The organism is Nocardia sp. NPDC058640 (genome assembly GCF_042716995.1).
Lineage (GTDB): Bacteria > Actinomycetota > Actinomycetes > Mycobacteriales > Mycobacteriaceae > Nocardia.
The window spans coordinates 1-57,079 of the sequence record NZ_JBHXRG010000025.1 but is presented as its reverse complement, the minus strand read 5'-3'; the positions used below and the strand labels follow the sequence as shown (position 1 = coordinate 57,079).

General features: G+C 67.2%; 54 protein-coding genes, 1 pseudogene and 1 riboswitch (1 of these 56 cut by a window edge). Of the genes and pseudogenes, 29 read left to right on the top strand and 26 right to left on the bottom strand.

Features of this window, described 5'->3' with window-relative positions; genetic code table 11:
* A protein-coding gene (locus ACFWU5_RS22645) for an adenylate/guanylate cyclase domain-containing protein (protein WP_379243957.1) crosses the window boundary here: on the top strand, positions 1–363 show its end. Its footprint begins 483 nt before the window's first position; the window shows 363 of its 846 coding nt (coding positions 484–846); its start codon lies off the left edge, out of view; its stop codon occupies positions 361–363.
* A 51-nt stretch (positions 364–414) separates the two neighbouring features.
* On the opposite strand, the gene ACFWU5_RS22640 is transcribed toward ACFWU5_RS22645, so the two are convergent.
* Positions 415–558, bottom strand: a complete 144-nt coding sequence (locus ACFWU5_RS22640; RefSeq protein WP_379243770.1) for a hypothetical protein — start codon at positions 556–558, stop codon at positions 415–417.
* An 85-nt stretch (positions 559–643) separates the two neighbouring features.
* Here ACFWU5_RS22640 and ACFWU5_RS22635 point away from each other — a divergent pair, with 85 nt between their 5' ends.
* The 10 genes from ACFWU5_RS22635 (at position 644) to ACFWU5_RS22590 (ending at position 11,277) form a co-directional block, all read left to right on the top strand.
* Positions 644–2,359, top strand: a complete 1,716-nt coding sequence (locus ACFWU5_RS22635) for an acyclic terpene utilization AtuA family protein (protein WP_379268678.1) — start codon at positions 644–646, stop codon at positions 2,357–2,359.
* Positions 2,356–3,507 (top strand): acyl-CoA dehydrogenase family protein, encoded by a 1,152-nt coding sequence (locus tag ACFWU5_RS22630; RefSeq protein WP_379268677.1) that lies wholly within the window; start codon positions 2,356–2,358, stop codon positions 3,505–3,507. Before ACFWU5_RS22635 ends, ACFWU5_RS22630 begins: the two co-directional genes overlap by 4 nt.
* Positions 3,504–5,102, top strand: coding sequence for an acyl-CoA carboxylase subunit beta (locus tag ACFWU5_RS22625; RefSeq protein WP_379268675.1), 1,599 nt, complete (start codon positions 3,504–3,506; stop codon positions 5,100–5,102). Before ACFWU5_RS22630 ends, ACFWU5_RS22625 begins: the two co-directional genes overlap by 4 nt.
* Before the next feature lie 8 nt (positions 5,103–5,110).
* Entirely contained in the window at positions 5,111–7,108 is a 1,998-nt protein-coding gene (locus tag ACFWU5_RS22620) for an acetyl/propionyl/methylcrotonyl-CoA carboxylase subunit alpha (protein ID WP_379268674.1), read from the top strand.
* Positions 7,105–8,265 (top strand): acyl-CoA dehydrogenase family protein, encoded by a 1,161-nt coding sequence (locus ACFWU5_RS22615; RefSeq protein ID WP_379243762.1) that lies wholly within the window; start codon positions 7,105–7,107, stop codon positions 8,263–8,265. The genes ACFWU5_RS22620 and ACFWU5_RS22615 overlap by 4 nt, the downstream gene beginning before the upstream one ends.
* A 57-nt stretch (positions 8,266–8,322) precedes the next feature.
* On the top strand, positions 8,323–9,105 hold the full coding sequence (locus ACFWU5_RS22610; RefSeq protein ID WP_379268672.1) for an enoyl-CoA hydratase family protein: 783 nt from the start codon (positions 8,323–8,325) through the stop codon (positions 9,103–9,105).
* Positions 9,106–9,109: 4 nt separating this feature from the next.
* On the top strand, positions 9,110–9,724 hold the full coding sequence (locus tag ACFWU5_RS22605; protein ID WP_379268670.1) for a TetR/AcrR family transcriptional regulator: 615 nt from the start codon (positions 9,110–9,112) through the stop codon (positions 9,722–9,724).
* A gap of 70 nt (positions 9,725–9,794) precedes the next feature.
* Positions 9,795–10,001: a hypothetical protein gene (locus ACFWU5_RS22600; RefSeq protein ID WP_056814932.1), complete on the top strand. Its 207-nt coding sequence runs from the start codon at positions 9,795–9,797 to the stop codon at positions 9,999–10,001.
* On the top strand, positions 9,992–10,423 hold the full coding sequence (locus tag ACFWU5_RS22595) for a PIN domain-containing protein (protein ID WP_379268668.1): 432 nt from the start codon (positions 9,992–9,994) through the stop codon (positions 10,421–10,423). Before ACFWU5_RS22600 ends, ACFWU5_RS22595 begins: the two co-directional genes overlap by 10 nt.
* A gap of 74 nt (positions 10,424–10,497) precedes the next feature.
* Entirely contained in the window at positions 10,498–11,277 is a 780-nt protein-coding gene (locus tag ACFWU5_RS22590) for an SDR family oxidoreductase (protein WP_379268666.1), read from the top strand.
* A 120-nt stretch (positions 11,278–11,397) separates the two neighbouring features.
* On the opposite strand, the gene ACFWU5_RS22585 is transcribed toward ACFWU5_RS22590, so the two are convergent.
* The 3 genes and pseudogenes from ACFWU5_RS22585 to ACFWU5_RS22575 all read right to left on the bottom strand — a co-directional run bounded on the left by ACFWU5_RS22585 (position 11,398) and on the right by ACFWU5_RS22575 (position 15,573).
* Positions 11,398–13,479 carry a glycosyltransferase family 39 protein gene (locus ACFWU5_RS22585; RefSeq protein WP_379268665.1) on the bottom strand — a complete coding sequence of 694 codons (2,082 nt, stop codon included), beginning with the start codon at positions 13,477–13,479 and terminating at the stop codon, positions 11,398–11,400.
* Between the two features lie 197 nt (positions 13,480–13,676).
* A pseudogene (locus ACFWU5_RS22580) lies at positions 13,677–14,888 on the bottom strand (glycosyltransferase); the annotation flags it as partial.
* 64 nt (positions 14,889–14,952) lie between these two features.
* The gene (locus ACFWU5_RS22575) at positions 14,953–15,573 is read right to left on the bottom strand and encodes a class I SAM-dependent methyltransferase (protein WP_379268663.1); all 621 of its coding nucleotides are present in this window, start codon (positions 15,571–15,573) and stop codon (positions 14,953–14,955) included.
* 149 nt (positions 15,574–15,722) lie between these two features.
* On the opposite strand from ACFWU5_RS22575, the gene ACFWU5_RS22570 reads away from it, so the two are divergent.
* Positions 15,723–16,445 (top strand): TetR/AcrR family transcriptional regulator, encoded by a 723-nt coding sequence (locus ACFWU5_RS22570; protein WP_379243746.1) that lies wholly within the window; start codon positions 15,723–15,725, stop codon positions 16,443–16,445.
* Here ACFWU5_RS22570 and thiD read toward each other — a convergent pair.
* Positions 16,435–17,292 (bottom strand): bifunctional hydroxymethylpyrimidine kinase/phosphomethylpyrimidine kinase, encoded by an 858-nt coding sequence (thiD, locus tag ACFWU5_RS22565; protein WP_379268661.1) that lies wholly within the window; start codon positions 17,290–17,292, stop codon positions 16,435–16,437. The genes ACFWU5_RS22570 and thiD overlap by 11 nt on opposite strands.
* Positions 17,293–17,370: 78 nt before the next feature.
* Here thiD and ACFWU5_RS22560 point away from each other — a divergent pair, with 78 nt between their 5' ends.
* Complete coding sequence (locus tag ACFWU5_RS22560; RefSeq protein ID WP_379268659.1) at positions 17,371–18,513, top strand: GTP-binding protein; 1,143 nt, start codon at positions 17,371–17,373, stop codon at positions 18,511–18,513.
* 134 nt (positions 18,514–18,647) lie between these two features.
* Here the strand turns inward: ACFWU5_RS22560 and ACFWU5_RS22555 are convergent, their stop codons facing one another.
* A complete protein-coding gene (locus ACFWU5_RS22555) occupies positions 18,648–19,784 on the bottom strand; it encodes an epoxide hydrolase family protein (protein WP_379268658.1) in 1,137 nt (378 codons plus the stop codon).
* A gap of 89 nt (positions 19,785–19,873) precedes the next feature.
* On the opposite strand from ACFWU5_RS22555, the gene ACFWU5_RS22550 reads away from it, so the two are divergent.
* From ACFWU5_RS22550 to ACFWU5_RS22505, 10 genes are all read left to right on the top strand, one after another.
* Positions 19,874–20,521, top strand: a complete 648-nt coding sequence (locus tag ACFWU5_RS22550) for a TetR/AcrR family transcriptional regulator (RefSeq protein WP_379268656.1) — start codon at positions 19,874–19,876, stop codon at positions 20,519–20,521.
* 373 nt (positions 20,522–20,894) lie between these two features.
* Positions 20,895–21,308 (top strand): VOC family protein, encoded by a 414-nt coding sequence (locus tag ACFWU5_RS22545; protein WP_379268654.1) that lies wholly within the window; start codon positions 20,895–20,897, stop codon positions 21,306–21,308.
* 56 nt (positions 21,309–21,364) lie between these two features.
* A complete protein-coding gene (locus tag ACFWU5_RS22540) occupies positions 21,365–22,171 on the top strand; it encodes an ABC transporter permease (RefSeq protein WP_379268652.1) in 807 nt (268 codons plus the stop codon).
* Between the two features lie 91 nt (positions 22,172–22,262).
* Complete coding sequence (locus ACFWU5_RS22535) at positions 22,263–23,018, top strand: ABC transporter ATP-binding protein (RefSeq protein WP_379268650.1); 756 nt, start codon at positions 22,263–22,265, stop codon at positions 23,016–23,018.
* A gap of 42 nt (positions 23,019–23,060) precedes the next feature.
* Positions 23,061–24,071 carry an ABC transporter substrate-binding protein gene (locus tag ACFWU5_RS22530; RefSeq protein WP_379268649.1) on the top strand — a complete coding sequence of 337 codons (1,011 nt, stop codon included), beginning with the start codon at positions 23,061–23,063 and terminating at the stop codon, positions 24,069–24,071.
* A 224-nt stretch (positions 24,072–24,295) separates the two neighbouring features.
* Positions 24,296–25,816, top strand: coding sequence for an MFS transporter (locus tag ACFWU5_RS22525; RefSeq protein WP_379268647.1), 1,521 nt, complete (start codon positions 24,296–24,298; stop codon positions 25,814–25,816).
* Between the two features lie 93 nt (positions 25,817–25,909).
* On the top strand, positions 25,910–26,920 hold the full coding sequence (locus tag ACFWU5_RS22520; RefSeq protein ID WP_379268645.1) for a DUF559 domain-containing protein: 1,011 nt from the start codon (positions 25,910–25,912) through the stop codon (positions 26,918–26,920).
* A 145-nt stretch (positions 26,921–27,065) separates the two neighbouring features.
* Positions 27,066–27,497 carry an SRPBCC domain-containing protein gene (locus ACFWU5_RS22515; protein WP_379268643.1) on the top strand — a complete coding sequence of 144 codons (432 nt, stop codon included), beginning with the start codon at positions 27,066–27,068 and terminating at the stop codon, positions 27,495–27,497.
* Complete coding sequence (locus tag ACFWU5_RS22510) at positions 27,487–27,816, top strand: ArsR/SmtB family transcription factor (protein ID WP_379268642.1); 330 nt, start codon at positions 27,487–27,489, stop codon at positions 27,814–27,816. The genes ACFWU5_RS22515 and ACFWU5_RS22510 overlap by 11 nt, the downstream gene beginning before the upstream one ends.
* A gap of 15 nt (positions 27,817–27,831) precedes the next feature.
* Complete coding sequence (locus ACFWU5_RS22505; protein WP_379268640.1) at positions 27,832–28,338, top strand: SRPBCC domain-containing protein; 507 nt, start codon at positions 27,832–27,834, stop codon at positions 28,336–28,338.
* Between the two features lie 85 nt (positions 28,339–28,423).
* On the opposite strand, the gene ACFWU5_RS22500 is transcribed toward ACFWU5_RS22505, so the two are convergent.
* The 9 genes from ACFWU5_RS22500 to ACFWU5_RS22460 all read right to left on the bottom strand — a co-directional run bounded on the left by ACFWU5_RS22500 (position 28,424) and on the right by ACFWU5_RS22460 (position 39,470).
* Positions 28,424–29,215 (bottom strand): thioesterase family protein, encoded by a 792-nt coding sequence (locus tag ACFWU5_RS22500; RefSeq protein ID WP_379268638.1) that lies wholly within the window; start codon positions 29,213–29,215, stop codon positions 28,424–28,426.
* 551 nt (positions 29,216–29,766) lie between these two features.
* Entirely contained in the window at positions 29,767–29,961 is a 195-nt protein-coding gene (locus tag ACFWU5_RS22495) for a hypothetical protein (RefSeq protein ID WP_379268636.1), read from the bottom strand.
* Between the two features lie 210 nt (positions 29,962–30,171).
* Positions 30,172–31,803 (bottom strand): phosphomethylpyrimidine synthase ThiC, encoded by a 1,632-nt coding sequence (thiC, locus tag ACFWU5_RS22490; protein ID WP_379268635.1) that lies wholly within the window; start codon positions 31,801–31,803, stop codon positions 30,172–30,174.
* Positions 31,795–31,919: riboswitch (TPP riboswitch) on the bottom strand. Its footprint overlaps the gene before it by 9 nt.
* Positions 31,920–31,993: 74 nt before the next feature.
* On the bottom strand, positions 31,994–34,249 hold the full coding sequence (locus tag ACFWU5_RS22485; protein ID WP_379268633.1) for an MMPL family transporter: 2,256 nt from the start codon (positions 34,247–34,249) through the stop codon (positions 31,994–31,996).
* A gap of 284 nt (positions 34,250–34,533) precedes the next feature.
* On the bottom strand, positions 34,534–35,730 hold the full coding sequence (gene fahA / locus ACFWU5_RS22480) for a fumarylacetoacetase (RefSeq protein ID WP_379268631.1): 1,197 nt from the start codon (positions 35,728–35,730) through the stop codon (positions 34,534–34,536).
* A 19-nt stretch (positions 35,731–35,749) separates the two neighbouring features.
* Positions 35,750–36,949 (bottom strand): homogentisate 1,2-dioxygenase, encoded by a 1,200-nt coding sequence (locus ACFWU5_RS22475; RefSeq protein ID WP_379268629.1) that lies wholly within the window; start codon positions 36,947–36,949, stop codon positions 35,750–35,752.
* Positions 36,950–37,069: 120 nt separating this feature from the next.
* Complete coding sequence (locus ACFWU5_RS22470) at positions 37,070–37,906, bottom strand: exodeoxyribonuclease III (RefSeq protein WP_379268627.1); 837 nt, start codon at positions 37,904–37,906, stop codon at positions 37,070–37,072.
* A 24-nt stretch (positions 37,907–37,930) separates the two neighbouring features.
* Positions 37,931–38,890, bottom strand: a complete 960-nt coding sequence (locus tag ACFWU5_RS22465; RefSeq protein WP_379243705.1) for a GNAT family N-acetyltransferase — start codon at positions 38,888–38,890, stop codon at positions 37,931–37,933.
* Positions 38,880–39,470 carry a peptide deformylase gene (locus ACFWU5_RS22460; RefSeq protein ID WP_379243703.1) on the bottom strand — a complete coding sequence of 197 codons (591 nt, stop codon included), beginning with the start codon at positions 39,468–39,470 and terminating at the stop codon, positions 38,880–38,882. The genes ACFWU5_RS22465 and ACFWU5_RS22460 overlap by 11 nt, the downstream gene beginning before the upstream one ends.
* A 171-nt stretch (positions 39,471–39,641) precedes the next feature.
* On the opposite strand from ACFWU5_RS22460, the gene ACFWU5_RS22455 reads away from it, so the two are divergent.
* The 5 genes from ACFWU5_RS22455 (at position 39,642) to ACFWU5_RS22435 (ending at position 43,903) form a co-directional block, all read left to right on the top strand.
* Positions 39,642–39,977 carry a DUF3263 domain-containing protein gene (locus ACFWU5_RS22455; protein WP_379243701.1) on the top strand — a complete coding sequence of 112 codons (336 nt, stop codon included), beginning with the start codon at positions 39,642–39,644 and terminating at the stop codon, positions 39,975–39,977.
* Between the two features lie 42 nt (positions 39,978–40,019).
* A complete protein-coding gene (locus tag ACFWU5_RS22450; RefSeq protein WP_379268625.1) occupies positions 40,020–40,565 on the top strand; it encodes a LytR C-terminal domain-containing protein in 546 nt (181 codons plus the stop codon).
* Positions 40,566–40,651: 86 nt separating this feature from the next.
* Positions 40,652–41,350: a superoxide dismutase family protein gene (locus ACFWU5_RS22445; protein WP_379243697.1), complete on the top strand. Its 699-nt coding sequence runs from the start codon at positions 40,652–40,654 to the stop codon at positions 41,348–41,350.
* Between the two features lie 10 nt (positions 41,351–41,360).
* Positions 41,361–42,503, top strand: coding sequence for a glutamate--cysteine ligase (locus ACFWU5_RS22440; protein ID WP_379243695.1), 1,143 nt, complete (start codon positions 41,361–41,363; stop codon positions 42,501–42,503).
* A gap of 50 nt (positions 42,504–42,553) precedes the next feature.
* Positions 42,554–43,903: a DUF5933 domain-containing protein gene (locus ACFWU5_RS22435; protein ID WP_379268623.1), complete on the top strand. Its 1,350-nt coding sequence runs from the start codon at positions 42,554–42,556 to the stop codon at positions 43,901–43,903.
* Between the two features lie 24 nt (positions 43,904–43,927).
* Here the strand turns inward: ACFWU5_RS22435 and mnhG are convergent, their stop codons facing one another.
* The 8 genes from mnhG to ACFWU5_RS22395 all read right to left on the bottom strand — a co-directional run bounded on the left by mnhG (position 43,928) and on the right by ACFWU5_RS22395 (position 53,570).
* Entirely contained in the window at positions 43,928–44,230 is a 303-nt protein-coding gene (mnhG, locus tag ACFWU5_RS22430; protein ID WP_379243691.1) for a monovalent cation/H(+) antiporter subunit G, read from the bottom strand.
* Positions 44,227–44,487, bottom strand: coding sequence for a monovalent cation/H+ antiporter complex subunit F (locus tag ACFWU5_RS22425; RefSeq protein WP_379268621.1), 261 nt, complete (start codon positions 44,485–44,487; stop codon positions 44,227–44,229). Before ACFWU5_RS22425 ends, mnhG begins: the two co-directional genes overlap by 4 nt.
* Positions 44,484–45,029 carry a Na+/H+ antiporter subunit E gene (locus ACFWU5_RS22420; RefSeq protein ID WP_379268619.1) on the bottom strand — a complete coding sequence of 182 codons (546 nt, stop codon included), beginning with the start codon at positions 45,027–45,029 and terminating at the stop codon, positions 44,484–44,486. Before ACFWU5_RS22420 ends, ACFWU5_RS22425 begins: the two co-directional genes overlap by 4 nt.
* Positions 45,026–46,621, bottom strand: coding sequence for a Na+/H+ antiporter subunit D (locus tag ACFWU5_RS22415; RefSeq protein ID WP_379268617.1), 1,596 nt, complete (start codon positions 46,619–46,621; stop codon positions 45,026–45,028). The genes ACFWU5_RS22420 and ACFWU5_RS22415 overlap by 4 nt, the downstream gene beginning before the upstream one ends.
* On the bottom strand, positions 46,618–47,001 hold the full coding sequence (locus tag ACFWU5_RS22410; protein ID WP_379268615.1) for a Na(+)/H(+) antiporter subunit C: 384 nt from the start codon (positions 46,999–47,001) through the stop codon (positions 46,618–46,620). The genes ACFWU5_RS22415 and ACFWU5_RS22410 overlap by 4 nt, the downstream gene beginning before the upstream one ends.
* Entirely contained in the window at positions 46,998–49,784 is a 2,787-nt protein-coding gene (locus ACFWU5_RS22405; protein ID WP_379268613.1) for a Na+/H+ antiporter subunit A, read from the bottom strand. Before ACFWU5_RS22405 ends, ACFWU5_RS22410 begins: the two co-directional genes overlap by 4 nt.
* A gap of 124 nt (positions 49,785–49,908) precedes the next feature.
* Positions 49,909–51,213, bottom strand: coding sequence for a hypothetical protein (locus tag ACFWU5_RS22400; RefSeq protein ID WP_379268611.1), 1,305 nt, complete (start codon positions 51,211–51,213; stop codon positions 49,909–49,911).
* Between the two features lie 107 nt (positions 51,214–51,320).
* Complete coding sequence (locus tag ACFWU5_RS22395; protein WP_379268609.1) at positions 51,321–53,570, bottom strand: AAA family ATPase; 2,250 nt, start codon at positions 53,568–53,570, stop codon at positions 51,321–51,323.
* 29 nt (positions 53,571–53,599) lie between these two features.
* Here ACFWU5_RS22395 and ACFWU5_RS22390 point away from each other — a divergent pair, with 29 nt between their 5' ends.
* Complete coding sequence (locus ACFWU5_RS22390) at positions 53,600–54,052, top strand: hypothetical protein (RefSeq protein WP_379268607.1); 453 nt, start codon at positions 53,600–53,602, stop codon at positions 54,050–54,052.
* On the opposite strand, the gene ACFWU5_RS22385 is transcribed toward ACFWU5_RS22390, so the two are convergent.
* The 3 genes from ACFWU5_RS22385 to ACFWU5_RS22375 form a co-directional block, all read right to left on the bottom strand.
* Positions 54,053–54,400, bottom strand: coding sequence for a UBP-type zinc finger domain-containing protein (locus ACFWU5_RS22385; protein WP_379243674.1), 348 nt, complete (start codon positions 54,398–54,400; stop codon positions 54,053–54,055).
* Entirely contained in the window at positions 54,393–55,850 is a 1,458-nt protein-coding gene (locus ACFWU5_RS22380) for an ATP-binding protein (protein ID WP_379268606.1), read from the bottom strand. The genes ACFWU5_RS22385 and ACFWU5_RS22380 overlap by 8 nt, the downstream gene beginning before the upstream one ends.
* Positions 55,847–57,079 (bottom strand): NAD(P)/FAD-dependent oxidoreductase (locus ACFWU5_RS22375; RefSeq protein WP_379268604.1); only part of this gene is annotated, 1,233 nt, incomplete at its 5' end. The genes ACFWU5_RS22375 and ACFWU5_RS22380, both read right to left, overlap by 4 nt.

The window sequence follows — 57,079 nt, the reverse complement described above, 5'->3', positions numbered from 1 at the left end:
CTGATGGCGGTGTTCTCCTCACCCGACCGCGCCGTCCGCGCCGCCTTGGCCGCGCGCCGCAACCTCGCCGACGTCGAGGTGGACGGCTACACCCCCCGCATGCGCATCGGCCTGCACACCGGTTCCCCTCGCGAAATCGGCGGCGACTGGCTGGGCGTGGACGTCAATATCGCCGCCCGCATGATGGAGGCGGGCGGCAACGGCAACACCATGCTGTCCAGCACCACCCTGGCTGCCCTGCGCCCGGAAACCCTCGATGAGCTGGGCGCCACCGTCAAACCGTACAAGCGAAACTTCTGGGCCGCACCCCTCAACGGCGTCCCCGAAGACGTGCGAATCTTCAAACTGAACACCGCGAGCTGACCGCTTCGCCAGCCGATCCTGTTCAAGTGAACAGCTTCGCCTTGCCCCGGCCTACTCGAGCCAGAGCCAGGCGCCCAGGCCCGCGAGCACGGCGGCCACGATCAGGCCGACCGACATCGCGCGATTGTTCTTCCAGGTCGTGTACGCGCCGCCGAGCATGAATCCGGCGAGGGCGAAGAGCAGCACTGACAGCATGGGTTCCATCTTGCCTGGTCGATTGCCCGCAATTAACAAGCACTCATGCTTGCTTTTTTTCTGAAGCGCTGCGATCCTGGGTGCCATGAGTGCTCTCTCCGCAGACCCGGACCTGATCCGGATCGGGAATTGTTCGGGGTTCTACGGTGACCGGCTCAGCGCGATGCGCGAGATGCTGGAAGGCGGCGAGCTCGACGTGCTGACCGGCGATTACCTCGCCGAACTCACCATGCTGATCCTGGGCCGCGACCGGATGAAGGACCCCAGCCTGGGCTACGCGAAGACGTTCGTGAAGCAGATCAAGGACTGTCTCGGGCTGGCCCTCGAGAAGAACGTCCAGATCGTCACCAATGCCGGCGGGCTGAATCCGGCCGGGCTGGCCGAGCAGTTGCGTAAGGTCGCCGCCGAACTCGGACTCGACGTCAAGATCGCGCATGTCGAAGGCGATGATCTGGTCGCGCGGGCCGCGGAGCTCGATCTCGGGCAGCCGCTCACCGCGAACGCCTATCTGGGCGCGTGGGGGATCGTCGAGTGCCTGAATTCCGGCGCCGACATCGTCGTCACCGGCAGGGTCACCGACGCCTCCGTGATCGTCGGCCCCGCAGCTGCCCACTTCGGTTGGGCGCGAACCGATTACGACGCACTGGCGGGCGCGGTCGTCGCGGGTCACGTGATCGAGTGCAGCACCCAGGCCACCGGCGGCAACTTCGCCTTCTTCACCGAACTCGGTGACATCGGCCGCCCAGGCTTCCCGATCGCGGAGATCCGCCGCGACGGCTCCTGCGTCATCACCAAGCACGACGGCACCGGCGGCGCGGTCACCGTCGACACCGTCGAAGCCCAGCTCATGTATGAAATCCAGGGCGCGCGCTACGCCGGACCCGACGTCACCACCCGCCTGGACACCATCACGGTGACCCAGGAGGGCAAAGACCGCGTCCTGATCAGCGGCGTCACCGGTGAGGCGCCCCCGCCGCAGCTCAAGGTCTCGCTGAACACCCTCGGTGGTTTCCGCAACGAGATGGCGTTCATCCTCACCGGACTGGACGTCGAGGCGAAAGCCGCACTGGCGCAACGACAGCTGGAAGCCTGGCTGCCCGAGAAGCCCGCCGAGATGACCTGGACGCTGGCCCGTCTGGATCGCCCCGACGCGGACACCGAGGAGCAGGCCAGCGCCATCCTGCGCTGCGTGGTGCGCGATGCCGATCCGAACAAGGTCGGTCGCGGATTCTCCAGTGTGGCTGTGGAATTGGCGCTGGCCAGCTACCCCGGAGCCAGCTTCACCGCGATGCCAGGAAACGGTTCGCCCTACGGTGTCTTCACGCCCGGCTTCGTCGACATCCACGAGGTTCCGCACGTCGCCGTCCTGGCCGACGGCACCCGTGTCGATATCGCACCCGCCACGGAAACCGCTGTGCTCGAACCGGTTTCCGAGCCTGAGCTGCCTGACGACCTACCTCCCTCCGAGACCCGCCGAGTCCCGCTCGGCACGATCGCCCTCGCGCGCAGCGGAGACAAGGGCGGGGACGCCAATATCGGCGTCTGGGTGCGCACCGACCAGCAATGGCGGTGGCTGGTGCACACCCTCACGGTCGAAAAGCTGAAGGAACTCCTCCCCGAGACGGCCGAACTGACCGTCACCCGCCACGTGCTGCCCAACCTGCGCGCGGTCAACTTCATCATCACCGGCCTGCTCGGCAAGGGCGTCGCCTACCAGGCACGTTTCGACCCGCAGGCCAAGGGGCTCGGCGAATGGCTGCGCTCCCGCCACATCGATATGCCGACGGAGCTGCTCGCATGACGTCTGTTTGGGAAACGCCGGAACGAAAAGAACTGCGCGCCACCGTGCGTGGGTTCGTCGAGCGGGAGATCCTGCCCGATCTCGACGCCTGGGAGCGCGCCGGCGAGCTGCCGCGCGAGCTGCACAAGAAGGCAGGCAAGATCGGCCTGCTCGGTCTCGAGTACCCGGAGTCGGCCGGTGGCGAGGGCGGCAATGCGATCGATTCGGTGATCGCGGGCGAGGAGATCCACGTCGCCGGTGGTTCCGGTGGTCTGTGGGCTTCGCTGCTCACCTGTGGAATCGCCCTGCCGCACATGATCGCCTCGGGCAACCAGGCCCAGATCGACCAGTGGGCCAAGCCCACGCTGGCCGGTGACCTGATCGGCTCGCTGGCCATCACCGAGCCCGGCGGCGGTTCCGATGTCGGCCACCTCACCACCACCGCCGTGCGCGACGGTGAGGACTTCATCATCAACGGCGCCAAGACCTTCATCACCTCGGGTTGCCGCGCCGACTTCGTGGTCACCGCGGTGCGCACGGGAGGCCCTGGCGCAGCGGGTGTTTCGCTGATCCTGGTGCCGAAGGACACTCCTGGCTTCACCGTCAGCCGCAAGCTGGAGAAGATGGGCTGGCTGTGCTCGGACACCGCCGAGCTGTCGTACGTGGACGTGCGAGTGCCCGCGTCGAACCTGGTCGGCGCCGAGAACAGCGGCTTCGCGCAGATCGCCGCCGCGTTCGTCAGCGAGCGCGTAGGCCTTGCGGTGCAGGCGTATTCGCTCGCCCAGCGCGCCCTGGATCTCACCGTGCAGTGGTGCCGCGATCGCGAGACCTTCGGTCGCCCGCTGATCAGCCGCCAGAAGGTGCAGATGACGCTGACGGATATGGCTCAGCGCGTTGATATTTCGCGCACCTACACCCGCGCGCTGGTCGAACGCTACGTGGCGGGCGACGAGAACCTCATCGCCCAGGTCTGCTTCGCCAAGAACAACGCCGTAGAGACCGCCGAATGGGTGGCCAACCAGGCCGTGCAGCTGCACGGCGGGATGGGCTACATGCGCGAGGCCGAGGTCGAGCGCATCTACCGTGACGTGCGCATCATCGGCATCGGCGGCGGCACCAACGAGATCCTGACCATGCTGGCGTCGAAAGTATTGGGGTATCAGGCATGACCACCTTCCGTTCCGTTCTCGACCCGGCCTCGCCGGAGTACACCGCGGCCGCCGAGGCGATGTCGACCAAGCTCGCCGAGGTCGAAACCGAGTTCGCCAAGGCCATCGGCGGCGGTGGCCCCGACAAGGTGACGCGTCACCACAAGCGCGGCAAGCTGACCGCGCGTGAGCGCATCGAACTGCTGCTCGACGAGGACTCGCCGTTCCTCGAACTGTGCCCACTTGCCGCGTGGGGCAGTGACTTCCAGGTCGGCGCGTCGACAATCGCGGGCATCGGCCTCGTCGAGGGTGTCGAGTGCATGATCGTCGCGCCCGACCCGACGGTGCGCGGTGGCGCCTCGAACCCGTGGACGCTGCGCAAGCAGTTCCGGATCAACGAGATCATCAGGGAGAACCGGCTTCCGGTGATCTCGCTGGTCGAGTCCGCCGGTGCGGATCTGCCGACGCAGAAGGAAGTCTTCATCCCGGGTGGCGCGATGTTCCGCGACCTCACCCAGGCCTCCGCCGCCGGAATCCCCACCATCTCTTTGGTTTTCGGCAATTCGACCGCCGGTGGCGCCTACATCCCCGGCATGTCCGACTACGTCGTGATGGTCAACGGTGGCGCGAAGGTGTTCCTCGCCGGCCCGCCGCTGGTGAAGATGGCCACCGGTGAGGACTCCGACGACGAGACCCTCGGCGGCGCCGAAATGCACGCCCGCACTTCGGGTCTGGCCGACTACCTCGCCGCCGACGAGCAGGACGCGATCCGCCTGGGCCGCAACATCGTTCGCCGCCTGAACTGGAAGAAGCAGGGCCCCGAGCCGCGCGCCGAGGTCATCTCGCCGCTCTACGATCCCGAGGAACTGCTCGGCATCGTCCCCTCGGACCTCAAGATCCCGTTCGACCCGCGCGAGGTCATCGCCCGTGTCGTCGACGGCTCCGACTTCGACGAGTTCAAGCCCCTCTACGGCTCGAGCCTGGTCACCGGCTGGGCCGAGATCAACGGCTACCCGATCGGCATCCTCGCCAACGCGCGCGGCGTGCTGTTCTCCGAGGAATCGCAGAAGGCCACCCAGTTCATCCAGCTGGCCAACAAGAAGAACACCCCACTGTTGTTCCTGCACAACACCACTGGCTACATGGTCGGCAAGGAATACGAACACGGCGGCATCATCAAGCACGGCGCGATGATGATCAACGCCGTCGCCAACTCGAAGGTGCCGCACATCTCGCTGCTGGTCGGCGCCTCCTACGGCGCCGGGCACTACGGCATGTGCGGGCGCGCGTTCAACCCACGCTTCCTGTTCGCCTGGCCCAGTGCCAAGTCCGCCGTCATGGGTGGCGCGCAGCTGGCCGGTGTCATCACCATCGTGCAGCGTGGCGCCGCCGAGTCCAAGGGCCTGCCCTTCGACGAGGAAGGCGCCGCCGGTCTCGCCGCGATGGTCGAGGCGCAGATCGAAGCCGAGGCCATGCCGATGTTCCTGTCGGGCAGGCTTTTCGACGACGGCATCATCGACCCCCGCGACACCCGCACCGTGCTGGGAATGGCTCTTTCCGCCATTCACACAGCCCCGATCAAGGGCGCCGAGGGCTTCGGCGTCTTCCGAATGTGAGTCGCGACATGACGATTACGAATGTTCTTGTTGCCAACCGCGGTGAGATCGCGCGCCGCGTGTTCGCCACTTGCCGTCGGATGGGCATCGGTACCACCGCAGTCTACTCCGACGCGGATGCCGCCTCGCCGCACGTGTCCGAGGCCGACGCTGCCATCCGGCTGCCCGGCAACACGCCCGCCGAGACCTACCTGCGCGGCGAGCTGATCATCGAAGCCGCACTGTCGGCCGGTGCTGATGCGATCCACCCCGGCTACGGATTCCTCTCCGAGAATGCCGAATTCGCGCGCGCAGTGCTCGACTCCGGACTGGTGTGGATCGGTCCGCCGGTCGCAGCCATCGAGCAGATGGGCTCCAAGGTCGAGTCCAAGAAGATGATGGACGCCGCCGGTGTGCCCGTCCTCGCTGAGCTCGACCCGGCCGAGGTCACCGACGCGCACCTGCCCGTGCTGATCAAGGCCTCCGCCGGTGGCGGCGGTCGCGGTATGCGCGTCGTGCGCGATCTGGCCGACTTGCAGGACCAGATCGCCGGTGCCCAGCGCGAGGCCGAGTCGGCCTTCGGTGATCCGACGGTGTTCTGCGAGCGCTACCTCGAGACCGGCCGCCACATCGAAGTTCAGGTCATGTCGGACACTTTCGGCAAGACCTGGGCCGTCGGCGAGCGTGAGTGCTCGATCCAGCGTCGCCATCAGAAGGTCGTCGAGGAAGCTCCGTCGCCGCTGGTCGAGAAGATCGACGGCATGCGCGACCGGCTGTTCGAGGCGGCGCGTCTGGCTGCCGAGGCGATCGGTTACGAGGGTGCGGGCACCGTCGAGTTCCTGGCCGACGAGAAGGGCGACTTCTTCTTCCTGGAGATGAATACCCGGCTGCAGGTGGAACATCCGGTCACCGAGCAGACCACCGGCCTCGACCTGGTCCGCCTGCAGTTGCAGGTGGCCTCGGGTCTGCCGCTGCCCGCGACCCAGCCCGCGCAGCGCGGTCATTCGATCGAGGTCCGCCTCTATGCCGAGGACCCCTCGCACGATTGGCAGCCGCAGAGCGGTCCGGTGCACAAGATCGAGATCCCCTTCACCGCAGGTGAATTCACGGTCCTGGAACAGCCGGGCGTCCGTCTGGACACCGGCGTTGTCGACGGCTCGCTGGTCGGCGTGCACTACGACCCGATGCTGGCCAAGGTGATCTCCTACGCCGAAACCCGCGCGGAGGCAGCGCATCTGCTCGCCACCGCGTTGCAGCGCGCCAAGATCCACGGCCTGGTCACCAACCGCGACCTGCTCGTGCGGGTGCTGCGCCACCCGGCGTTCCTGGCCGGTGACACCGACACGGCCTTTTTCGCCACGCACGATCTGGCTGTGCTGAGCGCGCCGCTGGTCTCGGAAGCCGACGAGGCGCTGTCGATTATCGCTGCGGCACTGGCGGATTCGGCAGCCAACCGCACCACCTCGCGACTGGCAGGTCTGACCCCCAGCGGTTGGCGCAACCTACCCTCACAGCCGCAGACCAAGTCCTACGACAGCCGCACCACCGGCACCCACGAGGTGCGGTACCGCTTCACCCGCACCGGAATCGCGGTCGAAGGCCACGACGGCCTCGAGCTGATCTCGGTCACGCCCGATCGCGTCGTGCTCGGCGTGCCCGGCGAACGTGGCACTGTCCGTAGGCAATTCGAGATCGCCCGCTACGGCGACCTCGTCGCGATCGACTCCCCGCTCGGCCCGGTATCCGTACGCCGCCTGCCGCGCTTCACCGACCCGTCCGAGCAGATCGCGGCCGGTTCGCTGCTCGCGCCGATGCCCGGCAGCGTGATCCGCCTCGGTGCCGCCGAAGGCGATCACGTGAAGCAGGGCCAGCCCATCCTGTGGCTCGAGGCGATGAAGATGGAACACACCATCGCCGCCCCCGCCACCGGCATTCTCAGTGCGTTGAACGTGACAGTCGGCCAGCAGGTCGAGGTCGGAGCCATCCTCGCCGTGGTCGAGGACGAAGAGCAGGAGCAGACATCGTGAGCTTCATCGAAACCGAAGAGCAGAAGGCGCTGCGCGCGGCGGTCTCGTCGCTGGCGGCCAAGTACAACTACCGCGACTACGTGCGGCCCAAGGCCAAGGCGAACGAGCCGCTCAGCGAGCTGTGGGCCGAGGCGGGCAAGCTCGGCTTCATCGGCGTGAACCTGCCCGAGGAATACGGCGGCGGCGGTGCGGGCATCTACGAGCTCTCGCTGGTGCTCGAGGAGCTCGCCACCCAGGGCGCGGGCCTGCTGCTGATGGTCGTGTCCCCGGCCATCTGCGGCACCATCATCGCCAAGTACGGCACCGATGAGCAGAAGCAGCAGTGGCTGCCGGGCATCGCCGACGGCACCAAGATCATGGCGTTCGGCATCACCGAACCCGACGCGGGCTCCAACTCGCACAAGATCACCACCACCGCCCGCCGCGACGGCAGCGACTGGATCCTCAACGGCCGCAAGATCTTCATCTCCGGCGTGGACCAGGCCGACGCGGTGCTGATCGTGTCGCGCACCGAGGACCACAAGACCGGCAAGCTCAAGCCCGCGCTGTTCATCGTCCCCACCGACGCCCCCGGTTTCAACAAGACGGTCCAGGACATGGACTTCATCGAGCCGGACCACCAGTTCACGCTGTTCCTCGACGATGTCCGACTGCCCGCCGACGCGCTGGTCGGCGCCGAGGACGCGGCGATCGCGCAGCTGTTCGCGGGCCTGAACCCCGAGCGCATCATGGGCTCGGCGATGGGCATCGGGATCGGCCGCTACGCACTGGACCGCGCGGTCGAATACGCCAAGGAACGCGAGGTGTGGAAGACGCCGATCGGTGCGCACCAGGGCATTTCGCATCCCCTTGCCCAGGTGAAGATCGAACTGGAACTGGCTCGGTTGATGATGCAGAAGGCCGCGGTGCTCTACGACGCGGGCGACGAATTCGGTGCCGCCGAGGCCGCGAACATGGCCAAGTACGCGGGTGCCGAGGCATCGATCAAGGCGTTGGACCAGGCGATTCAGACGCACGGTGGTTCAGGTCTGACCGCCGAGGTCGGGCTCGCGGGGATGCTGGGCGCCGCGCGCATCATGCGCGTCGCTCCGGTCAGCCGGGAAATGATCCTCAACTTCGTCGCCCAGCACTCGCTGGGTCTGCCGAAGTCATACTGAGACAAGGTGTTTGCGGCCCGTCTGATCGGGCGGGCCGCACCGAGACTAGGAGCTTCGATGACCGAGCCGACCGAGGCGCCGTTCGTGCGCTATGAGGTTGTCGACGGGTTCGCCACGCTGACCTTCGATTCCCCGCACAACCGGAACGCGCTGTCGTCCAAGCTCGTTCGCGAACTCGTCGCAGGTCTGACCGCAGCCAACGATGATCCGGCCGTGCGCGGCATCGTGCTCGCCCATACCGGCGACACCTTCTGTGCCGGTGCGGATCTCAAAGAGGCGACCACGGCCGATCCGGCCACCGCCGCCGACGAGCGCACCCGCGTCATGATCGACGTCCTGCGCGGCATCGTCGGCTCGCCCAAGCCGGTACTCGCCCGGATCGACGGCAACGTGCGCGCCGGCGGCATGGGCATCATCGCGGCCTGCGACCTGGTCGTCGCCGGACCGAGCAGCAGTTTCGCGCTCACCGAGGTCCGCATCGGCATGGCGCCGTTCATGATCTCGCTCACCCTGCTGCCGCGGCTGTCCCCGCGCGCGGCGAGCCGCTACTACCTCACCGGCGAGAAGTTCGACGCGACGATCGCGCAGGAGATCGGGCTGATCACCGTCGCCGCCGCCGATGCCGCCGCAGAGGTGAAACGCCTGTGTGGAGAGCTGCGCAAGGGTTCGCCGCAGGGTCTGGCGGAGTCGAAGAAGTTGGTCAACGCGGCCCTGCTCGCGGAGTTCGACGCCGAGGCCGAGACGCTGGCGAAGCGGTCGGCCGGGTTCTTCGGCACCCCCGAAGTGATCGAGGGCATGACCGCCTTCTTCCAGAAGCGCCCGCCCAGCTGGGCACAATAGTCCGATGGCCACACCCCACGAACCCAAGCAGGACCGCAGCCGGGCCACCCGGCAGCGGCTGCTGGAGGCGACCATCGACTGCCTGGCCGAAACGGGCTGGGCAGCGGCCACCGTGTCTGTGGTCGCCGAACGGGCCGGGGTGTCGCGCGGCGCGGCCCAACACCATTTCCCCACCCGCGAAGAGCTGATCACCGCCGCACTCGAGTACATGTTCGAGTTCCGGATGGACCAGGCCAAAGCCGAAGCCGAATCCGTGAACGCGGTAGCCCAAGGCGAAGGCCGAACGCGCGCAGTAGTTTCCGCCCTGGTCGAGTCTTACACCACCCCCTTCTTCAAAGCGGCCCTACAGGTCTGGACCCACGCCGCCGCCGACCCGGCCCTTCGCGAACGCATCCTCCCCCTGGAAGCCCGCTTCGGCCGCACCTCCCACCGCCGCGCCGTAGAAGCCCTCGGCGTGGACGACTCCGACCCCGTGACCCACCACCTTGTCCAAGCCACCCTCGACCTGGCCCGCGGCCTAGGCCTCGCCGACGTCCTCACCGACGACTCCGCCCGCCGCAAACTCATCGTCGACCAGTGGGCCGCCACCCTCCACGCCGCCCTGAATCTGTCCCACTGAACCCTTGTGACCTGCCCTTTCCGGGGTATATAGTTCGGTCATGGGGGAATATATATCGAGGGATTGTGCGATGACCAAGCGACTGATCGAGATCGACGACGAGCTACTCGAGTCCGCGCAGGACGCGCTCGGGACTGCGGGCGTCTCCGATACCGTTCGAGCCGCGTTGAACTCGGCCGTGGTAGCGCATGCGCGCGCCAGTGAGGTCGAATGGTTGGTCAACGGCGGCATGGCCGAAATGGCCGACAAGGATCGGCGCGACGACGTATGGCGATAACGGCGCGCTATCTCATCGACACCAGCGCGGCGGCTCGAATGCGCCATCCGGACGTGGCGGCCACGCTCGGACCGCTGATCGAGGCCGGATTGATCGCCACCTGCGCACCGCTCGATTCCGAGGCGCTCTACAGCGCCCGTAGTCCTGCCGAATACGAGCAGATCCGCTTCCGTCGCCGGGCGGCCTACGAACATTTGCCCACGAATGACGAGCACTGGGCCAGTGCTTTCACTATTCAGCGCGAACTCGCACGGTCGGGGCGCCACCGAGCGGTCGGCATCCACGACCTGCTCGCGTCGGTTCTCGCGGTAGAACACCGTCTTGTCCTGTTCCACTACGACGCCGATTTCGAAACGGTCGCATCGGTGGTTGACCTCAACCATCGTTGGGTCGCGCCGCGGGGAACTCTCGAAACCTCCTGACCAGGGGATGTCACACTTCGGTTGGCTGCTTCGTCATCTCTTTGAACGCCAAAGAAGCGATGAAGGAGTGGATCATGTTGGAGCAGAAGAAGATTGCGGTGGCTGGGGCGACCGGGCGGTTGGGGCGGCATGTGGTGGATGTGCTGGTTGAGCGTGGGCACGAGGTCGTCGCGTTCTCCCGGGCGAACGGTGTCGACATCGAGAGCGGTGCGGGGCTGGATGAGGCGCTGACCGGCGTCGACATTGTTATCGACGCGTCGAGTACCCCTTCGGCCGATCAGCAGGTTGCGACCGAGTTCTTCACCGCTTCCGCGCGGAATCTGCATGCGGCGGGGGAGCGGGCCGGGGTCGAGCGGCTGGTGGTGGTGTCGATTATCGGGATCGACGGTTCGCTCGCCGGGTACAACGCGGCCAAGCTCGCGCATGAGCAGGAATTGCTCAAAGGTGTGCTGCCGGTACAGATTCTGCGGGCGGCGCAGTTCCATGAGCTTGTCGAGGTGATGGTCGGGTGGGGTACCCAGGGCGATGTTGCTTACGTCCAGGGGATGCGCACCCAGTTGGTCGCGGCTCGGACGGTTGCCGAGGCGCTGGTCGATCTGGCCACGAATCCGATTGCCGGAGAGGATATTCCGTTCCCTGAGGTCGCGGGGCCGCAGCCGGAGACGATGGCATCCGCGGCTGCCACCCTGGTCGCGGCTCGCGGCGATGCCCTGCAGATCATCGAAACCTCCGACGACGCCAACCCCGACCGCGAGCAATTCGAAAACGGAACCCTGCTGCCGTCCCCGCACGCCACCCTGGCCGGTCCGTCCTTCGCCGAGTGGATCGCCGCGACGGTCCCCGCCGCACGCTGACGCTGGGCATGAAGCGGCTCCGAGTCGGCCGACCTCAGAGGGAAAGCGCAGACTGAGCCCGGCTGATCGGAATGATCGGCCGGGCCCGGCCTGTGCGTACGTCCGGGATTTCCTGATGGCCTACGGCTTCGGTTGGGTGAGGTCGTAGAGGGTTACCCCGTCGACGACCGTCTCGGTGTAGTTCGCCGTCACCCAGGCGGTGATCGCCGAGCTGGTCGACTCGCTGTTTCCACCGGGTCCGCCTCGCCCACCTGCGATGAAGTAGTGGACCTTGCCGTCGGCGACGTATTGCTGGAACTGTTCGAGGGTGGGGGACGGGTCGCTGCCGTTGAAACCGCCGATCGGCATGACCGGGAGTTCGGTGGCGAGTTGGTAGCCGGCGGCGCTGTTGGAACCGACTGTCGCCGCGACCCAGGTGTAGGCGTCGCCGTTCGCCTCGAGCAGGGTGACGATCTGCTCGCTCGGCTTCGACCCGCCGAGTAGGCCACCGGCACCACCCATCCGCTGGTCACCACCGATCGCGATCCCACCCTGCGCAGTGCCGTCTGTCGCGCCACCGGTTGATGCGCCGTTCCGCGCGGCGCGGACGTCGTCCGCAGTGCCGGGGTTTCCATTCGGAGGAGTGCCGCCGGGTACAGCTCCACCGGGGCTGTTGCCGTCAGGACGAGTGCCATCGCCGGGCATCATCCCCATCGGTCCATCGTCTCCGCCAGGTCGCATCCCGTGCATCCCACCAACATTCGGCCCCGCGATCGGAATCGCCCCGGAGTGCGCGGACGCGAGAGTGTCGACGGAGTAGGCGATCGGCCCGGCGAGTCCGATGAACGCCGCCGCCAGCGCGACGATCACCGACTGCTTACGCGCCAGCGGGAACAGGAAGGCAACGGCGGCGATGACACCGACCACCAGGATGCTCCAGCGCAACCACGGCTGGAAGGAAGCACTGCGCGACAACAACATCCACGCGGTCGCCGTGGTGAGCCCGATGGTCACAGCGCCCGCGCCGCGCACCCACAACCGAGCACGAGCACCCCAGGCCTGCACGGCCCCGATCCCGACCAGCGCCGCAACCGCAGGCGCCAGCGCCACCGTGTAGTACTGATGAAAAATCCCCGCCATGAAGCTGAACACCAGCCCGGTGACGAAAAGCCAACCGCCCCACAGGATCAGCGCAGCTCGTCGACGATCGGTGCGGCGGGCCCGCCCGCACAACACGAGCCCGACCACGGGCGCGACCAATGCCGCCGGAATCAACCACGCGATCTGACCGCCCTGCGCGGCATCGAACATCCGGGTGATGCCGGTGCTGCCCCACATCCCGTTCCCGCCAGCAGGCAGTTCACCGCCGGGCCCGACGCTGCCGGTCTCGTTGCCGTTCAACCGCCCGAGCCCGTTGTATCCGAGGGTGAGCTCGATGATCGAATTGTGTTGCGACCCACCGATCCACGGCCGCGACCCCGCAGGCCACAGCTCCACCGCCAGCAACCACCAGCCGGCCGCGACCACCATCGCCGCACCGGCCGCGAACAACTGCGCGACCCGCTTACCCAGCTTCGGCGGCCCGGCGATCAGATACGTCAACGCCAATGGCGGCACCACCAACAGCACCTGCAACTGCTTGGCGAGGAACCCGAAGCCGATCAGCGCACCGGTCAGCAGCAGCCACCGCCACCGCCCATCCGCGACAGCGCGCGTCATCGCCCACGCGGCCGCTGTCATCAGAAATACCAGCAGCGCTTCGGGGTTGTTGAACCGAAACATCAGCACCGCAACAGGAGTCACCGCGAGCACGGTCCCGGCGTTCAACGCCGCGGCAGGTCCGAACGACCTACGCACCGTCGCCCACAGCACCGCGACACTGCCCACGCCGAGCAGCACCTGCGGCACCAACATGCTCCAACTGCTGAGTCCGAACAACCGCACCGAAAGTTCCATCACCCACAGCGAAGCGGGCGGTTTGTCCACGGTGATCGAGTTCGCGGCATCGGACGAGCCGAAGAAGAACGCGGTCCACGATTGCGAACCTGCCTGCACCGCAGCGGCATAGAAGTCATTGGCCCAGCCATTCGCGCTCAGGTTGATGAGGTAGGCGACCAATGTGCCCAGGAGCAGAACAGCCAATGCGGGCCGCTCCCAACGCTTCCGGGACGGTGCTGTGGGCTCGAGCTCGATCGGTGAAGATGGGGCGATGGTGGTGGTCATCGGCGCACCTCCTGAACGGTCGAACGCGCTGCCAGATCCGAGCGGCGCGTGTGAGGTCGGTGCGACTGACCTGCGGAAGTGCTGTCGCAGTCAACAGTGGTGCGGCCAGATGCCTCGAAAACCGTTGTGGTGCTGCCGGAGTCACCCTCGGCCAACGTGCTGCGAACGGCCTGCCGCCCCGGCTCGTTGTGCCCGACTCGCCGTCCCGCGTGCCGAAACACCCAGCGCAAGCCGACGAACCGAGCCAGTGTGGCGACGAGGTTCGCGGCGATCAGCACGGTCAGCTCCACCGCGACAGGCGCGTCAGGAGCCCAGCGGTGCAGCGCGAACAGCGAGCCGCTGGTGACCGCCAGTCCGAACCCGAAGATCAGCAACCCCTGGAACTGATGCGAGATCGCGTCCCCGCGTCCTCGCACCCCGAAAGTGAAGGCCCGGTTGGCGGCGGTATTGCCCACCGCCGTCACCAGCAGCGCCACCAGATTGGCGCCCTGACCGCCGAACATCGGTTGCAGCACCAGATACAGCACGATGTAGGCCAGCGTCGACAGCACGCCGACGATCGCGAACCGCACCAGCTGCCCCACCATCCCCAGCGGCACCCCGGCGACCAACGGTTCCCGCCCGACAGCGGCCCGCAACTCCTCCAGCGGGAGGGCTCCGGTGGTCAATGCCCCGGTCAACCGCCAGATCCCGCGCAGATCCTTGCGCGCGGTATCGACGATGTCCACCCGGCTGTCGGGATCGTCGATCCAGTCGACGGGCACCTCGTGAATCCGCAGACCAGCCCGCTCGGCCAGCACCAGCAGCTCGGTATCGAAGAACCACTCACCGTCACGCACCAGCGGGAGCAGCTCGCGCGCGACTTCGGTTCGCACGGCTTTGAACCCGCACTGCGCGTCCGAAAAGCCCGTGTGCAGTGTGGTTTTCAGCAGCAGGTTGTAGCAGCGGGAGATGAACTCGCGCTTGGGTCCGCGCACCACACGCGCCGACGCGTCGAGCCGGGTGCCGATCGCGAGATCGGAATGCCCCGACACCAGCGGCGCGATCAGCGGCAGCAACGCGTCCAGATCGGTCGACAAATCGACATCCATGTACGCGACCACCGCCGCATCCGAGCTTTCCCATGCGGTGCGCAGTGCCCGCCCGCGCCCCTTGGCGTCCAGGTGCAGCACCTCGACACCATCGAGTTCGGCGGCCAGCGCCTCGGCGACCGCGAGGGTGGCGTCGGTGCTGGCATTGTCGGCAATGGTGATGCGGGCGGTGAACGGAAATCCGGCGCGCAGGTAGGCGTGCAACCTGCGCACGCACAGGCCCAGATCGACCTCTTCGTTGTACACGGGTATCACCACGTCGAGCACCGGCGCGCGGCTGCTCTGTCCGGCCGGTGGCTCGGCCTCGGTCTGAGTCATGCGATCCACACTCGACGGCGGCGCTGCCACCGAGCTGGGACCGACCTGGGAGGTTGCTGGGGATCTAGCCCCGACGCAACCGCAGCACGCTGTCCGCGCGCTCGCCGACCACCCCGTCCGGGCTGGTCGAGGGCGTGTGCACGAGCTCGGCGGTCTCGACCCGCCACTCGGGGCCGAGCTCTAGCTGCTCGAGCACCTGCTCGATGGTCGGGAACACGTGCGCGTGCATCTGACTGGAAGCCCAGCTCGGCGCGGCCGCGTGCGCGCCGATCACCAGCACCCCACCCGGCGCGACGGCCGCGGCCGCACTGCGCAGAATGCCCGCCCGCTCGTCGGGGCGTTCCACCGGCGAGTGCAGGAACTGCGCGGACACCAGGTCGAACGTGCCGTCGGGGAAGCTGACCTGCAGGTCATGGCGTTCCCAGGTGATCGTCACGTCGGTCGCCCGCTGTGCACCGCGCCGCATCGCGGTCTCGGAGATGTCGACCGCGGTGACCTGCCACCCGCGCTTCGCCAACCAGATCGCGTCGGCACCCTCGCCGCAGCCCAGGTCCAAGGCCGTGCCCGGCTCGAGCTCGGAGACCTCGCGCACCAGCAGCGGGTTCGGGTTACCGGTCCAGATCTGCTCGCGCTCGCGGTAGAAGTCTTCCCAGAACTCTTCGGCGTTTGCCACGGTCTCAGTCATCGATACTCCTGATCGGTCAAGGTGAACGGCCTGATCGATAGTGCATCCCGACCCCGGATCACCGCCAGAAAGCTTGCTGTTTCAGCAAATGTGTTCCCGGTCTCGACGGGATGCGTAACCAGCAGTGCGGTCCGCCTACTATTACTTGCGTGACGCGCGGTTACCCCAAGACGGACGAGGCGCCGCGTCGTCGCGTCGACGCAAGGACCGAGCGGTGGCGCGAACATCGCGTGCAGGTGCGCATCGAATTCGTCGACGCCGCGTTCCGGGCACTGGACCTGGTCGGCCCCGACGTGAGCATGGGCGATATCGCCAAGGAAGCCGGCGCGGCCAAGCCGAAGCTGTACCGCCATTTCGAGGACAAGACCGACCTCTACAACGCGATCGTGGACCGGGTGCGCGACATGCTCTGGGAGCGCGTGCTCACCAGCGTGAACCTCACCGACGATTCGATCGCCGAACTCGTGCACACCGCCGCCGTGGAATACGTGGCGGTGGTGTCGGAACACCCCAATGTCTTCCGGTTCATGCTGCACAGCCATTTCAGTCAGCAGGCCAAGGAAACCGAACGCGCGTTGGAAGCAGCACGCCAATCCGCAAGGCGCGCAGCGGAATTCTTCGCGGGACTGGTGCCGACGGAGTCCATCGATGTGACCGGAATCGAATTGGTGAACTATTCGATTTTCGGTGCGGTGGCCTCGGCGACGGACTGGTGGTTGGGCGCGAATCAGCGCGAGGTGTCGGTGATGCCGGTCGAGCGGTTCATTGACTATCTGGCGGAAAGTATCTTGGCGTTGGCGCAGGCGCACGCCCGGTTCAACGGAGTCGCGATCGACCCCGCTGAACCGCTGCGTGACGCATTCAGTGCGTAGTTGACCCGCTGTGGAGTCGCCACAGCGGCGAAACGGGCCCGTGACCTGCGCCGAGGTCGTATGAGGCGGCCAGGCATCGGTAGGTCCACTCCTTCGCGAACTCCACCGCGTCGGGCACCGAGTACCCGTGGGCGAGCGCGCTGGCAAGCGCCGCCGCCAGAGTATCGCCGCCACCGTGATCGTTGCCGGTGGCGATACGCGGCGCAGTGAACTCGCGGAAAGTATCGCCGTCATAGAGCAGATCGGTGCTGAATTCCGACGCGCGCAAATGCCCGCCCTTCACGATCGCCCACTGCGCACCCAGCGCGTGCAAGGCTTCGGCGGCCTTGCGCGCGGTCATGTCGTCGACCACTTCGATGCCGGTGATCAGTCGCACCTCGTCGAGGTTCGGTGTGACGACGGTAGCCAGCGGAATCAACGTATTGCGCACTGCTTCAAGAGCTTCCGCGTGCAGCAGTGGATCGCCATGCATGGAAGCGGCCACCGGGTCGACCACCAGCGGAATGGTCCCGTCGCGCCCGATTCCGAGCTCACGGCACACTCCCGCAACAGCTTCGATGATCGCGGTCGACGCCAGCATCCCGGTCTTGGCCGCACCGATGCCGATATCGCGCACCACCACGCGCACCTGATCGGCAACAACGTGCGCCGGAATCTCGTGAAAACCACTGACCCCCACCGTGTTCTGCACCGTCACCGCCGCAACCGCCACGCACGCGTGCACCCCGCACAACGCCATGGTTCGCGAATCGGCCTGGATGCCCGCACCGCCGCCGGAGTCGGTGCCCGCGATGGTGAGCGCGCGAACGGGGGTCTGGCCATCGGGGGTCAGCGGCAACATCTTCACGCCCCAACCCTACGACCGTGCGCCGGGTTCCGAGACCCCACCCGCGCAGAAGTAAATGAAAACCATTATCATTAACTCGTGACCAACTCTCCGACACCTCTGCCCGTCACCGTCCTGTCCGGCTTCCTCGGCGCGGGCAAGACCACGCTGCTCAACCACATCCTCGCCAACCGCGAAGGCCGCCGCGTCGCGGTGATCGTCAACGACATGAGCGAGGTCAATATCGACGCCGCGCTGGTCGCGGGCCAGGGGCACCTCGACCGCACCGAGGAAAAGCTGGTCGAACTCACCAACGGCTGCATCTGCTGCACCCTGCGCGAGGACCTGATCGAGGCCGTGGCCCGCCTGGCCCGCGACGGCCGCTTCGACCAGCTGGTGATCGAGTCCACCGGCATCTCCGAACCCATGCCGGTCGCCGCCACCTTCGACTGGGAGTTCGACGACGGCTTCCGCCTCGGCGACCTCGCCCGCCTCGACACGATGGTGACCGTGGTCGACGCCTCGACCTTCCTGGCCGAACTCGTTCGCGGGGAAGCGCTGGCCGAGCGCAATCTCGAAGCAGGCGAGGGTGATTCGCGCAGTATCGCGGACCTGCTGGTCGACCAAGTCGAGTTCGCCGACGTGCTGTTGATCAACAAAACCGACTTGGTCAGCGCGAACGCCGCCGCCACCGTCGAGGCGACCGTACGCAAACTCAACCCGCGAGCACACGTACTGCGCACCGAGAAGGGCGTTGTCGACCTGTCCGACGTGCTGGCCACCGGCCGCTACAACCCCGAGGTCGCGGCCGAATCCGACGGCTGGGCGCAGGAAGTGGCGGGCGGGCACACGCCCGAGACCGAGGAATACGGGATCAGCAGCCTCACCTTCATCGCCGAAAAGCCCTTCCATCCACAGCGTTTGGCTGATGTGTTGGCGGGGATGCGGGGAATGTTGCGTAGTAAGGGATTCTGCTGGATCGCGAGTCGCCCTGAGCTGGCAGCGATCTGGTCGCAGGCCGGTCCGAATATCACTTTCGAACCCGGCGCGTGGTGGTCGGAGCTCGAAGTTCCGGCGGGTCAGGAGCTGGTGTTCATCGGGGTGCGACTCGACGCCGCTGGTGTTCGACGCGACCTGAACGCCGCGCTGCTCACCGACGCGGAATTCGCGGCGGGCGCGAGCGCGTGGACCGGCTATCCCGATCCCTTCCCCGCCTGGGGTGCGCTGCATTCCGATCACTGATCGGTCTCTTCGGCACGCGTATCACACTGTGCTGGTGCATGATTCGAATGGGCCGCGACCCACGCGCCGATGAGGGGAGCGTGGGCCGCGGCATCTGGTCCTGCGGGTACTGCGGCCTCGGCCGCGTCGGCGATTCAGGCGAGCCCGGCGAAGAACCCGCGAATGTCGTTGACCAGCACTTCCGGCGCCTCGTGCGCGGAGTAGTGACCGGCCGCGTCGTTCGCGCCGCCCTGGTCGCTGCTGGTGTCGTAGGAATTCCAGCTCACGATGTTGCTGTGGTCGCGCTCGGCGAACCGGCGGATCGACTGGAAATCGCCGGCGAACATGGCCAGCCCGGTCGGAACCGTCGTCGGCTCGGTCGGCTGTTCGGTGGCGTGCGCGTCCTCGTAGTAGAACCGCAGCGACGAACCCGCAGTGCCGGTGAGCCAGTACAGCGCCACATTCGCGATCACGAACTGCGCGTCCAACGCTTCGCCGAACAGCTGCGAATTCCAGCCGAGCAGGCCGATCGGGGAGTCCGCCAGCGCGTACGCCAGGGTCTGCGGCTGCTGGCTGTGCAGGGTGTTGAACGCCATCTTGTTCTCGTGGAACCATTGAAGGTGTTGCAGCGCAGCCATATCCGCCTCCGACAGCCCTTCGAACTCGGTCGGGTCGCCGGACGGGAACGAGAACAGCTGGGTGACATGCACGCCGATCACGTTCTCCGGCGCGATTCGACCGATCTCCGGCGACACCATCGAACCGCCGTCGTTGCCGATCGCGCCGTAACGCTGGTAGCCCAGACGCGCCATCAGTTCGGCCCAGGCGCGGGCGGTGCGGTAGCGGTTCCAGCCGGTGCTGCGGGTGGGGCCGGAGAAGCCGAAGCCTGGCAGCGACGGGATGACCAGGTGAAAGGCCGGCTGATCGGCGGATTCGGGCTCGGTGAGCGGGGCGATCACGTCGAGGTATTCGAGGATGGAGCCGGGCCAGCCGTGGGTGAGGATCACCGGCGTCGCATCGGGACGTGAGGAGCGGATGTGCAGGAAGTGGATGTCCTCGCCGTCGATCTCGGTGGTGAACTGGGGGTAGGCGTTGAGCTCGGATTCCAGTGCGCGCCAATCGAACTCCTCGAGCCAGTACTTCGCCAGCTCCTGCACGCGACCGACCGGCACGCCGTAGGCATCGCCGACGCCCGACAGCTCGTCGGGGTAGAGGGCGTTGCGCAGGCGGGCGGCGAGGTCGTCGAGACGGGCCTGCGGGATGTCGATGGTGAAGGGGGTGATGGCGGTCATGTCGACTCCTGTTGGTGAAACGGAATGTTTCGTTCTGTTCCAAACATAGCAGAACGGATCATTCCGTTTCAAGTGGTAGACTGATATTCATGACCACGCAGGACGAAACCGCAGCTCAGCCCCGCCTACCCGGCCGCAAAGCGCAGGCGGCGCGCAACGACGGGCTGATCCTCGAAGCGGCACGGGCGGTGTTTCTCGACGATCCGAACGCGCCGATCGCGGCCGTCGCCGAACGGGCCGGGGTGGGGATCAGCGCGCTCTACCGGCGTTATCCGAGCAAGGAGGTGTTGCTGCGCACGCTGTGTCATGAAGGGTTGCGGCGGTACAACGCGGAAGCTGATGTGGCGCTGGAGGATTCGGATGGGTGGCGCGGGTTCGTCGGGTTTTTGGAGCGGGTGGTCGAAGCCGATGTGCACTCGCTCACCGTGCATCTCGCGGGCACCTTCACTCCTGATGAAACGATGCTGCCGGACGTGGTGCACTCCGGTGAGGTGACCGAGGAGTTGGTTCGTCGGGCGCACGCCAGTGGGCGGTTGCGGGCGGGGGTCAATGCGCTCGATCTGGGGTTGATTCTCGAGGCTTGCTCGGCTGTTTCTGTGCCTGATCCGGTGCGCACTGGTGAGTTGCGGCGGCGGGTTCTTGCGGTGATGGTTGATGGGCTTGCTGTTGAGGGGGAGCTGCCGGGGCCTGCGCCTGCTGCCGGTGAGTTCGCTTGGCGGTGGGAGCGTAGGTCCTGAGCGTGGATGTATCAGGAGTGCTTGCCCGGGTTTAGTGCCAGGATGACCCGACCCGGGTAGTTGAGGGCTGTGTTTTTGGAGCGCTGGCGCGCTCGAGCGGGGCCCTGTGGGCCCCTATCTTCCCTCCCTGCGGGTGCTCCTTCGTCGCACCCTCCGGTCAGTCCAGATCGGGGCGGGCCCCTTTGGTAGGGACTGCCTGGTGATTTCCCGAACCGAAAAGGCGCTGTCTCTTTGGGTCGGGCCTTGTCGGGGGTTACTCGGATCGAAAAGGTGTGGGCCCTTCGCGCGGGGACTTCCGGGTGATTACCCGAACCGAAAAGGTTTTGGGTGGCAGACTTTGGGGGTTACCTGGACTAGTACGCGGAGGCGCGTTGTGAACTGGACGCTCGAAGTTGTGGTGGTGCCGGTTTCCGATATCGATCGGGCCAAGGATTTCTATGCCGACAAACTCGGCTTCGTCGTCGATCATGACACTGTGATCTCTGACGAGGTGCGGATCGTGCAGCTCACGCCGCCGGGGTCGGGGTGTTCGATCGTTATCGGTAAGGGCGCGGTTCCGCCTATGCCGCCGGGCTCGCTGAAGGGCCTGCAACTCGTTGTTCCGGACATCAAGCAGGCGCATGCCGAACTCGTGGCGCGTGGTGTCGAGGTCACCGATATCCAAGAGCTGGGCAAGAACCCACGTCCGGTCCCTGACCCGCTCGACAACGTCGGCTTCGTCTTCTTCAACGACCCGGACGGCAACTCCTGGGGCGTCCAACAGATCTCGAGTCGGGGCACGGGGTAACCCTCGAGGTGATTTGAACCCTGTCGGCGTGGGCAGCCGGGCGGGACCATGCACACATGCTGTTGGACAGGCCCACCGAAACCGACGAGCGACGGACCCCGCTGTACCGCCGCCCGGGCTTTCTGCGTGCGCTGTCTCCGCTCGTTCTGCTGCTGGTGTGGCAACTCGGCAGCACCAGCGGCTGGATTCCGTCGAAGAAACTGCCCGCGCCGTCGGCGGTGCTGGAAGCGGGTCTGGAAACCTACCGATCCGGCCAGCTCACCGAGGCTCTGCTGGTTTCCGGCCAGCGGGCACTGTACGGATTCGCGCTCGGCGCCGTACTCGCACTGGTGCTCGGGGTGCTCGCCGGCCTGAGCAAGATCGGTGAGTACGCGGTCGACCCGCCGCTGCAGATGATCCGCACCATCCCGCTGTTCGGGCTGATCCCGCTGTTCATCATCTGGTTCGGCATCGGCGAGGAACCCAAGGTCTACCTGATCGCGCTCGGCGTGTTCTTCCCGCTGTACCTCAATACTTTCTCGGGCATCCGCCAACTCGACCCGAAACTGCTCGAACTCGGCAGCGCCCTGCACCTCGGCCTCGCCGAACGCCTGCGCCTGCTGGTCCTGCCCGGTGCCCTGCCGCAGATCCTGGTCGGCGCCCGTCAGAGCCTCGGCATCGCCTGGCTCTCACTCATCGTGGCCGAACAGATCAACGCCAGCGCGGGTCTGGGCTTCGTCGTGAACAACGCCCGCGAATTCCTGCGCACCGACATCGTCGTCTTCGGCCTGGTGGTCTACAGCCTCCTCGGCCTGCTCACCGACTCGATCGTCCGCCTACTCGAACGCCGAGCCCTGCGCTGGCGCCCGGCGGTGAACCGCTGATGTCCGCATCTTCCGCCGACTCGAGGACCCACCCCGTCCCGCGAGTGGGCAGGCCCGCTACCCGCCGACGTTCCATCGCGAGGTTCACACCATGACCGCTGCCACCACCACCGTCACCCCCATCTCCTCGCGGTCGCCCCGTGCCGCTGCCGCGCGAATCTCCGGTCTCAGCAAGCGATTCGGTGAGCGCCCCGTGCTCGCCGGGATCGATCTCGAGATCGGCGCGGGCGAGATCGTGGCGCTGGTCGGGCGCAGCGGATCCGGCAAGTCCACGCTGTTGCGGATCCTCGGCGACCTCGATACCGCCACTCGCGGTGAGGTTTCCGTCGACGGCACGCCCACGATCGTCTTCCAGGAACCCCGCTTGATCCCGTGGCAGCCGGTGGTGCGCAACGTGGCCCTCGGCAGGCCGAAGCCGCGCAATCGACGTGCCGACGAGCAAGCCGCCCGCGACCTGCTCGCCGAAGTCGGCCTCGCGGGCCGCGCCGACGCGTGGCCGCTCACCCTGTCCGGTGGTGAGGCCCAACGTGCGGCACTGGCAAGGGCATTGGTGGCCGAGCCGACCCTGCTGCTGCTCGACGAACCCTTCGGCGCGCTCGACGCACTGACCCGGCTGGCCATGCACGATCTGCTGCTCGGCCTGCACGCCCAGCGCGAGTTCGGCGTGCTGCTCGTGACGCACGATGTGCTGGAAGCGATCACGCTGGCCGACCGCGTTCTCGTGCTCGACGAGGGGCGGATCGCCGCCGATGTGCCCATCGAACTGCCACGCCCACGCACCGCCGCGGCGCCGGAGGTCGCGGAGTACGCGACCCACCTGCTCGCCCTGCTCGGTGTCACGCGCTGAACCGTCTGCGCCCTGACCGCCGCGATACGCCCCATCCAACGCATGAAAGTTGTTCCCGTGAAACGCACTCCGAAGTCCCGTCTGACCGGTCTGGCACTCGCCGTCGTCGCCGCGCTCTCCCTGAGCGCCTGCGGTGACGACGCCTCGACCGAGGCCGCGCCCACGGGACCGGTCGACCTCAGCACCGTGACCCTGAAAGTCGGTGACCAGAAGGCGATTTCGATCGAGGTGCTGTTGAAGGCGTCGGGGCAACTGGAGAATCTGCCCTACAAGATCGAATTCTCCACCTTCACCGCCGGTCTGCCGCTGGTCGAAGCGGCCAGCGCGGGTGGCATCGATATCGCTCAAACAGGCAATACCCCAGTGATTTTCGGCGCGGCGGCCGACGCGGACATCAAGATCGTCGGCGCGCTCTCGGCCACCGGCAAGGGTGACGCCATCCTGGTCGGCAAGGACTCGACCATCAGTTCCGTCGCCGCACTCAAAGGCAAGAAGGTTGCCGTCTACAAGGGCAGCTCGGCCAACGCGAACCTGCTGCTGCAACTACAGAAGGCAGGCCTGTCGCTCAGCGATGTCGAGCCGGTCTACCTCGCCCCCGGCGACGGCTACACCGCGCTCACCCGCGGCGACGTCGACGCCTGGGCAACCTGGGACCCCTACACCGCCATCGCCGAAAAGGAATCGGGCGCCAAGTCCATCGCCACCGCCGACCAAGCCGCCAACGGCTACAACTTCTGGGTAGCGGGCAACAAAACCGTCGCCGACGCGGGCAAATCCGCCGCTCTCGCCGACTTCTTCCAGCGCTACGCCGCCGCCACCAAATGGTCCGCGGACAACCTCGACACCTGGTCCACCAAGTACGCCGAGCTGACCCAGATCAGCGTCGATGCCTCCCGCACCACCTGGACCCGCTCGATCAAGCAACCGATCAAACTTTCCGATCAGGTCATCGCGTCCGAACAGGAAATCGCCGACGCCTTCACCAAGGCCAAGGCCATCCCGGGCAAGGTCGATTTCGAGTCGTTCGTCGACACCCGCTTCGACAAGTCGTAATCCGCACCACTGGACATCGGCGCCCGCGATCCATCTCCGATCGCGGGCGCCGTTCGCGTGACGCGCCCACTGTTCGCTCGTTGCCGGGTCAGGCTCCCCGGCGAACAGCTGAGTGATGCGCCCATTGTTCGCTCGTTGCCCGGTCAGGCTCCCCGGTGAAGCGCTGATGACTCGGTAGGTTGAGCTGCGGATCGGTCATGACCAGGAATCGGCGGTGAAGCTGAGTGGTGGGCACAAGTGCGGGGGCGTACGGATCGGTGCGCTGGGTCATGCTCGGGGTGCTGTGCGCGAGCCTGTTGCTGGTGGCGATGGATGCCACCATCCTCAATGTGGCGTTGCCGTCGCTGATCGAGGATCTGCAGGTCGGCCCGATGGAGCAGCTGTGGATCATCGACATCTACGGGCTCGTGCTCGGTGGTTTGCTGATCACCACGGGGGCGCTCGGTGATCGGGTCGGGCGAAAGTTGTTGTTCATCAGCGGGTTTGTGCTGTTCGGTGTGGCTTCGGTGGTCGCGGCTACGGCGGGGAGTGCGGCGCAACTGATCGGTGGGCGGGTGTTGCTCGGGATCGGTGGGGCGATGGTGATGCCGTCGACGCTGTCGCTGATCCGCACCATCTTCACCGACGTGCGGGAACGCACCATGGCCATCGGGATCTGGGCCGCGGTGGCGGGGGTGGGCGCGACGGTCGGGCCGATCGTCGGCGGGTACCTGGTCGAGCATTTCGGGTGGGCGTCGGCGTTCTGGCTCAATGTGCCGGTGGTGGTGCTGACGGTGGCGGTCGGGCTGTGGGTGCTGCCGGAATACCGTGCGCCCCACACGGGCAGGCTCGACTGGTTCGCCGCCGCTGCCTCGGTGGTCGGCATCGTCTGCCTGGCCTGGGGTGTCAAGCATCTGGCGAAAGGTGAAGCAACCGTGGTGGACTGGGCGATCCTGGTAGCGGGCATCGCCGCGCTTGCCTGGTTCACCCGTCGCCAGCTCACCGCCACAGATCCGCTGCTGGACGTACGCCTCTTCCGCAACGGCGCGTTCACCGCGGCCGCGCTGGCGACCCTGCTGGCGATGATGGCGATCGGCGCGGCCATGTTCCTGATCTCGCTGTGGCTGCAATACGTCCACGGCTACAGCCCATCGCAGGCCGGCATCCGAATGCTGCCCGCAGCCCTCACGCTGCTCACCGCCTCCCTGCTCACGCCGATGCTGATGGAGAAGTTCGGTGTCCGCGCGGTACTCGGGGTCGGCCTCGGCGCGGTCGCGCTGGGCTTCCTGCTGCTCGCGGTGAGCCCGGAGCCGACCACCTATCCGGTGGTCGCGCTGGTCCTGGTGTCCTTCGGCCTCGGCGACGGCATGGCCGTCACCGCAGCCGCCGCGGTCCTGGTCGGCGCCGTCCCCGCAGACCGGGCAGGCCAAGCAGGCGCGGTCGAGGAGACCAACTACGAGGTAGGCATCGGCTTCGGCGTAGCCCTGCTCGGCAGCCTCCACGCCAGAATCTTCACCCAACACATGACCGACCTCCCCGTCCCCGCCGACCGCCTCGACCAGGCAAGCGGCTCGATCGGCGGCGCCGCCGAAGTAGCCGCCGACCTCCCCGACCCCGCCCACACCCAACTGACCCAAGCCGCCACCCACGCCTTCGACACCGCCCTCACCACCACGTCCTACCTCTCCGCCGCGGTGGTAGCTGTGGTCACCGTCGTCACCGTCTGGCTGGTTCCCAAGGGATTCAAGATCACTGGCGGCCACTGAACGTGGACCCTGCCAGGTCCTGAATACCGTCGATCCGGCGTAATCGACCAATCGGACGCAGAAAATACAGAAAACCGACTTTCGAGCGCCGTTTTGGACGATTACGCCGGGCCGATGCTGCCATCACCCGTCGCGCGGTCGACGGAAGGCAAAGCAGCAGGTACCGGGGCCGCGTGGACAGTTATCCACAGCTTGAAAGTTATCCACAGGGGCGGCTGTGAACGGGTTATCGGCCTGAGTCGCCGGCGCAGAATGCCTGGCATGGACAGAATTGTCACCCGTGCGCAGTTGGTCGCCGAGGGAGTTGCGTCGAGCACGATCGGTGATCGGTGTCGTCGCGGCAGGTACGTGCGCCTGTTACCCGGCGTCTTCTGCGAAGGCACGCCGACAACTTTGGCCCGTTGCGCGGCGATCGTGGAGTGGCTCCCGGACGCGCATTTGAGTCACCGAACGGCCGCCTGGCTGTGGGCGATGTTGCCAGAGCCGCAGATTTTCGAGGCGACCGTGCCGGTCGCCCGGCGTCGGCAGACTCCATCCTGGTTGCGGCTTTACCGCCGCGATCTGCCTGCCGATGCCAAGGACGACCTGGCCCAGCTGCCGGTGACCACCGCGGCACAAACCGTGCTCGATTGTCTGACCGTGCTGCCTACTCCAGAGGCGGATGCGCTGATCGATGAACAGATCTGCCGCACAGTGGATCCGACTGAATTGACCGGCCTGTGCGAAACCCGTCGTCATGGAGTTCCCGTTTTGCGCCGACAGTTGCAACAGGCGGCGCTGCGGCCGATGTCGGAGCCCGAGCGGTTGTTCGCCCGTGCACTCGCCCGGCGAAATCTGCCTTTGGCGGCCAATGAACCTGTTGGCCCCTACACCTGCGACTTCGTCGATCATCGTGGTCGCACTGTGGTGGAGATCGATGGCTGGGAGTTCCACCGAGACAAGGTGAACTTCCGTCATGATCGACTCAGGCAGAACTGGTTGGTGATTCATGGTTGGTTCGTGCTGCGCTATTCCGCGCACGACGTACTGCGCAACCTCGACCACTGCGTGGACGAAGTCGTGGACGTGGTCCGCCGTCGGCGATCCGGTCGCGGACTGGCGTAATCGACCACTTCGGCCCCGCTCAGTCGGAAAACGGACCGAAAGCCATGCCGATTGGTCGATTACGCCGGACCAACCCTTGACGCAACCGACCGGTTGCCATACTCTGAGTTGCAACAAGTCGGTTGCAATATACGAGGAGTGCATCATGGGATTCCCTGATCAGATCGTGCGGACTGTCGAGCTCGCGCATCCGCCGGAGAAGGTGTGGGCGGCGATTACTACCGCGGAGGGGCTGGCGAGTTGGTTCGGCAATACTGCCGAGATCGATCTGCGGCCGGGTGGGGCGATGCGGATGACCTGGACCGAGGGGTTCTCGGCGGATATTCGGGTGGAGCGGGTGGAGGAGCCGAGCGTGTTCGGGTACACCTGGCCGATCAATGGGCTGCCCGACGAGGATCCGCGGCGCACCTATGTGGAGTTCACGCTGGAGCCGGTCGGTGCGGGGACGCGGTTGACCGTGGTCGAGACCGGGTTCGCGCAGCTGTCCGACGATGCCTACAAGACCGCGTTCGAGGGCAATATCGGTGGGTGGCGCAGTGAGCTGGGTGAGCTGGTCGAGTACCTCGATGCGGCCTGAGTTGGAGGCGACCGCCGAACGGGTGTTCGTCGCGCTGGCGGATCCGAGCAGGCGGGCGGTGCTTGCTGCGCTGGCCGCCGACGGGCCCGCCACCGCGACCGACCTCGCCGATCGCCTGCCCATCACCCGGCAGGCGATCGCCAAACACCTTGTCCTGCTGGCAGAGGCGGGTTTGGTGATCGCGGAACCGGGGGAGCGGCGCAGGGTGCGCTACCGCCTCGACTCCGCTCCTATGCAAGTGGCTCAACAGTTTCTGGCCGCCATGGCCCGCGACTGGGACGGGCCATTCGATGCCCTCCGGAAGCATCTGGACGGCTGAACCGAAGGAAAAGTCATGAGCGACAACAACTTCACCGCAACCACCGTGGTCGATGCGAGCCCTGAGGAGGCGTTCGCGGCGATCAACAATGTCCGCGGTTGGTGGAACGAGACAATCGAAGGGACCACGGGTGCCGTGGGTGACAGCTACCGGTTCGAGGTGCCGGGCGCGCACCGTTGCACGATGACCACCACCGAGTCGATCCCCGGTAAACGCCTGGTCTGGCACGTGACCGACACCTATATCTCCTTCATCGACGACACCGCCGAATGGGAGAACACCGACGTGGTTTTCGAGATCTCCGAACGCGCCGGTGGCACCGAAATCCGGTTCACGCACGTGGGTTTGCGGCCCGCTGACGAATGCTACGAGGTGTGCGCCAATGCCTGGGGTGGATACATCACCAAGAGCCTGCACGACCTGATCACCACCGGCACCGGCGATCCGTTCCGCACCGACAGCACCTTCGACTCCGAGCTGCTCAAGCACGGCAACACCGACCTGGTGAAGCCGCGTACATAGGCGTTGCGGACGCTGTGTCCTCCGCGCGCGGCGCAGCCACCATCACGACTGGGCAGCGCCGCTCCACCCTGGTGAAGCCGCGAAGCTAACGCGGTGCCAGCAGCAGGGTTTGGGTGCTGCGGCCCAACGGTCCGGTCTCGTCGAACAGTGCTGATTCGGCGAGGCCGATGCCGTGCGGTTGGGGGTGGGTGATGGCGTCCAGGCACACCCATTCGCCGACCGGTTGGCGGTGCAGGGTGACGGTGAGGTCGGTGTTGATGAACAGGTACTTGGACCAGTCGAGGACCGCGCTCACGCCATTGCCCGAGTCGGCGGCGGCGAGTGCGCGCTCGAGCGGGCTGGGGGTGGTGCCTGCGACGATCGGGTACTTCAGGCGGATCCAGCAGACGGCGGGGCCGGGTTCATCGAAAGAGCCAGTGGCGAAACGGTATTCGATGCCGGTGTGGAAGCCGACTTCGTGATCGGTCGGAAACGGGGACGGTTCCGTGGCCTCGGGGAACGGTCGGGTGCCGGTGGGCAGGAACTCTGCGGGGAGGTCGAGGGCGGGCTCGGCGCGCTTGATCCGCCACGCCTTGGCCTGCATCACCGGTCCACGCTCCGAGGACAGGGTCGCCTCGATCAGTTCGACGCTGCGGCCCGACCGCACCACCTTCGCGTGCGCGGTCAACGGCGCCAACGGGACGGGCCCGAGAATCTCCACCGCGACCCGCCCGACCTGGAACCCCGGCCGCGGCTCACACCGTTCGATCACGTGCCCGAGCAGCGCGGACGGCGGTCCGGCGTGCTGAGCGTCCGGCGACCAGGGGCCGCGCGTGAGCTCGGTCGAGATGTACCGATCGGCGTCGGCGGGATCGGCTAGGTAAAAGGCTTCGGCCACTTCGCCGACGTTACCCCGCACCCCGACCCCGCCGCCCCTCACTCCGGGAGAGAACTGACGCGCCACCGCCCCGACGCGCCCGACCTGTGGCGACGCGCTCGACCGGTGGCGACGCGCCCGATCTGTGGCGACGCGCCCGATCTGTGGCGACGCGCTCGACCGGTGGCGACGCGCCCGATCTGTGGGGGACGCGCCCGATCTGTGGCGACGCGCCCGATCTGTGGCGACGCGCTCGACCGGTGACGACGCGCTCGACCGGTGACGACGCGCTCGACCGGTGACGACGCGCTCGACCGGTGGCGACGCGCCCGACCTGTGGCGACGCGCTCGACCGGTGGCGGCGGGTCTGACGTGTGGCGACGGGTCTGAACTATGGCAACAGGTCTGAGGCGTGGCACCGCGTCGGGCGGTGGCCACACGCCTCACTCCGAGCAACGCACTCTCCCCGAAGCGACATGCCCGCCCGGAGTGACGGACTTTGGGGACTGCGGGGTGTGTCGGTGTGCGGGTCGGCCAAAGCGAGCCACGAACCCGCCGTCGGCACCTGGAACTTAGGCGCTGCCTGTGGTCAGGGCTGTGAACAGGTCGAATAGGGGGCGCAGGGCGCAGGGGCTGGTGTCCGAGGTGCAGCCGATGGAGGACGAGCCGGAGTCGGCGACCGGCAGGGATGCGGCCTGGGCGGTGCCGATCGGGGCGGCGACGGACAGGGCGGCGACCACGAGGGCCCCGGCGACGATGCGCTTCATCTATTCACTCCAGTGCTAGGCGTGCCTGCAGGTCGACACGCTTACCAAAGCTACCGATCTCCCTGGCGAGCGAAAGCCCCGAAATCCGGGGTGTGCGCGGCACCCGAGCCCGGAGCGCCCAGCCATCGCGCGATGGCCCGCTGTGCGAGACAGTGCGACGCCCGCCTGATCGCGAGGACCGGGCGGGCGTCGACGATGCTGGTGCCGTGGTCAGGAGACGACCGGGAGGTAGACCTTGTTGCCCTGGTCGGCGAACTCGGCGGACTTCTCGGCCATGCCCGCCTCGATAGCGGCCACGTCGGTCAGCCCCTGCTTTTCGGCGTACTCGCGCACGTCGGCGGAGATACGCATCGAGCAGAACTTCGGGCCGCACATCGAGCAGAAGTGCGCGGTCTTGGCGGGCTCGGCGGGCATGGTTTCGTCGTGGTACTCGCGGGCGGTGTCGGGATCCAGCGAGAGTGCGAACTGGTCGTGCCAGCGGAATTCGAAACGGGCCTTGGACAATTCGTTGTCGCGGTCCTGGGCGTGCGGGTGGCCCTTGGCGAGGTCGGCGGCGTGGGCGGCGATCTTGTAGGTGATCACGCCGACCTTGACGTCGTCGCGGTTGGGCAGGCCGAGGTGTTCCTTGGGGGTGACGTAGCAGAGCATCGCGGTGCCTGCCTGGGCGATGATCGCGGCGCCGATGGCGGAGGTGATGTGGTCGTAGGCGGGTGCGATATCGGTTGCGAGGGGGCCGAGGGTGTAGAACGGCGCCTCTTCGCAGAGTTCTTCCTCGAGGCGGACGTTCTCGACGATCTTGTGCATCGGCACGTGGCCGGGGCCTTCGATCATCACCTGCACGCCATAGGATTTCGCGATCTTGGTGAGCTCGCCGAGGGTGCGCAGTTCGGCGAACTGGGCCTCGTCGTTGGCGTCGGCGATGGAGCCGGGGCGCAGGCCGTCGCCGAGGGAGAAGGTGACGTCGTACTTGGCCAGGATCTCGCACAGTTCACGGAAGTGCGTGTACAGGAACGATTCCTGGTGATGCGCCAAACACCAAGCGGCCATGATGGATCCGCCCCGCGAGACGATGCCGGTGACGCGCTTGGCGGTGAGCGGGATGTAGCGAAGCAGCACGCCCGCGTGCACGGTCATGTAGTCGACACCCTGCTCGCACTGCTCGATCACGGTGTCGCGGTACATCTCCCACGTCAGCTTGGTGGGATCACCGTTGACCTTTTCGAGGGCCTGGTAGATCGGCACGGTGCCGATCGGGACCGGCGAATTGCGCAGGATCCACTCGCGGGTCTCGTGGATGTTCTTGCCCGTGGACAGGTCCATGATCGTGTCGGCGCCCCAGCGCGCGGCCCACACCATCTTCTCGACCTCTTCGGCGATCGACGACGACACCGCCGAGTTGCCGATATTGGCATTGATCTTGACCAGGAACTTCTTGCCGATGATGGTCGGTTCGAGTTCCGGGTGGTTGTGGTTGGCCGGGATCACCGCGCGACCCAGCGCGACTTCGTCACGCACCAGCTCGGGCGAGACACCCTCACGGGCGGCGATGAACCGCATCTCGGGCGTGATGAAACCCTCACGCGCCCAATGCAACTGGGTCCGCGGTCCTTCGACGGCGGGCTTTTCCCATTCCGCACGCAGCTTCGGCAACCCGGCTTCCAGGTCGATCACCGCGTTGTCGTCGGTGTACGGGCCTGACGTGTCGAAGACGTCGAAGTGCTCCCCGTTGGTGAGATTGATGCGACGAACCGGAATCCGCAGGCCGTCGACCTCGTTGTAGTGCTTGACGCTGCCCTGGATCGGACCTGTGGTGACGGTGTCGACAGACGTGTTCGAGCCCATGAAAATCCTCCCTACGCCGGCATTACCCGGTCAGGTTCATACGGTCGACGGCCCTGACGCCCGATAGGGCTAGCCGTCCTCTCAGCCCGCTGGTGCGAGCCCCCGTTGGTGTGAATTGCGTGGCCGACGATACCCGCCGCCGTTCGCGACCCGCCCGGGGATCGACCGGACGGATCGCGAACAGGACCGACTACACCGAGGCCGAGTCGAGCCGCTTCGACGTGTCGGGCACCGAGTCGTCGCCTTCATGCAGGCCGAACCTGTTGTGCAGCAAGGCAAGCGGCTTCGGCGCCCACCAGTTCCAAGTCCCCATCATGCGCATGAGCGCGGGTGCCAGCAGGCCGCGAATCACGGTCGCGTCGCTGATGACCGCGAGTGCGCAGCCCAGGCCGAACAGCTTCATCATCGCCACGCCCGAGGTGGCCACGCCGAGGAACACGATGCTCATCAGCAGGGCGGCGGCGGTGAAGATGCGGCCGGTGCGGGCCACGCCCATCGCGACGGCCTCGGTGTTGCCCTGGGTGGTTTTGGGTCCGGCCAGCCATTCCTCGCGGATGCGGGACAGCAGGAACACCTCGTAGTCCATGGACGCGCCGAACGCGAGACTGAACATGAGGATGGGCATGGCCAGGTTGAGGGTGCCGGTGGCGGTGAAACCGAGCAGTTCCGACAGGTGGCCCTCCTGGAAGATCCACACCATCGCGCCGAACGTCGCTGCCAGCGAGAGCATGTTGAGGATCAGGGCCTTGATCGGCAGGACCACGCTGCCGGTGAACAGGAACAGCACCACCAACGTGGTGAGCGCGATCAGGGCACCCGCCAGCGGCAGTTTGCCGGTGATGGCGGTGACCGAATCCTGGTTCAGTGCGGCGGGTCCGGTGATCAGGGCATCGGTGGGGGCGGGGACGGCACGCAGGGTGTCGAGTTGAGCGCCGCCCGCGTCGGAGTACGGGTCGAGGGACGTGGCGACCGACAGGTACGCGCCGTGCTGCGCGCTGGACATCGCGGGGATGCCCGCGGCGACCCGGAGTCCGTTGCGGTAGATCGCCGCGCTGCTGAGTACGGCCGGCACGTCGGGGACCTTGGACAGTTCGCGGGCGTAGGGGTCGAGTTCGGCTGCGGTGCCGCGGAATTCGGGCAGTACGATGGTCGCGCTGGAGGCGAGGTCGGCGTCGAATTCGGTGCGCAGGATGTCGCCGACTTCGCGACTGGCGACATCGGTGGGCAGCGATCGGTCGTCGGGGTAGCCGAATTGCACGCCGAGGAACGGTGCGCCCAACAGCAGCAGGAACGCGGTGGTCGCCAGCGCGATCGACATCGGGCGCTTCATCACCGCGATGACCAGGCCGTACCAAAACGTCTGGCGCGGCGGCTTTTCCACCGCAGGTACCAGTCGGAACAGCTTGCGCAAGGGCGTGCGCAGGTCGCCGGCGTCGATGCGGTGGCCGACCAGGATGAGCATGGCGGGCAACACGATGACAGCGGCGGCGGCAGCGGCGGCGACCACGGCGATACCCGCGTAGGCGAACGACTTGAAGAAGTACTGCGGGAACACCAGCAGTGCCGACAGCGACAGCGCGACAACCAGTGCCGAGTACACGACCGTGCGGCCCGCGGTCTGAACCGAGCGCAGCACCGCCGCCTCCGGCGTGGCACCACCGGCCAACTCCTCGCGATACCGGCTGACGATGAACAGGCTGTAGTCGATCGCCAGCGCCAAGCCCAACGCCGTGGTCATGTTCAGCGCGAAGATCGACACGTCGGTCAGCGCGGTGAGCACGCGCAGGATGCCCAGCGACGCCGCGATGGCGAACAGCCCGATCGCCACCGGCAACGCGGCGGCCATGAGACTGCCGAACACCAGGGCCAGCAGCAGCCCGGTGATCGGGATCGCGATCGCCTCGGCGATGATCAGATCCTTGCTGATCTCGGCGTTGATATCGGCGAAGGTGGCGGCGAGACCACCGGCTTTCACCGTCACCGGGCCGCTGTCGACCTGCAATTGCTCGTTCAGTTCGGCGGCGCGAAGGGGTAGCTCGGCATCATCGCCGTCGACGCTGGCCATGATCAGCGCCAGCTCGCCGTCTTTGCTGCGCAGTGCCTGTTTCAGGGTGGGGTCGGCGGTCCAGTAGGACTGCACCCCGGCGACGTAGGAATGCTCGCGTAGACCCGCGATCGTGCGCTCGGCTGCGGCGCGCGCGGCGGGGGAGTCGGGTCCGTCCGCCGCGTCGACGGTGAGGATATAGTTGGGCTCGCTGCCGGGGAAATGCTCGCTCAGGTACCGGTTGGCGCGCACCGAGTCGAGATCGCTGGTGACGAATCCGCCCGATTTCATGTGCGAGTGCACCGTGGCGCCGATCGCGCCGCACAGGATCATCAGCAATAGCGCGACCGCGATCACCAGCCGGGGTCGGCCGACGGCGGTGCGGGCGATTCTCGTCAACATCGTCGGGGCCCTCTTTGCTGGAGACTGCTCGGAACGTCTTACGTCACCGTAGCCCGCGCCCAATTCGCCCCGATACCCACTCAGGGTGGAGACGTGTGGACTACGATCTCCGCCCCTGGGTGGAGGTGGTTACCCTGTCGAAGCCCGACCAGGAGAGCCCGGACGAGGTCGAACAGGTGGGCAGGTCAGCGGAGATGTTCCCGCCGGATAGCCCGGCCCGACGCATAAGCCCGCGTCACCGTATCGGCACGGCGGTGGGCTTCGTCAGACGTAGGTTCGGGGTCTCAGGTGTTGTGCGCCTGCAGGATTCGTCCATTGACTTGTCCGAGTCCGATCCGTCTTCCCTCGGTGCCGGGTGCTGTGGCCGTAATGGTGACCTCGTCGCCATCGGCGAGGAAGGTGCGCTGCTGGTCGCCTACCGCGATGGGTTCTGTTCCACCCCACGACAATTCGATGAACGAACCGGATTCGGTGCGGGCAGGCCCGGAGATGGTGCCGGAGGCGTAGAGGTCGCCGGGGCGGATCGAGGCGCCGTTGGCGGTGAGGTGGGCCAGCATCTGTGCGGGGGACCAGTACATGCGCGAATACGGTGGGCGGGTGACGGTTTCGCCGATCCAGGTGACGGTCAGGTCGATGTCGAGGCCGTATTCGTCGGTACCGCGCAGGTAGGGCAGCGGTTCGGGATCTTGCGTCGGCAGCGGCACGTGGGCTTGTGCGAGGGCGGCCAGCGGGGTGATCCAGGCCGACATCGACGTGCTGAACGACTTGCCGAGGAACGGGCCGAGCGGCTGGTACTCCCAGGCCTGGATGTCGCGGGCCGACCAGTCGTTGATCAGGGCGACGCCGAACACGTGCTCGGTGAACTCGTCGATGGTGACCGGTGCGCCGAGGGTGGAACCGGTGCCGACGACGAAGCCCAATTCGGCCTCGATGTCCAAGCGCTGAGACGGCCCGAAATCAGGTGTGCCAGAGGCTGTTCGACGCTGGCCGTGCGGTCGAATGATGGGGGTGTCCGACACCACGACCGTGCCCGCGCGGCCGTGATAGCCCACCGGCAGATGACGCCAATTCGGCAGCAGCGGTTCACTATCCGGACGGAACAGGCGGCCGAGATTGGTGGCGTGGTCGATGCTGGCGTAGAAGTCGACGTAGTCGCCGATGCGTACCGGCAGCGCCATCCGCACCGAAGACACGGGATACACGGCGTCGACCGGCAGCGCCGTCTCGGCGAGCTCGCGCAGTCTTTCGCGAACCTCGCGCCAGCGGCCGGAACCCTGCGCGAGAAAGGCATTCAAAGAAGCACGTGCGAAGACCGAATCATCCAGCAGCGCAGCTAGATCCAGGACCGTATCGCCCAGTCGACAGCCGACCCGGAAATCACCGCCGGGCGGTGCGAAGACCCCGTACGGCATATTCTCCGGCCCGAATAGGGAGTCAGCGGGCACCTCGACACGCAACGACCCTTCGCTGATCATCGACATCTACCGCTCCTCTGCGCGCTCATCGCAGTCCCGGCCCACGACCCGACCACGTCCACGCATACGCGGGATCCTCGCAGGCCAGCGCACCCTCGCCCAGTTGCAGCGGCCGAAAAGTATCCACCATCACCGCCAGTTCATCGAAGAATTCCGCACCGATACTGCGCTCGTAAGCGCCGGGCTGCGGGCCGTGTGCGTAACCGCCGGGATGCACCGAGACGGACCCCTGGGTGATCCCGGAACCCTTGCGCGCCTCATAGTTTCCGCCGCAATAGAACATGATCTCGTCGGAATCCACATTCGAGTGGTAGTACGGCACCGGAATCGACAACGGGTGATAGTCCACCTTGCGCGGCACGAAATTGCAGATCACGAAATTGTTGGCTTCGAAGGCCTGATGGACCGTCGGCGGTTGGTGTACGCGGCCCGTAATCGGTTCGAAGTCGGCGATATTGAACGTGTACGGGTACAGGCAGCCATCCCAGCCGACGACGTCGAACGGATGCGTCGCGTACGTCATCTTGGTGCCGATCACCTCATTGCCCGCCCGATGCTTGACCAGCACCTCCACGTCGGTCTCGTCGATGAGCAGCAATTCGGTGGGCTCGTGCAGGTCTCGCTCGCAGTACGGCGAATTCTCCAGCAGCTGACCATATTTCGACAAGTAGCGCTTCGGTGGGGTGATGTGACTCGAAGCCTCGATCACGTATGCGCGCAACGGTTCCTCGCCGGTCGGCAGCCAGCGGTGGGTGGTCGCACGCGGCATCAGAACCTGATCGCCCTGCCGAACCCGCAAGCTGCCGAACACCGTTTCCACCACGGCCGCACCGGATTCCACGTACACCAGCTCGTCGCCGATGGCATTGCGGTACAGCGGCGACGCCCCCTTGGCGACCACATACGAAATCCGCACATCCGCATTGGCCAGCAGCAGTCTGCGACCGGTGACCGGGTCGGTCGAGACGGCCGTGTCGCCGGGAAACAGCAGCGGAAGACGTAAATGACGGTGTCGCAGTGGATGATTCGGCGTCAACGTCTGATCGGGCAGCTCCCACACCGTCGCGTCGACGATCGCGGGCGGCAAGGCGCGGTGATACAGCAGCGAGGAGTCCCCGGAGAACCCCTCTTCGCCCATCAACTCTTCGTAGTAGAGGTTGCCCCGCTCATCGCGATGTTGCGTGTGTCGTTTCGGCGGCACCGCACCCACCTGGCGATAGAACATCGAGCACTGACCGCCTCCCCGCGTCTTCTGGCCAGACTCAGCAGCGCTACCGGCGTCGACGCGGCCGCCGGTAGACAGTTTTCAGCTTAGCCCGTACCCGACGAGTTACCCATGTACTTGCTACGTCTCGATGACGGGAATCGCCGCCGAGTATTCGGCGATCACCGGAGCATGGTCGCTGGCGCCCTTGCCCTTGCGCTCCTCACGGTCCACCGACGCGTCCTTGACCTGGTCGGCCAGCGCGGGCGAGGCGAGGATGAAGTCGATGCGCATGCCCTCCTTGCGGGGGAAACGTAGCTGCGTGTAGTCCCAGTAGGTGTAGACGCCGGGGCCGGGCGCGAACGGGCGCATCACGTCACGGAAGCCCAGATCGAGCATGGACTGGAACGCCTCGCGCTCGGGTGCGGAGGTGTGGGTCTTGCCGATGAACAGCTCCGGGGCCCACACGTCGTCGTCGGTCGGGGCGATATTCCAGTCGCCGACCAGGGCGATCTTGGCTTCCGGGTCATCGGCGAGCCAGCCCGCCGCCTTCTCGCGCAGCGTCGACAGCCACTGCAGTTTGTAGGTGTAGTGCGGGTCATCGACCGCGCGGCCGTTGGGCACGTACAGGCTCCACACTCGCACCCCGCCGCAGGTCGCGCCGATCGCGCGCGCCTCGACCACCGGCGTTTCGATCAGCGAATCGCCCGCGTTCTTGTCGAAGCCTGGCTGATCGGGAAACGCCACCTCGACATCGGCCAGCCCGACCCGCGACACGATCGCGACCCCGTTCCACTGATTGAGCCCCACATGCACCACCTCGTACCCCGCCGCCTCGAACTGCTCGAACGGGAACTGGTCGTCGCGACACTTGGTCTCCTGCAACGCCAGCACGTCGATATCGTGACGGTCGAGAAAGGCGATCGCCCGATCGACGCGGGAGCGGATCGAGTTGACGTTCCAGGTGGCAAGACGCACGGGTGCGCGGTCCTTTCGAAGTCGCTAGTGATTCTGTGGAGCGGCGTACCGGTATGCGTGGTGTTCTATGAAGCCCAGCTCGCGGTAGAGAGCCAAAGCCTCGGCGTTGCCTACTTCTACCTGTACGTAGGCGTGTGTCGCGCCCTGCTCGGCACCCCATCGCAGCAACTCGGCGCATACCAACGCGCCCAGTCCTTTTCGGCGATGCGCGGCGGCAACCGCGATACAGGTGAGGCCGATCCACCGTCGTCCGTCGGGTGCGGTGGTCACCGCGCCGCGGCCGATGGACAGCGGTTCGGGCAGGCCGAGCGAAGCGAAACCTAGGGTGCCGTCGATCACCGAGGTGAGCACAGAGAAGTTCGGTTCGCGCACGTTCGGGTCCAGCGGCAGTTCCCCGCGGTAGCGATGCGCCGTCAGCCAGCCCTCATCGGGTTCGGGCGCGATCCGCACCATCGACGGACCCTGTGGGAGAACGAAATTGGCGATGTCGAGTCCGAGGACGACAGTTTCGCTCCAGCTGTTCCAGCCCGGCGGCACCGGAGCCAGCCGGTCCGGCAGTTGCAGTAGCAGCGGCAGTCCCTGGCTGGTGTACCAGTCCGCGATCTTGTGCATCGTGTCGATCGACAACACCGCGGGCACACCCGAACTGCCCAGCGGCACAGCCGAATTCGCGCGCCCGGTGTACCCGTTGCCCGCACGCGCGAGCCACCCGTCGATCCACAGATGCGCGGTACCCGGCCAAGCCATCGCCGCCGCCGTCTCCAGCGACCTGATCTCCTTGGTCCGAATAGGCCGCGGCCCCAACGCTTTCAACGCCACCACGCGATCGGGCGACACCGAAACCAACTCACCCTCGGCAGTGCGCACCGAGGGCGGAGTCAACGACACCAGTTCGCCGATCACATCGGTGAGTGGTTGTGGATAACCGGCGGGCAGCTGATAACGCATCACCACCCGTCGGCCGAGGGGGATTTCAGTCGTCATGACCGAAGGGGTCCGGCACGGTGCCCGGGATCCAGCTCAAACCCGGTGTGCCCCAACCATTTCGCTTGATCGCCTTCTTGGCGGCGCGGGCATTGCGGCCGATCAACACGTCGACATACAGGAACCCGTCGAGGTGACCCACCTCGTGCTGCAGCATCCGCGCGAAGAACCCGGTGCCCTCGATGTCGACCGGGTCGCCGTTCTCGTCGGTGCCGGTGACCCTGGCCCAGTCCGCGCGACCGGTCGGGAACTGCTCGCCGGGCACCGACAGGCAGCCTTCCTCGTCGTCATCGGGGTCGGGCATGGTCTCGGGGATCGCCGAGGTCTCCAGCACCGGGTTCACCACCACGCCCTTGCGGCGGACCTGGTTGCCGGCTTCGTCGAAGTCGGGGCAGTCGTAGATGAACAGCCGCTTGCCCACGCCCACCTGGTTGGCGGCGAGGCCGACACCCTTGGACTCTTCGAGCGTGTCGTACATATCCGCGATCAGCTCGGCCAGCTCCGCGGGAGTCTCCGTCACCGGGGCGGTGGGGTTGTGGAGAACGGGGTCACCGACGATCACGATCGGGAGAATTGCCATGGTCGCCATTATCGCCGCCCGCGCGCGCGCCGCGGCGGCGACCCCTGTGGCCCGCGACACCACTGCTGGCGGCCAGTCAACACGCCGTGACAGGGGTCGAAGGTTCGGCGACACCCGTGGTTGAATGACCACGGTATTGAAGCGTCTCGTGATACTCGGCGAGGGAGCAAGATGGACGGCGCAGCGGCTCGGCATGTTTCCGGGATCCAGGACGGCTCCACTGCGGGCGAACAGGACTCGGCGGTCGCCGATGGCACCGGCCTGAGTCGGCGCGACCTGGACATCCTCGACTTCGAACGTAAATGGTGGAAGTACGCGGGCGCCAAGGAAGACGCGATCCGCGAGCTGTTCTCCATGTCCGCCACCCGGTACTACCAGGTCCTCAACGCCATCGTCGACTCCGACGCGGCACTGGCCGCCGACCCGATGCTGGTCAAGCGGCTGCGCCGACTGCGCGCCAGCAGGCAGAAGTCGCGGGCCGCGCGCAAACTCGGTTTCCAGGTCTGACATGACAGCCACACACCGTCGGATACGACTAGGGTTGGGCGGGTGAGCAACCCGAATCCCACCCCCGGCGGACCGCCGTTGCGCGCGCTGGCGATGGTGTTGATCGCGCTGGGCATCGTGTTCGCCGGCCTGGGTGCGATGTCGCTGTCGAACTCCGATGCGCAGGCATCCGAGGAGCCGACGCAGACCACCACCTCGAGTGCGGTCGCGCAGGCGCCCGCCACCACCTCCGCCGCGCCGAAGACCACCACCAGTGAGGCCACGACGACAACCGTGGCGCCCACTACCACCACCACGACCCCTGCCGCGGGCGGCACGGATCAGGCGGTGTCGGTGCGGGTGCTGAACAACAGCCTGGTCGCGGGCCTGGCCGCGCGCACCGCGAGCGAACTGACCGCCGCGGGCTGGACCAACGTGAGCACCGGCAACTACAGCGGCGCGAACCTGACCACCACCACGGTGTACTACGGCGGCGGCGCGGGCGACAAGGCCGCGGCCACCGAGATCGCCGCGCAGGTCGGCGGGAGCGTCGCGCCCAAGTCGGGGGACACCTCGCCGGGTGTCGTAGTCGTACTGACCGGTCGCTGAACGCGGCACGCGGTGCCGCAAGCCGTCGCGCCGCTGTGGCATCATCTTCAGCGGTATAGCCCCAGTCCGATAAGGAGTGTCTCCTGATGGCCACGTCGACAACTCGTCGCCCGTCCTGGCGCATTGTGACCCCGGTGCTCGCGGTCGCCGCGCTCGGGCTCGCAGCCTGCAGCAACAGCCAGGAGTCGAGTGACGTCAAGGGCACCACGCCGCCGGTGTGGACCTCGTCGTCGGCGCCTGCGGGCGAAAGCGGTGGCCACGGTGGCGGTCACGCCGCACCGTCGACCACCGCGGCCCCCGGCCACGGTGACGATCACGGTGCCCCGGCAGCGGGCGGTCTGAAGACCACGCTGAAGAACGCCGCCGGTGCCGATGTCGGCACCGCGACCATCGCGCAGTCGGGGAGCCACCTGGTGGTCACCGTCGAAGCGCACGGTCTCACCCCCGGCTTCCACGGCCTGCACTTCCACCAGAACGGCACCTGTGAGGGCGACTTCGCCTCCGCCGGTGGACATCTGCAGGTCGGCGCCGCCACCGCGCACCCGGCCAGCGGTGACCTCACCTCGCTGCAGGTGCTGGCCGACGGTTCCGCGAAGCTGGTCACCCAGACCGACACGGTCACCCTCGACAACGTCAAGGGCAAGGCGCTGATCGTGCACGCCGGTGCCGACAACTTCGGCAACATCCCGCCGCGCTACACCCGTGAGGGTGGCACCGGACCGGACGAGACCACCCTGACCACCGGTGATGCGGGCGCGCGGGTGGCCTGCGGCGTGGTCGGTTAGCGAGACTCGCGTGGCCGGGGCATTCCAGCCAGTTGCGTTTCACGGTTCGCCCCGGCCGACCATCGGCATCGAATGGGAGATCGCGCTCGTCGACAAGGTGACGCGCGATCTGTCCAATACCGCCTCGGCGGTCTTCGACGCGGTCGGTGACCTGCGCGCGCACGACGGCACGCAGCAGGTGACCAAGGAATTACTGCGCAACACAGTCGAATTGGTGACCGGCGTGCACGACACGGTCGGCGGCGCGGTCGAGGAACTGCGCGGCACCATGGACGCGGTGCGCCGCGCGGCCGATCCGCTGGGCGTCGACCTGTTCTGCGCGGGCACGCATCCGTTCGCGCAGTGGTCGGCCCAACAGCTCACGCGCTCACCGCATTACGACGAACTCATCGAGCGCACCCAGTGGTGGGGCCGCCAGATGCTCATCTGGGGCGTGCACGTGCACGTGGGAGTTTCGCACCGGGACAAGGTCTTTCCGATTCTGAACTCGCTGCTGCTGTCGTATCCGCATCTGCTGGCGCTGTCGGCGTCGTCGCCGATGTGGTCCGGTGACGACACCGGGTACGCCAGCAATCGCGCGCTGATGTTCCAGCAGTTGCCCACCGCGGGGCTGCCGTTCCAGTTCGAGAACTGGCGCCAGTTCGAAGGTTTCGTGCACGACCAGGTGAAAACCGGTGTGTTCGAACAACTCGGCGGCATGCACTGGGACATCCGACCGGCCCCCAAGTGGGGCACCATCGAAGTGCGCGTGTGTGACGGGCTGTCCAGCCGCGCGGAGCTGGCCTCGGTGGCCGCGCTGATCCACTGCCTGATCGTGGACCTGGACCAGCGGCTGGAAAACGGTGAGACGCTGCCGACGCTGCCGCCGTGGCACGTGCAGGAGAACAAGTGGCGGGCCGCGCGCTACGGCCTGGACGCGATCATCATCGTCGACGACGACAGCAACGAGCGTTTGGTCACCGACGATCTCACCGACCTGCTCACCCGATTGGAACCGACCGCGCGGCGGCTCGGTTGTGCCGACGAGCTGGCCGCGGTCGCCGACATTCCGCGCCACGGCGCCTCCTACCAGCGGCAACGCCGAGTCGCGGCCGCCACGCAGGGCGATATGGTCGCGGTCGTGGACGCACTGGTGCGCGAGCTGGATCAGTAGCGTTCAGCTGCGCAGCGGGCTGGCGTTAACCCGCCGTTTACGATGGCTGGATGCTTGTCGAACAACCTCGCACCGCGGCGGGGGGTGCCACCCTCGGTTCCCGCCTGCGCGAACCGCGGACACTGGCCGTTATCGCGGTGGTCGCGGTGCTCGCGCTGCTGGTCGCGTTGCAGATCGTCGCGTCGGTCATGGGCTTCGAAGGGCCGCTGGTCAGTCTGGCTCGTGACCTCGTCGGTACGCCCAAGTCGATGTCGGTGCCGTGGGCCGGGTTCGTGCTCGCGCTGGTCGGGATTTCCACGCGTCGACGGGTGCTCGCGCTGACAGCGGCGATCGGGATCGATGCGGTGTGGGTGGCGTTGCGGCTGCTCGACGGTAGTCCGCTGTCGTTCGGCAACGGTCCGACGATCGTGCTGGCGGCGCTGGGCGTGATCGCGGCGGTGCGGTGGCGTGGGCGGGAGCGCGCCGATGCGTTGAAGGCCGTGGCGCTGGGTGCGCTGTTGGTGCTGGCCACCAAGGTCGGTGACGTGTGGTTGCACCTGACCTCGGCCGTGCGGCCCACGGTGCTCGACGAATACGCGCTGCTGGCCGATCACGCGCTCGGTGACCCGTCATGGGTGGTCGGGCGGGTGCTGGATGTGCTCGGGCCCGAGGTGTACGCGGTGCTGCACTGGGTCTATATCGAACTGCCGGTGGCGGCGATCGCGGTGGCGGTGTGGCAGCTGCGCAAGGTGGTCACCACCGGGCACTGGCCCAGCCACTATCTGGTGCGCACGTTCCTGGTCCTGGGCTTGGTCGGGCCGCTGTTCTATGTGCTGTTCCCGGTGGTGGGGCCGATGTTCGCGTTCGGGGCCGACGGGCACGGGTTCGAGGTCGGCAACTTCTGGCCCGCCGCGCTGCCGCCGATCGACTCGAATCCGTCCGCGTTGACGTTCGACGAGGTCACCCCGCGCAACTGCATGCCCTCGATGCACACCGCCTGGGCGCTGGCGCTGTTCATCCACACCCGCCGTGACATCGACGGGTCGCGCGCGCCGGTCTGGATGCGCTGGGGCGGGGCGTTCTGGCTGGCCGCCACGGTCACCGCCACGCTGGGCTTCGGCTACCACTACGGCGTGGATCTGGTCGCGGGCGCGGTGCTGTGCCTGACGGTGGAGTCGGCGTTGCGTGCGCCCGAGCGTGGGTGGGGTGCGTTCCGGATTCGACTGGTCGGGTTCGGGGTGGCGGTGTTCGCGGCGCTGCTGTTGGCGTACCGGTATCTCGCGGTGCCGATGGCCGAATATCCGATGGCGGGGGGCGCGATCGTGATCGGGCTGTTGGTGGCGGTGATCGTGGCCTTCCACAACACCTGGTTCACCGCTCCGGCTGCGCGCCAGGCCGGCTCCGTCGAGCAACTGGCCTGACCGGATGCCGGAATCCTTCGGCCGCTAGGAGATTCCGTCCCGGTGGCGTTGTTCGCGGTAGGCGGTGCGGCCGATGAGGTGGGCGACCACCGGGGCCGTGATGATCGTGAACAGGCCGGTGAGCACCAACATCCAGACATCGACGTCCCCGCGGATGTCGATGCCCGTGCCGAGCAGCACCAAGATCAACCCGACCACCTGCGGTTTGGTGGCCGCGTGCATGCGGGTCAGGGTGTCGGGGAAGCGGACGATGCCGATCGACGCGGTGAAGGCGAGCACGCAACCGGCCAGGATCAGGATCGCCGAGACCCATTCCCACGCGCTCACCGGTCGTCCCGCACACGGAATCGGGTGACCGCGGCCGAGCCGAGGAAGCCCACCAGCGACAGTGCCACGATCGCCGGGATCACTGAGGTGTCGCCGCTGTACGCCGCCCATACCGCCAGGGCCGAGGCCGAAATGGCCATCAGCGAATCGATGCCGACGACCCGGTCCAGCGTGCTGGGTCCGGCGAGCACGCGGTAGCTGGTGATCACCGCGGCGGCGGTGAGCAAGATAGCGGCGATCACGGCGACGGCGGTCACGGTTGTACCCGCGTGGGGCGACGTCGTTCGCTGGGTCGTTCGAAGGAGTTGATCATCAGGTGCTCCAGCCGTCGGGTCGTGCGGTAGAACTTCGCGACCGCTTCGTCGCTGCCCACATCCAGGACGTGGACGTAGACCACGCAGCGGGGGCGGTCCAGTTCCAGCACCATGGTGCCGGGGATCAGGTTGAGCAGGTCGGTGCACATCACCAGCACGAGGTCGGACTGGATGCCCAGGTGCACGCGCAGCACGCCCGAGACCGGGGGGCCGCTGGGGCGGATCGCGAACCAGGCGACCTGCAGACTCGATTCGAGCGCGTAATAGGTGCTCACAGCGAGCAATTCGAGAAACGACAGTGGGTGGAAACGGCCGGAGACCGGGACCAGCGGCAGGGGTAGGGCGATGACCACGATCAGTGCGACGACGATGCCGCCGAGCACGTTGGCGATGCTCAGGTCGCCCCACAGTGCCACCCAGACCGCGGTCAGCCAGACCAGCACGCCGAGGCGAAGGACGTTGTCGCGGTTGACGAGTCGGCTCATTGCGCCACCGGACCGAGGACGGAGTCGATGTAGACCGACGGGTTGTGGAGGTCGTCGGCTGCGCGTTCGGCGATGCCGAGGATCGGGCCGGCGAACACGGTGAGTGCGAGTCCGGCGGTCACGAGTCCGGCGGTCGCCAGCACCATCAGTACCGGCATCCGGCCGGGGTCGGTGCGGTCCTCGTAATGCACGTCGGTCGAATCCTCCACCAGGGTAGGCAGATTCGCGGCGGTGAGGTGTCCTTCCGGGGCTTCCTCGCGCGGGCGCCAGAAGGCTTTGCTCCACACTCGTGCGACCGCGTACAGCGTGAGCAGGCTCGTGATCACCGATCCCGCGACCAGCACCCAGGCCAACACGCTGCCCTCGGCGGCACCGGCTTCCAGTAGCGCGACTTTGCCGATGAATCCCGAAAAGGGCGGAATCCCACCGAGATTCAAGGCCGGAAGCAAGAACAGCACGCCCAGTAGCGGGCTAGCGGTGGCGAGGCCGCCGATCCGGCGCAGCGACACCGACCCGGCCTGCCGTTCGATCAGTCCGACGGCCAGGAACAGCGCGGTCTGCACGAGGATGTGGTGGGCCACGTAGAACACCGCGCCGGTCAGTCCGGCGGTGGTGGCCAGGCCGATGCCGAAGACCATGTAGCCGATGTGGCTGATCAGGGTGAACGACAGCAGTCGTCGGATATCGGTCTGCGCGATGGCGCCGAGGATGCCGACGAGCATGGTCGCCAGGCCGCACACCAGCAGGATGTTGTCGAACGCGCCGTCGGGAAACCACAGCGTGTGGGTGCGGATGATCGCGTACACACCGACTTTGGTGAGCAGGCCCGCGAACACCGCGGTGACCGGGGCGGGCGCGGTGGGGTAGGAGTCGGGCAGCCAGCTCGACAGCGGGAACACCGCCGCCTTGATCCCGAACGCCACCAGCAGCACCGCGTAGCAGGCGGTGCGCACGCCGTCGGGGACGGCTTCCAGGCGCACGGCCAGCTGCGCGAGGTTCAGGGTGCCCGTGGCCGCGTAGGTGATGGCGATGCCGATCAGGAAGATCAGCGACGACACCATCGACACCATCACGTAGGCGATGCCGGTGCGGATGCGTTCCTCGGTGGCGCCGACGGTGAGCAACACGAACGAGGCGACGAGCAGGATCTCGAAGCCGACGAACAGGTTGAACAGGTCACCGGCCAGGAACGCGGTCGACACGCCCGCAGTCAGAATCAGATAGGTGGGGCGGTAGATCGAGGTGGGTTGGTGTTCGTCGCCGTCGGAAATGTTCTGTCCCGCACCATAAATCGACACTACGAGCAAGACGAAGGCAGAGACCAGCAGCATGGCGGCGCTGAGTCGGTCCACCACCAGGGTGATGCCGATCGGGGTCGGCCAGCCGCCGACCTGCACGGCGGTGGTGCCGTCGCGGTCGGCCAGGTACAGCAGCAGGGCGCTGATCACCAGCACCACCGACAGTGCCGACAGCGTGATCATGGCCTGCAGTCGCGGGCGTCGGCCGAACACCAGCGTGGCGGCGGCGGCGAGCAACGGAACCAGTACGGGCAGTGCGGCGATGCCGGGCAGAACATCCGGGGACAGCGTCACAGTTCGGGGTCCTCCCGTTCGCGGCGGGAGGCGACCTGGGCGTCCTCGGGGTCGTTGGTGATGTCTTCGGTGGTGGTCAGCATGTAGGCGCGGTAGGCCAGGGCGAGGACGAAAGCGGCCAGGCCCATGGTGATCACGATCGCGGTGAGCACCATGGCCTGGGCGAGCGGGTCGGCCATGCCTTCGGGGGAGGTGTCGGAGCTGCCCAGGATCGGTGGTTTCCCGTCGGGGCCGCCCATGGTCAGGATCAGCAGGTTGACGGCGTTGCCGAGCAGGATCATGCCCAGCAGCATCTTCGACACGACTCGCTCGAGCAGCAGGTAGACCCCGCACGCGGTCAGCACGCCGATGGTGATGAGCATGATCAGGTTCGCGCTCATGACAGTTCCTTGTCCAGGCGGGCGCCGAGGCTGCGCAGCACGTCCAGCACCAACCCGACGATCACCAGGTAGACGCCCAGGTCGAAGAACATGGCGGTGACCAGCTTGATATTGCCCAGCAGGGGCAGGGTCACCTCGATGATGGTGGAGGACAGTGGGGGTGCTCCCAGTAGCAGCGAGGCGGTCGCGGTGCCCGCGGCCAAGGTGAGGCCCGCGCCGAGCAGGTGACCGGCGTCGACCGGGAGGGCTTCGCCCAGTTCGTAGCGTCCGCCCGCGAGGTAGCGCAGGGTCAGCGCGAGCCCGGCGACCAGGCCGCCCGCGAAGCCGCCGCCGGGGGCGTTGTGGCCGGAGAAGAAGAAGTACACCGACAGCACCATGATGGTGGGGAAGACCAGGCGGGTGGTGATCTGCAGGACCATCGACCGGTCGCGGCTGTCGAGCAGGCGCGCGGCGGGCAGCCAGCTCACCTTGTCGGGGTCGTAGTGGGGTGATTCGGCGGCGCGGGGGGCGCTGCCGAAGCGGCGGCTGCGGAACACCAGCGAGGCGACACCGGTCGCGGCGACCACCAGCACCGAGATCTCGCCGAGGGTGTCCCAGGCGCGGATGTCCACCAGCAGGACGTTGACCGCGTTCTTGCCGCCGCCCAGTCGGTAGGCGGCATCCGGGATCGCGTGCCAGATCGGGTCGCTGTGGCGGGCGGCGATGGCGAATGCGGCCAGCACGGGGACGGTGACGCCGACGGCGATCGCCAGCAGCGCTCGCCGGAATTTGAAAGCGGTGCCTTGGCTTTCGGCGATCTCCGCGGGAAACGCCCGCAGTACCAGCACGAAGGTGACCAAAGTGACTGTCTCGACCAGGAATTGGGTCAGTGCCAGATCGGGCGCGCCGTGCAGCGCGAAGATCACACCGCAGCCGTAACCGACCACGCCGACCACGAGCACGCTGGCCAGACGATTGCGTAAGACGGTGGCGGCCAACGCCATCGCGATCATGATCCCGCCGATCCCGGCCTGCAGCGGTGAATCCCACAGTCGCAGTTGCACTCCCGTGCGGGTGCCCACTGCGAGCAGCACCGTGGGCAAGATGATGAGCGTGCCCAGGATCGTGGCCTGGCTGGCCGGCAGCGAACCGGACTGCACGGTGCCGGTGATTCGCAGCGAGAGGCGGTCCATCGCGCGCAGGGCCGCGTCGTAGTTGCGGTCGGCGTTGCCCAGGCGCGGGTGGGCGGGTTCGCCGATGCGGCCGCGGATCAGGAACAGGGCCACGCCGGCGGCGACGATGAGCACCGTCAGGCCGAGTGGACCGTTGAAACCGTGCCAGAGGGCGAGATGGGTGTCGAGCACGCCGGACAGTGACTCCGCGTAGGGGTTGAGCCAGCGGTCCACGGTCGGGGTGGTGAGACCGCCTACCAGCCCGGCTACCGCGAGCACCGCGGGCGGGCCGAGCAGCAGTGGACCGGGTGTGTGCCAGGTCGTCTCGCGTTCGGGGTTGGCGGTGATGCCGAAAGCGCCCCAGACGAATCGGATCGCATAGGCCACGGTGAACGCCGACCCGACGGCCACTCCGGCCAGCATCGCCACGCGCACCGGCGTGCTCAACACTTCCGCCGACCACAGTGCGCTCAGTGCCGATTCCTTGCCGACGAATCCGAGCAGCGGGGGCAGTCCGGCCATACTCAGCGCGGCGAGTATCGCGATCGCGCACAGCACCGGTGCGCGTTGGCCGAGGCCCGACAGTCTGCGCAGGTCGCGGGTGCCCGCGCCGTGGTCGATGATGCCGACCACCATGAACAGGCACGCCTTGAACAGTCCGTGTGCCACCAGCAGGGTGAGTCCGGCCAGGGCGGCGTCGGGGGTGCCGATGCCGACCATGGTGATCATCAGACCCAGTTGGCTGACGGTGCCGAACGCCAACACCAGCTTCAGGTCGTGTACCTGGATCGCTCGCCACCCGGCCAGCAGCATGGTGATGATGCCCAGCGGCAACAACATCAAGTGCCAGGGGGTGGTCTGCGCGAGTGCGGGTGCGAGCCGGGCGACCAGGTAGACGCCCGCTTTCACCATCGCGGCGGCATGCAGGTACGCACTGACCGGTGTGGGCGCCGCCATCGCGCCGGGCAGCCAGAAGTGCAGCGGCACAATCGCGGATTTGCTGATCGCGCCCAGCAGCACCAAGCCGACCGCCACCGACACCGCGCTGCCGCCTGGTACCGGGTTCGCGAGCAGATCCGACAGCAGGAAACTGTCGTAGCGCAGTCCGAGAATGACGATCCCGACCAGCATCGCCAGCCCGCCCGCACCCGTCACCAACAGCGCCTGGATCGCGGCCCTTCGGCTCACCGAACGTTCGGCGTAATGGCCCACGAGCAGGAACGACAGCACCGTGGTGATTTCCCAGAACACGTACAGCAGCAGCATGTTATCGCTGGTGACCAGGCCGAACATGGCACCGGCGAACCCGGTCAGCTCGGCGGCGAACACGCCCAGCCGTGCTTCGTCACGTTCGAAGTAGCGGCCACAATAGGCCAGGATCAGCGCGCCGACGCCCAGGATCAGCGTGCACAGCACCGCGGACAGCGCATCGAACCGCAGATCGATGTTCATCGAAATCTGCGGCGCCCATTCCACCCGCGTGCGCACGGTCTCGCCCCAGTGCGCGACCACCCAACCCAGCCCGCCGAGCGGGACCAGCGCCAGCAGGTAGAAAGCGTTGCGGCCCAGCACTCGCACGCACAGCGGGGCCAGCAGTGCGGCCAGTGCGTGAACGAGCAGTACGGCTAGCAACTCCCCCTCCGTCAAGGTAGGTAGCGGTCGAGTAGCGCGGGCTCGATCCTACGGGCGGGAACGGGATGTTCGGCGGCACCGCGGTTGTCGCGTCGGCCATGTCGCGCGGGGTGCGGCTATCGCGCTACGGTTCGGGGGTGGGATCGGGGTCTGCCGGAGTGGCCACCGCAGCAGGGGTGGCCGGCCTGATCCGGTACAGCAGCATCAGTGCGGCGGCGGCGCCGATCGTGATGGCCAGCGCGACGCGACCCGGCGTGCCCTCGTCGACCGGGGTCGAGCTGGTCGGCCACTGGCGATGCCGGGTGGGAATGGACCACAGCACCGACGGCAGGTACAGCGCGCCGATCCCCAGCACCGCACTGGGCAGGTAGGTGACCCGAACCGAGCCTGCCGCGAAACCCGTTGCGGCGGAGAGCAGCACCACGCCGGACGTCCACGCGATCGACCAGGGCAGGCGATCGGCCAGCGCGGCGAACACGCAGACCGCGCCGACGCCCAACAGCGCGCCCCACGGCGTCGCCCAGCGCAGTCCCGCCAGGATCGCGGCCGCGCCGATCGCCAGCACGAGCACCAGATGCGGACCCAGTGCCTCGGCGTCACCCAGCGCGTCGCCCGCCGCGGCCAGACTGACCGCGACCAGCACGGCCGCACCGTCGCGCCCCGGCAACAGGACAGCGGCGATGAAGGCCGCCACCACGGTCACCGTCACCGCCACCGCGATCGACCCGAAGTTGCTGCGGCGCCCGTCGAACTCGAGCCCGAGCCATTCGGTGGCCAGCAGCAGCGACAACGACAGCACGGTAATGGACACGATCGGGCTGATCGGCAGGTCCGCGGCCAGGCGTGGGGACGGGGTCGGCATGAAGCCGTGCCGGTGCCGCAGCGTGTTCGCCGCCAACAGCACGCACGCGCCGCCGATCAGCCAGATCGGCGTGTGCACCGCGGTCTGCGCCGTGGCCGCGGTGTTCGAGCTGAACACCGCGACTACCTCGCCGTACACGAACACCGTCACGATGCCCAGCGCGAAACCGATTGCGGCCCACCACAATCGCAACGCGCAGATGCCCAGCGAACCCAACAGCACGCCACCGGTGAGCGCGTCGATGTAGTTCTGGGTGGACAGCACATCGGCGGAGGTCATCCACAGTCCGAGCGCGTAGTTCACTCCCGAAGCCGCCGCCGCGCCCGTCGCCACGAGCCAGACCAGCCCGGGCCGGGTGATCGGCCGGATCAGCACGGCCACGACCACGGCCACGATCAGGCCCAGCGCCGCCGCGCGCGGGACGCTGTTGACCAGACTGGTGACGCGATAGGGCGACTCGAGGGTCGAGCCGATGCCGAAGGTGAAGGGCAGAAACAGCGACATCCCCGCTGCCGCGGCCCCGGCGAATGCGGTGACCGCGTCCAGACCATTCCCGATCTTGGGCACCGGATCGACGATACCGGCGATTACCCCTGCTACCTGGGAGGTCGTGGGTGATCAGCGGGTGCGAGTCCCCGCGCGGGAGTACGGATCAAGCCACTGTTGTCGACGGATCAGCTCCTGCTGTCGGCGTAGCGGCGGAGTGATTCGACCTGGGCGGGGTCGAGGGAGGGGCGCACGGTGGCGCGGGCGGTGGCCACGTCCTGGGCGGTGACGTCGGCGGCGGACATGTCTCGGCGCAGAGCGGACAGGGCCGCCTCGCGCAGTAGTGCGGCGCAGTCGGCTGCGGAGTAGCCGTCGAGATCCTCGGCCAGCGCGGCCAGATCGACATCCGGTGCGAGCGGGACCGAGCGGCCCGCAGTACGCAGGATCTCCAGCCGCGCCGCACCGTCCGGCGGCGGGACGAATACGAGACGGTCGAGTCGGCCGGGCCGCAGCAGCGCGGGGTCGATCAGTTCGGGGCGGTTCGTCGCGGCGACCACCACCACATCGCGCAGCGGCTCGACACCGTCGAGTTCGGTGAGCAGGGCGGCGACCACCCGGTCGGAGACGCCGGAGTCGCTGTTCTGGCCGCGTCGGGGAGCGAGCGCGTCGACCTCGTCGAGGAAGATCAGCGACGGGGCCGAATCGCGGGCGCGCTGGAACAGTTCGCGCACGGCACGTTCGGAGGAGCCGACCCACTTGTCCATCAGCTCAGCACCTTTCACCGCGTGCACACTGAGTTGACCGGTGCCTGCCAGCGCTCGCACGAGGAAGGTCTTGCCGCAGCCGGGCGGGCCGTAGAGCAGGACACCGCGGGGCGGGTCGATGCCCAGGCGGGCGAACGAGTCGGGGTGGCGCAGCGGCCACAGGACGGTTTCGGTGAGGGCCTGTTTGGTTTCGACCATGTCGCCGACGTCGTCGAGGTCCAGTGATCCGATCGCCAATTCCTCTGTGCCCGAACGGGACAGCGGGCGGATGACGTCGAGCGCGCCGACCAGGTCGTCCTGGGTGAGTTCGGGTTCGGTGTGTTCACGGCTGGCTCGACCGGCTGCACGTACCGCTGCTTCTCGGCACAGTGCGGTCAGGTCGGCTACGACGAAACCCGGTGTGCGCGAAGCGATCACATCGAGGTCGAGTGTGCCTGCGGGAACTTTGCGCAGCAGCTGTTCCAGGAGGGCGCGTCGGATCGCCGCAGTCGGCAACGGCAGGGCGAGTTCGCGATCGCACAGGTCGGGGCCGCGCAGACGCGAATCAACCTGTGTCGGATGGGCTGTGGTGGCCAGCAGGGCGACGCAGGGGGTGCGTACTGCCGCGCGCAGCTGGTCGAGGATGAGGGTGGCGACGGGTTCGGCTTCGGCGGGCAGCAGGGCGTCGATATCGGTGATCAGCAGGACACCGCCCTGACCGGTGGCCACATCGGCGACGGCTTCGGCGACCGTGCGCAGCCTGGCGCCGCTCTCGGTCGCGCCGACGCCGGGGCCGTCCAGTTCGACGATGCGACGCGGTGCGGCAACGGCTTTGGCGAGGGTGGCCTTGCCGACGCCCGCCGGCCCGGTGATGAGAACACCCAGATCCGCCGGGGCGCCAAGGGATTTGAGCAACTCGGGCTCGTCGAGAGCCAAGCTCAGCCATTCGCCGAGTTTGGCTGCCTGGCCCTGAACTCCGGCGAGATCCTCCGCCAGCACCGGCGCACTGACTGGACCTACCGTGTCCACAGGTTGGAGCATTGCCCGATCGGTCTCACCGTCACGTTCGACCGAGTGCATGATCGCCGCAGCCCCGGCACCCCACCCGACCGCCGAATTCGGTTGCACGCTAACCGGTCCCGGCATCGGATCGATCGCGGTGACAGTGAGCAACTCGGTGGTCCAGGCGATCCCGAACGCACGCGACAGCGCCTGCGTGGCCGCCGACGAACTGATATCGGGGCCCAGATCGCGCGGCAGCAGCGACACCGTGTCGCCCACCGTCACCACCTTGCCCAGCAGTGCCTGCCGCAGGGTGGCCGCCGGAATACTGGCCATCGCGTGCGCCGAACCGCTCAGCGAGATCTGTTTGGCGCCGAACACCGTCACCGGCGCGACGATCACCGCCGCGTTCTCCCGCAACCCCACATTCGACAGCGTCACGTCGTCGAGCAGGGCAACGCCGGGCGGACTCCCCGCGGGCGCTTTCGCCACCACCGCGGCGGTCCGGCGCGCACCGATCAGCGCGATGCCGTCCCATTCGCGTAGGCCCAGGGCCGTCAGCGTCTCGGGGTGCAGGCGCACCACCCCGCGGCGGGCGTCGGCTGCGGAGGGGTTGAGCCGGGCGGTGAGCGAAAGTTCAGCCACCGCCCCATTCTGCCGTGTTCGCGCGCGATCAGGATTCGATAGGAGCATCGCAAGGTCGACGGGCCATTCTGAGCGACATGACGAACTCTGTACGCCAGTCGGTACGCTGCACCGGACGCGCCGGAGGTGCCGGCGCCGCGATCTACCGGGGAAAGCAGCAGATGAACCGAATCTCCCTCGTTGTTCTGGCCGCCGGGACACTGGCACTGGCCGGGTGCGGTTCCGCCGACGAATCCGCCGACGCCAACGGCCTGCGCAAGGGCACGCCCAGCGCCAGCGCACCCGCCACCACCACCAAGACCTCCGCCGCGCCCACTCCGGCCGCGGTCAGCGCGGACATCACCTGCGCGCAGTTCAAGACCCTGGACGCCGACGGCGAGAAGCAGGCGATCGACCTGATCCTCGCGGAAAACCCCGGCGGCCCGTTCGAAGGCAGCCCCAACGTGGCACTGAGCACGGCCAAGCTGGTCTGCCTGGTTCCTGGCAACGCCGACAAGCCGGTCGCCGACGCCGCCGGGATGAAGCCGTAGTCAGCTGATCTGCGACTGCCAGTCCATCGGCACGCGCGAGGCGGGGCCGGGCACGGACTGATCGGCGGGATGGCTGGTGGGCGGGGCGAGTTCTGGTCCGTCGCTGTACATCTCGCCGGTGGCGAAGTTGTAGAACCAGTCCTCGCCCGGCTCGTAGCTCTGCATGAACGGGTGCTGGGTGGCCTGGAAGTGCTTGGTGGCGTGCTTGCTCGGTGAGCTGTCGCAGCAGCCCACGTGTCCGCATTGGGCGCATCGGCGCAGGTGTACCCACCAGCCGCCGGTCTCGTCGCACTCCACGCAGCCCGCGCCGCTGGGCGGCACGCTGGGATCGATGCCCGCTTCAGCCATCCTGACCTCCTGTAGTTGGTGTGCTCCCATCCTCCTGCGCGGGATGCAGGGGCAGTCGGACGATGAACCGCGTGTTGCCGGGTTCTGATTCGACCCGGATGTCGCCGTTGTGTTTGTTCGTCACGATCCGGAACGAGATGTCCAGGCCGAGGCCCGTGCCGTCGCCGACCGGTTTGGTGGTGAAGAACGGTTCGAAGATGCGGCTGCGGAGTTCGGCCGGGATGCCGGGTCCGGTGTCGGCGATTTCGACGGCGGCGCAATCGTTTTCCTTGAAGGTGCGGATGGTGAGCGTGCCCTGCCCGCCCATCGCGTAGACGGCGTTGTCGATGAGGTTGGTCCACACCTGGTTGAGTTCGGCGGCGAAACAGGGGACCGGGGGCAGGCCGCGGTCGTAGTCCTTGACCACGCGCACGCCGTCGCCGAGTTTGCGGTTGAGCATCACCAGCGTGGAGTCGAGCAGTTCGTGCAGGTCGACGACCTGGTAGGGCGCGCGATCCATCTGCGAATACTGTTTCGCCGCGCCGACCAGGGTGGAGATGCGGGTGGTGGAGTCGAAGATCTCGTTCATCAGCAGTTCGGTCTCGATGGTGTAGTTCAGCCAGCGCACCGCGCCTTCGAAAACCGGTGCGTGACAGGCCTCTAGCGTGGCGTGCACGCCTTCGAGCCAGTCGGTGTCCAGGCCCGCTTGGACGAAGGTGGGGGCCAGGTTCCAGCCGTCGGCGATGCCGCGTTCTTCGAACCAGTCAGCCAGCGCGTCCTCGCGGTCGGCGGCTTCCAGCGGGCTGAGGTCGGGGGCCTTGGCGACCTGGTCGGCGGCCTGTTCCTGCAGTTCGACGAGCTTGACCAGCGCCTCCGGTGGGAACTCGCCTTCGGCCATCATCTTGAGCTTGTGCCGCATTCCCGCCACGCGTTCGCGCAGGCCCGAAGTCGCGCGGACGGCGGCGGCCGCGGGGTTGTTGAGCTCGTGGGTCAGCCCGGCCGACAGCGAACCGAGGGCCAGCAGCCGTTCGCGTTCGGCGATGCGCTGACTGGACTTCTGGCTGCCGAAGAACACGCCCTCGAGCAGGTGCACCGCCATCGGGAACCACTCGTTCATCACGCGCGCGAAATCGTCGGCATCGAGAACCAGGAAGCGGGACCGGCGCAGGACGTACATGGAGCCGTTGTAGTCCTGGCTCACCTTGTTACCCATGTAGGCCATCCAGGCGCCCGCGTACACGCCGCGGTTGCCGGTGCGGTTGATCTCGACTTCCACCCCGCCCGACAGTTTGGTCAGCCGCACTTCGCCGTCGATCAGCACGTAGAAGTTGCGCGCGGGTTCGCCTTCGCGGAAAACCGGGCCGGGATCGACGTATTCGATCTTGCCGACCGCGCACAGTTCGGCGAGCTGCGCGTCGGACAGCTTCTCGAACAGGAACAGGGTGCGCAGTTCCTCCGGGTCGCAGATCATGCGAGGTACCGATGGACGAGCATGACCGCCATCGCGCCCTCGCCGACCGCGGAGGCGACCCGTTTGGCGGATTCGGCGTGCACGTCGCCCGCGACGAACACACCGGGGACGCTGGTTTCCAGGTGTTGGGGTGGGCGGGGGAGTTCCCAGCCGGGCGGTCGGGTGCCGTCGACCATCAGGTCGGGTCCGGCCAGCACGTAACCTGCGGCGTCACGGGTGACCACGCCTTCGAGCCAGCCGGTTTGCGGGGCGGCGCCGATGAACAGGAACAGGCGTTGGGCGTCGACCTTGTCCTCGGTGCCGGTGGTGTTGTCGCGCAGGATGATTCGCTCGAGATGTGCGTCGCCGTCGACGCCGACCACCTCGGTTTCGGTGTGCACGACGATGTTGGGAATCGCCGCGATCTGCTGAACGAGATAGTGCGACATCGACTTCGCCAGTGAGTCACCGCGCACCACCAGGTGCACGCGACGGGCGTTGCGGGACAGGAACACCGCGGCCTGCCCGGCAGAGTTCGCGCCGCCGACGATGTAGACCTCCTGCTCGGCGCACTCCGCTGCCTCGGTCATTGCTGATCCGTAATACACACCGCGACCGGTGAATTCGTCCACGCCCGGTGCCGGATGACGTCGATAGTCCACGCCCGTGGCGATCAAAACTGTGTGCGCACACAGCTTTCCGCCATCGGCGAACCGCACCGTGCGCGCCGAACCGTTGACTTCCAGCGCGACCACATCGCGAGTGGTGATGATCTCCGCACCGAACTTCGTGGCCTGCCGTCGCGCCCGATCCGCCAGCTGCGACCCCGACACCCCGTCGGGGAACCCCAAATAGTTTTCGATCCGCGAACTCTGCCCCGCCTGACCGCCGGTGGCCGTGCGCTCCACCAGCACCGTGCGCAACCCCTCCGACGCGCCGTACACCGCCGCGCCGAGCCCGGCCGGACCGCCGCCGACCACGATCAGATCGTAGAAGTCACCACTGGGTTCGACTGTGAGACCGACGTTTTCGGCCAGCTCGCTGTCGGTGGGCTGGATCAGCGCGGTGCCTGCGGCGGTGATCACCACCGGACACGTCAGCGGATCGGCGCCCGCCGCTTCGAGCAGTCGGGTGCCCTCGGGTTCGTCGACCGGGTACCACCGGTACGGCAACTGGTTGCGCGCCAAGAACTCTCGCACCTGCGACGATCGCGGCGACCACCGATCGCCCACCACCTTGGTCTCGTACAC

Bases quoted from the DNA above. Each gene is read 5' to 3' on its own strand.
- ACFWU5_RS22640 (WP_379243770.1), bottom strand. From the start codon at position 558: ATGCTGTCAGTGCTGCTCTTCGCCCTCGCCGGATTCATGCTCGGCGGC.
- ACFWU5_RS22635 (WP_379268678.1), top strand. From the start codon at position 644: ATGAGTGCTCTCTCCGCAGACCCGGACCTGATCCGGATCGGGAATTGT.
- ACFWU5_RS22630 (WP_379268677.1), top strand. From the start codon at position 2,356: ATGACGTCTGTTTGGGAAACGCCGGAACGAAAAGAACTGCGCGCCACC.
- ACFWU5_RS22625 (WP_379268675.1), top strand. From the start codon at position 3,504: ATGACCACCTTCCGTTCCGTTCTCGACCCGGCCTCGCCGGAGTACACC.
- ACFWU5_RS22620 (WP_379268674.1), top strand. From the start codon at position 5,111: ATGACGATTACGAATGTTCTTGTTGCCAACCGCGGTGAGATCGCGCGC.
- ACFWU5_RS22610 (WP_379268672.1), top strand. From the start codon at position 8,323: ATGACCGAGCCGACCGAGGCGCCGTTCGTGCGCTATGAGGTTGTCGAC.
- ACFWU5_RS22605 (WP_379268670.1), top strand. From the start codon at position 9,110: ATGGCCACACCCCACGAACCCAAGCAGGACCGCAGCCGGGCCACCCGG.
- ACFWU5_RS22600 (WP_056814932.1), top strand. From the start codon at position 9,795: ATGACCAAGCGACTGATCGAGATCGACGACGAGCTACTCGAGTCCGCG.
- ACFWU5_RS22595 (WP_379268668.1), top strand. From the start codon at position 9,992: ATGGCGATAACGGCGCGCTATCTCATCGACACCAGCGCGGCGGCTCGA.
- ACFWU5_RS22590 (WP_379268666.1), top strand. From the start codon at position 10,498: ATGTTGGAGCAGAAGAAGATTGCGGTGGCTGGGGCGACCGGGCGGTTG.
- ACFWU5_RS22585 (WP_379268665.1), bottom strand. From the start codon at position 13,479: ATGACCACCACCATCGCCCCATCTTCACCGATCGAGCTCGAGCCCACA.
- ACFWU5_RS22575 (WP_379268663.1), bottom strand. From the start codon at position 15,573: ATGACTGAGACCGTGGCAAACGCCGAAGAGTTCTGGGAAGACTTCTAC.
- ACFWU5_RS22555 (WP_379268658.1), bottom strand. From the start codon at position 19,784: ATGACCGCCATCACCCCCTTCACCATCGACATCCCGCAGGCCCGTCTC.
- ACFWU5_RS22550 (WP_379268656.1), top strand. From the start codon at position 19,874: ATGACCACGCAGGACGAAACCGCAGCTCAGCCCCGCCTACCCGGCCGC.
- ACFWU5_RS22540 (WP_379268652.1), top strand. From the start codon at position 21,365: ATGCTGTTGGACAGGCCCACCGAAACCGACGAGCGACGGACCCCGCTG.
- ACFWU5_RS22535 (WP_379268650.1), top strand. From the start codon at position 22,263: ATGACCGCTGCCACCACCACCGTCACCCCCATCTCCTCGCGGTCGCCC.
- ACFWU5_RS22530 (WP_379268649.1), top strand. From the start codon at position 23,061: ATGAAAGTTGTTCCCGTGAAACGCACTCCGAAGTCCCGTCTGACCGGT.
- ACFWU5_RS22515 (WP_379268643.1), top strand. From the start codon at position 27,066: ATGGGATTCCCTGATCAGATCGTGCGGACTGTCGAGCTCGCGCATCCG.
- ACFWU5_RS22510 (WP_379268642.1), top strand. From the start codon at position 27,487: ATGCGGCCTGAGTTGGAGGCGACCGCCGAACGGGTGTTCGTCGCGCTG.
- ACFWU5_RS22505 (WP_379268640.1), top strand. From the start codon at position 27,832: ATGAGCGACAACAACTTCACCGCAACCACCGTGGTCGATGCGAGCCCT.
- ACFWU5_RS22495 (WP_379268636.1), bottom strand. From the start codon at position 29,961: ATGAAGCGCATCGTCGCCGGGGCCCTCGTGGTCGCCGCCCTGTCCGTC.
- thiC (WP_379268635.1), bottom strand. From the start codon at position 31,803: ATGGGCTCGAACACGTCTGTCGACACCGTCACCACAGGTCCGATCCAG.
- ACFWU5_RS22485 (WP_379268633.1), bottom strand. From the start codon at position 34,249: ATGTTGACGAGAATCGCCCGCACCGCCGTCGGCCGACCCCGGCTGGTG.
- fahA (WP_379268631.1), bottom strand. From the start codon at position 35,730: ATGTCGATGATCAGCGAAGGGTCGTTGCGTGTCGAGGTGCCCGCTGAC.
- ACFWU5_RS22475 (WP_379268629.1), bottom strand. From the start codon at position 36,949: ATGTTCTATCGCCAGGTGGGTGCGGTGCCGCCGAAACGACACACGCAA.
- ACFWU5_RS22465 (WP_379243705.1), bottom strand. From the start codon at position 38,890: ATGACGACTGAAATCCCCCTCGGCCGACGGGTGGTGATGCGTTATCAG.
- ACFWU5_RS22460 (WP_379243703.1), bottom strand. From the start codon at position 39,470: ATGGCAATTCTCCCGATCGTGATCGTCGGTGACCCCGTTCTCCACAAC.
- ACFWU5_RS22455 (WP_379243701.1), top strand. From the start codon at position 39,642: ATGGACGGCGCAGCGGCTCGGCATGTTTCCGGGATCCAGGACGGCTCC.
- ACFWU5_RS22445 (WP_379243697.1), top strand. From the start codon at position 40,652: ATGGCCACGTCGACAACTCGTCGCCCGTCCTGGCGCATTGTGACCCCG.
- ACFWU5_RS22435 (WP_379268623.1), top strand. From the start codon at position 42,554: ATGCTTGTCGAACAACCTCGCACCGCGGCGGGGGGTGCCACCCTCGGT.
- ACFWU5_RS22420 (WP_379268619.1), bottom strand. From the start codon at position 45,029: ATGAGCCGACTCGTCAACCGCGACAACGTCCTTCGCCTCGGCGTGCTG.
- ACFWU5_RS22410 (WP_379268615.1), bottom strand. From the start codon at position 47,001: ATGAGCGCGAACCTGATCATGCTCATCACCATCGGCGTGCTGACCGCG.
- ACFWU5_RS22395 (WP_379268609.1), bottom strand. From the start codon at position 53,570: ATGCTCCTATCGAATCCTGATCGCGCGCGAACACGGCAGAATGGGGCG.
- ACFWU5_RS22390 (WP_379268607.1), top strand. From the start codon at position 53,600: ATGACGAACTCTGTACGCCAGTCGGTACGCTGCACCGGACGCGCCGGA.
- ACFWU5_RS22385 (WP_379243674.1), bottom strand. From the start codon at position 54,400: ATGGCTGAAGCGGGCATCGATCCCAGCGTGCCGCCCAGCGGCGCGGGC.
- ACFWU5_RS22380 (WP_379268606.1), bottom strand. From the start codon at position 55,850: ATGATCTGCGACCCGGAGGAACTGCGCACCCTGTTCCTGTTCGAGAAG.